Origin of the sequence: Duganella alba (genome assembly GCF_009674495.1) — a bacterium.
Lineage (GTDB): Bacteria > Pseudomonadota > Gammaproteobacteria > Burkholderiales > Burkholderiaceae_D > Rugamonas > Rugamonas alba.
In genome coordinates, this window is sequence record NZ_WKJN01000013.1 from 57,672 (window position 1) to 115,342 (window position 57,671).

At 63.7% G+C, this 57,671-nt stretch carries 47 protein-coding genes (2 of these 47 cut by a window edge); 26 read left to right on the top strand and 21 right to left on the bottom strand.

Translation table 11 applies throughout. The features are described 5' to 3' along the window. The 10 genes from GJ695_RS14810 to GJ695_RS14855 all read left to right on the top strand — a co-directional run. Nucleotides 1-259: the end of an ABC transporter substrate-binding protein gene (locus GJ695_RS14810; protein WP_154365970.1), read on the top strand. The gene continues 899 nt to the left of window position 1, outside the view; the window shows 259 of its 1,158 coding nt (coding positions 900-1,158); the start codon falls outside the window, past its left edge; it ends in the stop codon at nucleotides 257-259. Between the two features lie 79 nt (nucleotides 260-338). Then, on the top strand, nucleotides 339-1,229 hold the full coding sequence (locus GJ695_RS14815; protein ID WP_154365972.1) for a branched-chain amino acid ABC transporter permease: 891 nt from the start codon (nucleotides 339-341) through the stop codon (nucleotides 1,227-1,229). A gap of 3 nt (nucleotides 1,230-1,232) precedes the next feature. After that, nucleotides 1,233-3,176: a branched-chain amino acid ABC transporter ATP-binding protein/permease gene (locus GJ695_RS14820; protein WP_154365975.1), complete on the top strand. Its 1,944-nt coding sequence runs from the start codon at nucleotides 1,233-1,235 to the stop codon at nucleotides 3,174-3,176. A 12-nt stretch (nucleotides 3,177-3,188) separates the two neighbouring features. Beyond that, nucleotides 3,189-3,911 carry an ABC transporter ATP-binding protein gene (locus GJ695_RS14825; RefSeq protein ID WP_154365977.1) on the top strand — a complete coding sequence of 241 codons (723 nt, stop codon included), beginning with the start codon at nucleotides 3,189-3,191 and terminating at the stop codon, nucleotides 3,909-3,911. A 54-nt stretch (nucleotides 3,912-3,965) separates the two neighbouring features. After that, a complete protein-coding gene (locus GJ695_RS14830; RefSeq protein WP_154365979.1) occupies nucleotides 3,966-4,802 on the top strand; it encodes an aldo/keto reductase in 837 nt (278 codons plus the stop codon). Nucleotides 4,803-4,815: 13 nt separating this feature from the next. Next, nucleotides 4,816-5,889: a DUF4272 domain-containing protein gene (locus tag GJ695_RS14835; RefSeq protein WP_154365981.1), complete on the top strand. Its 1,074-nt coding sequence runs from the start codon at nucleotides 4,816-4,818 to the stop codon at nucleotides 5,887-5,889. A gap of 80 nt (nucleotides 5,890-5,969) precedes the next feature. Then, nucleotides 5,970-6,386 (top strand): RcnB family protein, encoded by a 417-nt coding sequence (locus tag GJ695_RS14840; RefSeq protein WP_154365982.1) that lies wholly within the window; start codon nucleotides 5,970-5,972, stop codon nucleotides 6,384-6,386. Between the two features lie 49 nt (nucleotides 6,387-6,435). Beyond that, nucleotides 6,436-6,903, top strand: a complete 468-nt coding sequence (locus GJ695_RS14845) for a YbaK/EbsC family protein (protein ID WP_154365984.1) — start codon at nucleotides 6,436-6,438, stop codon at nucleotides 6,901-6,903. After that, nucleotides 6,900-8,933: an alpha/beta hydrolase domain-containing protein gene (locus GJ695_RS14850; protein ID WP_154365986.1), complete on the top strand. Its 2,034-nt coding sequence runs from the start codon at nucleotides 6,900-6,902 to the stop codon at nucleotides 8,931-8,933. Before GJ695_RS14845 ends, GJ695_RS14850 begins: the two co-directional genes overlap by 4 nt. Then, on the top strand, nucleotides 8,930-10,279 hold the full coding sequence (locus GJ695_RS14855) for an 8-oxoguanine deaminase (protein WP_154365987.1): 1,350 nt from the start codon (nucleotides 8,930-8,932) through the stop codon (nucleotides 10,277-10,279). The genes GJ695_RS14850 and GJ695_RS14855 overlap by 4 nt, the downstream gene beginning before the upstream one ends. Here the strand turns inward: GJ695_RS14855 and GJ695_RS14860 are convergent. The 6 genes from GJ695_RS14860 to GJ695_RS14885 form a co-directional block, all read right to left on the bottom strand. Further along, on the bottom strand, nucleotides 10,271-10,588 hold the full coding sequence (locus GJ695_RS14860; RefSeq protein ID WP_154365989.1) for a DUF2288 domain-containing protein: 318 nt from the start codon (nucleotides 10,586-10,588) through the stop codon (nucleotides 10,271-10,273). The genes GJ695_RS14855 and GJ695_RS14860 overlap by 9 nt on opposite strands. A 2-nt stretch (nucleotides 10,589-10,590) precedes the next feature. Then, a complete protein-coding gene (locus tag GJ695_RS14865; RefSeq protein ID WP_166455231.1) occupies nucleotides 10,591-11,280 on the bottom strand; it encodes an RES family NAD+ phosphorylase in 690 nt (229 codons plus the stop codon). Continuing rightward, nucleotides 11,281-11,715, bottom strand: coding sequence for an antitoxin Xre/MbcA/ParS toxin-binding domain-containing protein (locus tag GJ695_RS14870; RefSeq protein WP_154356836.1), 435 nt, complete (start codon nucleotides 11,713-11,715; stop codon nucleotides 11,281-11,283). Nucleotides 11,716-11,733: 18 nt separating this feature from the next. Continuing rightward, nucleotides 11,734-13,092 (bottom strand): hypothetical protein, encoded by a 1,359-nt coding sequence (locus tag GJ695_RS14875; RefSeq protein ID WP_154365991.1) that lies wholly within the window; start codon nucleotides 13,090-13,092, stop codon nucleotides 11,734-11,736. Nucleotides 13,093-13,174: 82 nt separating this feature from the next. Beyond that, entirely contained in the window at nucleotides 13,175-14,869 is a 1,695-nt protein-coding gene (recJ, locus tag GJ695_RS14880) for a single-stranded-DNA-specific exonuclease RecJ (RefSeq protein WP_154365993.1), read from the bottom strand. Beyond that, nucleotides 14,866-15,891 (bottom strand): hypothetical protein, encoded by a 1,026-nt coding sequence (locus GJ695_RS14885; protein WP_154365995.1) that lies wholly within the window; start codon nucleotides 15,889-15,891, stop codon nucleotides 14,866-14,868. The genes recJ and GJ695_RS14885 overlap by 4 nt, the downstream gene beginning before the upstream one ends. 262 nt (nucleotides 15,892-16,153) lie before the next feature. On the opposite strand from GJ695_RS14885, the gene GJ695_RS14890 reads away from it, so the two are divergent. The 11 genes from GJ695_RS14890 (at nucleotide 16,154) to dcd (ending at nucleotide 36,726) form a co-directional block, all read left to right on the top strand. After that, nucleotides 16,154-24,112, top strand: a complete 7,959-nt coding sequence (locus GJ695_RS14890; RefSeq protein ID WP_154365997.1) for an SdrD B-like domain-containing protein — start codon at nucleotides 16,154-16,156, stop codon at nucleotides 24,110-24,112. Between the two features lie 35 nt (nucleotides 24,113-24,147). Continuing rightward, nucleotides 24,148-24,867 carry a PEP-CTERM sorting domain-containing protein gene (locus GJ695_RS29830; RefSeq protein WP_229260538.1) on the top strand — a complete coding sequence of 240 codons (720 nt, stop codon included), beginning with the start codon at nucleotides 24,148-24,150 and terminating at the stop codon, nucleotides 24,865-24,867. Between the two features lie 143 nt (nucleotides 24,868-25,010). Continuing rightward, nucleotides 25,011-26,276 carry a lipoprotein-releasing ABC transporter permease subunit gene (locus GJ695_RS14900; protein ID WP_154365999.1) on the top strand — a complete coding sequence of 422 codons (1,266 nt, stop codon included), beginning with the start codon at nucleotides 25,011-25,013 and terminating at the stop codon, nucleotides 26,274-26,276. Further along, nucleotides 26,269-26,973 (top strand): lipoprotein-releasing ABC transporter ATP-binding protein LolD, encoded by a 705-nt coding sequence (gene lolD / locus GJ695_RS14905; protein ID WP_154366001.1) that lies wholly within the window; start codon nucleotides 26,269-26,271, stop codon nucleotides 26,971-26,973. The genes GJ695_RS14900 and lolD overlap by 8 nt, the downstream gene beginning before the upstream one ends. A gap of 4 nt (nucleotides 26,974-26,977) precedes the next feature. Next, nucleotides 26,978-27,763, top strand: coding sequence for a TatD family hydrolase (locus tag GJ695_RS14910; protein ID WP_154366003.1), 786 nt, complete (start codon nucleotides 26,978-26,980; stop codon nucleotides 27,761-27,763). A gap of 74 nt (nucleotides 27,764-27,837) precedes the next feature. After that, nucleotides 27,838-28,644 (top strand): CsgG/HfaB family protein, encoded by an 807-nt coding sequence (locus tag GJ695_RS14915; RefSeq protein WP_154366005.1) that lies wholly within the window; start codon nucleotides 27,838-27,840, stop codon nucleotides 28,642-28,644. Between the two features lie 124 nt (nucleotides 28,645-28,768). Next, nucleotides 28,769-31,648 carry a TonB-dependent receptor gene (locus GJ695_RS14920; RefSeq protein ID WP_154366007.1) on the top strand — a complete coding sequence of 960 codons (2,880 nt, stop codon included), beginning with the start codon at nucleotides 28,769-28,771 and terminating at the stop codon, nucleotides 31,646-31,648. Between the two features lie 408 nt (nucleotides 31,649-32,056). Next, nucleotides 32,057-32,479, top strand: coding sequence for a hypothetical protein (locus GJ695_RS14925; protein ID WP_154366009.1), 423 nt, complete (start codon nucleotides 32,057-32,059; stop codon nucleotides 32,477-32,479). 171 nt (nucleotides 32,480-32,650) lie between these two features. After that, complete coding sequence (locus GJ695_RS14930) at nucleotides 32,651-35,074, top strand: DNA internalization-related competence protein ComEC/Rec2 (RefSeq protein ID WP_154366011.1); 2,424 nt, start codon at nucleotides 32,651-32,653, stop codon at nucleotides 35,072-35,074. Nucleotides 35,075-35,268: 194 nt separating this feature from the next. After that, nucleotides 35,269-36,105: an alpha/beta fold hydrolase gene (locus GJ695_RS14935; protein WP_166455232.1), complete on the top strand. Its 837-nt coding sequence runs from the start codon at nucleotides 35,269-35,271 to the stop codon at nucleotides 36,103-36,105. Nucleotides 36,106-36,159: 54 nt separating this feature from the next. Next, a complete protein-coding gene (dcd, locus tag GJ695_RS14940; RefSeq protein WP_154356781.1) occupies nucleotides 36,160-36,726 on the top strand; it encodes a dCTP deaminase in 567 nt (188 codons plus the stop codon). A 29-nt stretch (nucleotides 36,727-36,755) separates the two neighbouring features. Here the strand turns inward: dcd and GJ695_RS14945 are convergent, their stop codons facing one another. Further along, complete coding sequence (locus GJ695_RS14945; RefSeq protein WP_154366012.1) at nucleotides 36,756-38,399, bottom strand: sensor histidine kinase; 1,644 nt, start codon at nucleotides 38,397-38,399, stop codon at nucleotides 36,756-36,758. Nucleotides 38,400-38,402: 3 nt separating this feature from the next. Beyond that, nucleotides 38,403-39,095, bottom strand: coding sequence for a response regulator transcription factor (locus GJ695_RS14950; protein ID WP_154366013.1), 693 nt, complete (start codon nucleotides 39,093-39,095; stop codon nucleotides 38,403-38,405). Between the two features lie 206 nt (nucleotides 39,096-39,301). Here GJ695_RS14950 and GJ695_RS14955 point away from each other — a divergent pair, with 206 nt between their 5' ends. The 3 genes from GJ695_RS14955 (at nucleotide 39,302) to GJ695_RS14965 (ending at nucleotide 41,651) form a co-directional block, all read left to right on the top strand. Further along, nucleotides 39,302-39,889: a Spy/CpxP family protein refolding chaperone gene (locus tag GJ695_RS14955; RefSeq protein WP_154366014.1), complete on the top strand. Its 588-nt coding sequence runs from the start codon at nucleotides 39,302-39,304 to the stop codon at nucleotides 39,887-39,889. A 60-nt stretch (nucleotides 39,890-39,949) separates the two neighbouring features. Next, nucleotides 39,950-40,678, top strand: a complete 729-nt coding sequence (locus GJ695_RS14960; RefSeq protein ID WP_154366015.1) for a hypothetical protein — start codon at nucleotides 39,950-39,952, stop codon at nucleotides 40,676-40,678. 61 nt (nucleotides 40,679-40,739) lie between these two features. Further along, nucleotides 40,740-41,651 (top strand): intradiol ring-cleavage dioxygenase, encoded by a 912-nt coding sequence (locus GJ695_RS14965; RefSeq protein ID WP_154366016.1) that lies wholly within the window; start codon nucleotides 40,740-40,742, stop codon nucleotides 41,649-41,651. On the opposite strand, the gene GJ695_RS14970 is transcribed toward GJ695_RS14965, so the two are convergent. The 7 genes from GJ695_RS14970 to GJ695_RS15000 form a co-directional block, all read right to left on the bottom strand. Continuing rightward, on the bottom strand, nucleotides 41,648-43,084 hold the full coding sequence (locus GJ695_RS14970; protein WP_208023426.1) for a DUF1501 domain-containing protein: 1,437 nt from the start codon (nucleotides 43,082-43,084) through the stop codon (nucleotides 41,648-41,650). The genes GJ695_RS14965 and GJ695_RS14970 overlap by 4 nt on opposite strands. Before the next feature lie 10 nt (nucleotides 43,085-43,094). Beyond that, entirely contained in the window at nucleotides 43,095-44,864 is a 1,770-nt protein-coding gene (locus tag GJ695_RS14975) for a DUF1800 domain-containing protein (RefSeq protein ID WP_371866531.1), read from the bottom strand. Nucleotides 44,865-45,116: 252 nt separating this feature from the next. Then, nucleotides 45,117-47,369, bottom strand: a complete 2,253-nt coding sequence (locus GJ695_RS14980; protein WP_154366018.1) for an arginine/lysine/ornithine decarboxylase — start codon at nucleotides 47,367-47,369, stop codon at nucleotides 45,117-45,119. Nucleotides 47,370-47,573: 204 nt separating this feature from the next. Continuing rightward, entirely contained in the window at nucleotides 47,574-48,143 is a 570-nt protein-coding gene (locus GJ695_RS14985; RefSeq protein ID WP_154366019.1) for a DUF4337 domain-containing protein, read from the bottom strand. A gap of 28 nt (nucleotides 48,144-48,171) precedes the next feature. After that, nucleotides 48,172-48,657, bottom strand: coding sequence for a dihydrofolate reductase (locus GJ695_RS14990; RefSeq protein WP_154366021.1), 486 nt, complete (start codon nucleotides 48,655-48,657; stop codon nucleotides 48,172-48,174). Between the two features lie 67 nt (nucleotides 48,658-48,724). Beyond that, nucleotides 48,725-49,504 carry an anti-sigma factor family protein gene (locus tag GJ695_RS14995; RefSeq protein WP_154366022.1) on the bottom strand — a complete coding sequence of 260 codons (780 nt, stop codon included), beginning with the start codon at nucleotides 49,502-49,504 and terminating at the stop codon, nucleotides 48,725-48,727. Beyond that, nucleotides 49,494-50,036: a sigma-70 family RNA polymerase sigma factor gene (locus GJ695_RS15000; RefSeq protein WP_154366024.1), complete on the bottom strand. Its 543-nt coding sequence runs from the start codon at nucleotides 50,034-50,036 to the stop codon at nucleotides 49,494-49,496. The genes GJ695_RS14995 and GJ695_RS15000 overlap by 11 nt, the downstream gene beginning before the upstream one ends. A 185-nt stretch (nucleotides 50,037-50,221) precedes the next feature. On the opposite strand from GJ695_RS15000, the gene GJ695_RS15005 reads away from it, so the two are divergent. Continuing rightward, on the top strand, nucleotides 50,222-51,097 hold the full coding sequence (locus tag GJ695_RS15005; RefSeq protein ID WP_154366115.1) for a metallophosphoesterase family protein: 876 nt from the start codon (nucleotides 50,222-50,224) through the stop codon (nucleotides 51,095-51,097). 3 nt (nucleotides 51,098-51,100) lie between these two features. Next, entirely contained in the window at nucleotides 51,101-51,454 is a 354-nt protein-coding gene (locus tag GJ695_RS15010) for a cupredoxin domain-containing protein (protein WP_154366026.1), read from the top strand. Here the strand turns inward: GJ695_RS15010 and GJ695_RS15015 are convergent. The 6 genes from GJ695_RS15015 to GJ695_RS15040 all read right to left on the bottom strand — a co-directional run. Then, nucleotides 51,451-52,146 (bottom strand): alpha/beta fold hydrolase, encoded by a 696-nt coding sequence (locus tag GJ695_RS15015; protein ID WP_154366028.1) that lies wholly within the window; start codon nucleotides 52,144-52,146, stop codon nucleotides 51,451-51,453. The two genes, GJ695_RS15010 and GJ695_RS15015, sit on opposite strands and share 4 nt — an antisense overlap. Continuing rightward, nucleotides 52,143-53,114, bottom strand: coding sequence for a thymidylate synthase (locus GJ695_RS15020; protein WP_154366030.1), 972 nt, complete (start codon nucleotides 53,112-53,114; stop codon nucleotides 52,143-52,145). Before GJ695_RS15020 ends, GJ695_RS15015 begins: the two co-directional genes overlap by 4 nt. A gap of 65 nt (nucleotides 53,115-53,179) precedes the next feature. Continuing rightward, the gene (locus GJ695_RS15025; RefSeq protein ID WP_154366032.1) at nucleotides 53,180-54,700 is read right to left on the bottom strand and encodes a DEAD/DEAH box helicase; all 1,521 of its coding nucleotides are present in this window, start codon (nucleotides 54,698-54,700) and stop codon (nucleotides 53,180-53,182) included. A gap of 59 nt (nucleotides 54,701-54,759) precedes the next feature. Next, nucleotides 54,760-55,845: a threonine aldolase family protein gene (locus GJ695_RS15030; RefSeq protein ID WP_154366034.1), complete on the bottom strand. Its 1,086-nt coding sequence runs from the start codon at nucleotides 55,843-55,845 to the stop codon at nucleotides 54,760-54,762. Nucleotides 55,846-55,877: 32 nt separating this feature from the next. Then, nucleotides 55,878-56,648 carry a sterol desaturase family protein gene (locus GJ695_RS15035; RefSeq protein WP_154366036.1) on the bottom strand — a complete coding sequence of 257 codons (771 nt, stop codon included), beginning with the start codon at nucleotides 56,646-56,648 and terminating at the stop codon, nucleotides 55,878-55,880. 66 nt (nucleotides 56,649-56,714) lie between these two features. Continuing rightward, a protein-coding gene (locus GJ695_RS15040; protein ID WP_154366038.1) for an ABC transporter transmembrane domain-containing protein crosses the window boundary here: on the bottom strand, nucleotides 56,715-57,671 show its 3' portion. It continues 879 nt past the right edge of the window; the window shows 957 of its 1,836 coding nt (coding positions 880-1,836); the start codon falls outside the window, past its right edge — the gene reads right to left on this strand; the stop codon is at nucleotides 56,715-56,717.

Consider the following 57,671-nt stretch of genomic DNA (forward strand, 5'->3'; position numbering starts at 1 on the left):
GCCGCAGGGCCGCATGCCGTCGCCGGTGTCGGCCGCCCAGGGCTACGACTCGATCTACCTGCTGGCCGCCGCCATCAAGCAGGCCGGCAGCACCGACGGCCCGAAGGTCAAGGCCGCGCTGGAGAATCTGAGCGAGAAGGTGGACGGCGTCGTCACCAGCTACAACAAGCCGTATAGCAAGGACAACCACGAAGCCATCAACGCCGAGACCACCGTGTTCGGCGAAGTCAAAGACGGCAAAGTCGTCCTGGCCAAGTAAGGCCGCCAAGCGCCACAGTGGCCAGACTTGTTGATGCAAGCCTGGCCATTTTCTTGTTGTCTGTAGCAAAGGACCTATCATGGAAATCCTGTTGCAACTGGTGTTCAGCGGCATTGCGCTGGGCATGATCTATGCGGTGATCGCGTTCGGCTACCAGCTCACCTTCGCCACCTCCGGCACGCTCAATTTCGGCCAGGGCGAATCGCTGATGCTCGGCGCGCTCGTGGGCCTGAGCCTGGTCGGCACCATCCACGGCGGCCCGTACATGAGCTACCTGCTGATGATCCCGGTGGTGATCGTGTTCGGCGCGCTGCAAGGCATGTTCGTCGAATGGATCGGCGTGCGGCCGGCGATCAAGATCAAATCCGAATTCGGCTGGATCATGTCCACCATCGCGCTGGCCATCATCTTCAAGAACGTCGCCGAAAACATCTGGGGCAAGGACGACCTGACCTTCCCGTCGCCGCTGGACTCGGCGCCGATCGACATCCTCGGCGCCAACGTGCAGCCGATGCAGATCGCGGTGGTGGTCGGCGCGCTGGCCATCATGGCGGCGGTGGAACTCTTCAACCGCAAATCCATCTACGGCAAGGCGGTGGTCGCCACCGCCAACGACCGCGACGCGGCCGGGCTGATGGGCATCAACACCGGCATGGTGATCACCTTCTCGTATGCGCTGTCGTCCGCCGTGGCCGCCTTTGCCGGCGTGCTGGTGGCGCCGTTGACGCTGACCGGCGCCACCATGGGCGCCTCGCTGGGACTGAAGGCGTTCGCGGTGGCCATCATCGGCGGCCTGACCTCCGGCATGGGCGCCATCGTCGGCGGCCTGATACTGGGCATCGCCGAGACCACCACCGGCTACTACATCTCCACCGGCTACAAGGAAGTGCCGGGATTGCTGCTGCTCCTTCTGGTGCTGGCGATCAAGCCGTCCGGCCTGTTCGGCAAAGCCGCCATCAAAAAGGTCTGACCCATGAACAAGACGATCGTCGCGGCAAGCGTAGTGGGGCTGGCGGTGCTGGTGCTGTATCCGGTGCTGATACCGAATCCGTACTACATCCACCTGTTCGAAACCATCCTGATCTACGCGATCCTGTTGTTCGGCCTGGACATCGTGGTCGGCTACACCGGCCAGGTGTCGCTGGGCCACGCCGGCCTGTTCGGCATCGGCGCCTACGCCACCGGCGTGCTGGTGTTCAAGCTCGGTGCGCCGTTCTGGATCGCGATTCCCGGCAGCGTGCTCGGCGCGGCGGTGTTCGGCGCCATCCTGGCGCTGCCGGCGCTGCGCGTCACCGGCCCGTACCTGGCCATGGTCACGCTGGCCTTCGGCACCATCATCCAGATCCTCATCAACGAAATGACCTTCCTCACCGAAGGCCCGATGGGCATCAAGATCGCCAAGCCGATGCTGTTCGGCGCCAAGCTCAGCGAGGTGCAGTACTACTACATGGTGGCGGCGCTGATGGTGATCTCGCTGATCGTCGTGCACCGCGTGCTGAAGTCCAACCTCGGCCGCGCCTTCGAAGCGCTGCGCGACAGCCCGATCGCCTCCGACTGCATGGGCGTCTCGGTGTACCGCTACAAGGTCTACGCCTTCATCATCAGCGCCGGCTTCGCCGGGCTGGCCGGCAGCCTGTACGCGTATTCGGAGGAGTACATCAATCCCAGCACCTACACCTTCGAGCTGACCATATTGTTCCTGCTGGCGGTGATCATGGGCGGCCGCAAGACGCGTTCCGGCGCCTTGATCGGCGCGCTGATCGTGGTGATGCTGCCCAGCCTGCTGGCGGACATTGAACTGTTCCGCAAGATCGCCGTGGCCGCCGCCGTGCTGGGCGTGATCGGCTCGGCGCTGGCGATCGCCCGCAAACGCTCGACGCCGCGCGGCGTGGCCGTGCCGCTGATCGCCACCATCGGCATGGCGGCGTTCTCCTTCAAGCTGGAAAACATCGTCGACTGGCGCCTGACCATCTTCGGCCTGATGACATTGTTCGTGGTCTACTACCTGCAGGATGGCATCGTCGGCTTCCTGCAAGGGCTGGTGGGCAAGGCGCGTGCGCACGCGCAGCCGCTGGCGTCCGGCGCCGGCGCCGAGCCGTTCCCGCGCGCGCAGGGCGGCAAGGCCGGCGACACCCTGCTCAATGTCGAACAGATCCTGATGCAGTTCGGCGGCCTGAAGGCGCTCAACCAGGTCAACCTCAACGTGGCCCAGGGCTCGGTGCACGGCCTGATCGGCCCCAACGGCTCCGGCAAGAGCACCATGATGAACGTGCTGACCGGGATCTACCGGCCGACCGCCGGCAAGGTGGCCTTTGCCGGCGCCGTGATCTCCGGCCGCACGCCGTCCGAAATCGCGCTGGGCGGCGTGGCGCGCACCTTCCAGAACGTCCAGCTGTTCGGCGAAATGACCGCCACCGAGAACGTGCTGGTCGGCCTGCACAACACCTTTCACTCCAATGTGCTGGACGTGATGCTGCAAACGCCGCGCTACAAGCGCGAGGAACTGGCCGCGCGCGAGCGGGCCGCCAGCATCCTGGAGTTCGTCGGCCTGGCCGACCTGGCCGGCGAGGAGGCGCGCAATCTGCCGTATGGCAAGCAGCGCCTGCTGGAAATCGGCCGCGCGCTGGGCCTCAGTCCACGCCTGCTGCTGCTCGACGAACCGGCGGCCGGCCTGACCGCGCCCGACATCAAGGAGCTGATGGCCATCATCCGCAAGATCCGCGACCACGGCATCACCATCATCCTGATCGAGCACCACATGGACGTGGTGATGGCCTTGTCCGACACCGTCACGGTGCTGGACTTCGGCCAGAAGATCGCCGAAGGCAAACCGGCCGCCGTGCAAAGCGATCCGAAAGTGATCGAAGCCTATCTGGGCGGCAGCGATGACGCCAGCCACGCGCCGGCGGCGCACTGACAAGGACACGCCATGCTATCGATCTCCAACCTGCACGCCGCCTACGGCAAAGTCGAAGTCCTGCACGGCATCTCGCTGGACGTCCCGAAAGGGAAGCTGGTGACGCTGATCGGCTCCAACGGCGCCGGCAAGACCACCACCATGCGCGCCATCTCCGGCATGATCAAGCCCAAGGGCGGCAAGGTCACGCTGGACGGCAAGGACATCACCGGCCACGACTCGCACCGCATCGCCCGCGCCGGGCTGGCGCATTCGCCGGAAGGGCGGCGCGTGTTCGCCTCCATGAGCGTGACCGACAACCTGCTGCTGGGCGCCTTCCCGCGCTTCACCCGCGCGCGGCCGAAAGGCGACATCAAGCGCGACCTGGAAAAGGCGCTGGAACTGTTCCCGCGCCTGAAAGAGCGCCAGCACCAGCTGGCCGGCACCCTGTCCGGCGGCGAGCAGCAGATGCTGGCCATGGCGCGCGCGGTGATGCTCAATCCCGACGTGGTGCTGCTGGACGAACCGTCGATGGGCCTGGCGCCGATCCTGGTGGAAGAAGTGTTCCGCATCATCCAGCGCCTGAAGTCCGAAGGCGTGACCATGCTGCTGGTGGAACAATTCGCCGCCGCCGCGCTGAACGTGGCCGACTATGGCTACGTACTGGAAAACGGCCACATCTCCGTCCACGGCCCGGCCGACAGCCTGAAAACCGACCCCAAAGTCATCGCCGCCTACCTCGGCGGCGGCCACTAACCCCGGTTTTTCTGAAAAATTTTATACTGTCGGTTCGACCAAACGGGAGGCAGTATGAAAACGCTGAAGATGGCCGGGCACGCGGTGCCGGCGCTGGGGCAGGGCACATGGAATATGGGGGAGCAGGCTGCGCGCAAACAGGATGAGGTGCGTGCGCTGCAACTGGGTCTCGATCTCGGTCTGACGCTGATCGATACCGCCGAGATGTACGGCGAGGGCGGGGCGGAGGAAGTCGTGGGCGCTGCCATCGCCGGCCGCCGCGATGAAGCCTTCGTCGTCAGCAAAGTCTATCCGCACAACGCCAGCTTCGACGGCGTGCAGGCCGCCTGCGAACGCAGCCTGCGCCGCCTGAAAGTCGAGACGATCGACCTGTATCTGCTGCACTGGCAGGGCCACCACCCGCTGGCCGAGACCTTCGATGGCTTCGAGGCGCTGAAGAGCGCCGGCAAGATCAAGGCCTGGGGCGTCAGCAACTTCGACCTGGAAAACATGGAGGAAGCCCTCGGCTACGGCGCGCCCGCCACCAATCAGGTGCTGTACAACCTGATGAAGCGCGGGATCGAGTTCGACCTGCTGCCGTGGGCGCGCGAACGCCAGCTGCCCATCATGGCCTACTCGCCGCTGGAAACCCACGGCCGCGAACAGGCCGCGCTGCTGGGCAATCCCGGTCTCAAGATGGTCGCCGATGCGCATGGCGTCACGCCGGCGCAGATCGCGCTGGCCTGGGTGCTGCATCAGGATGACGTGATCGCTATCCCCAAGGCCGTCGATCCTGTACACTTGCGCGCCAACCGCGCCGCGGCCGACATCCGCCTTTCCGCCGATGATCTGGCCGCATTGGACCAGGCATTTCCGCCGCCGCGACGTCGCCGTGCGCTGGATATGCGTTAAACGATAAATAACTATGCTCAATCGACTGAAGCAGCTGTTCTCTCCCAAGGACATCAGCAACCACATTCTGCTCAACGCCTACGCCACCGTGGGCGACCTGCCCAAGCCGGTCTTCCCGCACGTGCTGAACGGCCGCCGCGACAGCAAGGACGCCGACCTGGCGCCGCACCTCAACGGTTTCATGCACTACCTGGCCGAGCAAAACGGCGGCAAGATGACGCGCACCCGCTACCACGTGATCCGCCATCTGCAACGCACCCAGCACCACCTGAGCTTTGCCGTGGACCCGGCCGACATGGCGCCATTCCACGCCTGGGCGGAAGCGGCCAATGCGCTGGTGTTCATGCAGGATGGCACGGTGCGCGATCCGCAGGGCCGCATCCTGCTGGCCGCGTCGGGCGAAGATGGCGACGCCCAGGCCGTGATGCCGTATCCGCCGCAAGCCTGGCAGCGCAAGGCGCGCAGCGACGAGCAACTGGCCGCGCACCAGATCAGCGTGCCGGCCGACCTGCCGCCGCTGGTGTCGGAACCGGAATTGCGTCTGCGCGCGCCGGAAGATGTGCTGCGCCGGATGCTGGCCCTGTTCGTGATCGCCATCCGCGCCGAATCGCTGAACAGCAAGACGCCGATCGCCGTGAACGATCTTCAGCAGCGCTTCCCGCCAGCCTTTGCCGGCCTGACCGACGCCGAACGCGCTTTCCTGGCGCAGGAAGCGCCGTCCGAGCAGGAGATCACGCAATTCCTGTGGCGTTATGAAGCCATCCTGGTGCTGCAATGGGCGCTGGGCTTGCAGGAGGCGTTACCGTTCCCGGATGCGATCTGCGACGTGGCGTCGATCTCCAGCGCCGTCATCGATCGCGGCACCGAGGGCCTGCGCAAGCAACCGGTCGCGCGCGCGGCCGGCGAGGTACTGGATGAGCTGGATCTCCACTATCGCCTGCACTGGGCCAGCCGCCAGGCCATCCTCAAGAAAACGCCGGTGCCGGCGGGGCTGAACGACGGCGTTCTGCAGGCGCGTCACTATGCGCTGAATTGGCTGGTGCGCTTCGAGGACCGCGAATGGGACGATGTCGATACGCCGACCTGAGTAATGTTCGATGGCGAACAGAACTATTTCGGATTTTGGTGTAGGCTGTTCACATCGAAGCACTTAACAAGGAGTTCGACATGAACCGTAAATTGATTACCGCTGCGGTGCTGGCAGCATTTGTCGGCGTCACCGGCGCAGCTTCGGCGCAGGACCCGCACGATGATCGCCGTGACGACCATCGCGATGACAACCGTCACAGCCAGCAGGATCGCCACGACGACAATCGATATGCGCAGGAACGACGCAACGACCGCCAGGATTACCATCATGACGATGACCGTGGCCGCGACCGCGGCGCCGGTCCGCGCCACGACATCCGCAAGGGCGGCCGCCTGCCGCCCGAATACCGCAACCGCCAGTACGTGGTGGATGACTGGCGCGGCCACCATCTGAGCGCGCCGCCGCGCGGCTACCATTGGGTGCAGACCGGCGGCGATTATGTGCTGGTTGCGATCACCACCGGCATCATCGCCAGTCTGCTGCTCTCGAACTAATCGGCTCTGCTAATATGCTGGACAGTCCTAACTGCCCAGCATATTTTTTATGAGCCTGCAATCGGTACGAGAGTTCTTCCTCTCCCGCGATATCCACCTCCCCATCATTGAAACCGAAGCCAGTACCGCCACGGTGGCCCTGGCGGCGGAAGCGCATGGCGTGGAGCCCGGCCGTATCGCCAAGACGCTGGCGTTTCGTATCGCGGACGGCAGGGTGATACTCGTGGTGGCAAGCGGCGTCGCGCGCGTCGATAACCGCAAGTTCAAGGACACTTTCGGCAAGGGCAAGATGCTCGGCGCCGACGAAGTGGTGGCGCTGACCAGCCATCCGGTGGGCGGCGTATGCCCGTTCGGCCTGCCGCAGCCGTTGCCGATTTATCTCGACCATACGCTCAACGACTTTGACGAAGTCCTGCCGGCAGCGGGGTCGGTCAACAGCGCCATCCGCATCACGCCGGCCTTGCTGGCCTCCGTCACCGCCGGTCAATGGGTGGATGTCTGCGGGAGCGCCGCATGAAGCGCACGTTGACCGCGCTGGCGGCAATGGCTGTGGTCTCGGCCGCGCAAGGGGCTGTGGAGCGCATCGAGGTGGTTGAGCGCGTGCCGTTCGCACCCGGCGTCACGTTTGGCGAATACGGCGCGTATGAAAAAATACGCGGCATTGCTTACTACGCGCTCGATCCCCGTGCTGCCGCCAATGCGTCCATCGTCGACTTGAAGCGCGCGCCGCGCGACAAGCAGGGCCGCGTGCTGTTCTCCAGCGAGTTTGTGCTGCTGCGGCCCATCGGCGCGCAGCCCACCACCTTGCTCTACGATGTGAACAATCGCGGCAACATCGCCATCCTGGGCCAGGTCAACGGCCGCAGTCCCGCATACAACGATCCCACCACCGCCGCCGATGCCGGCGACGGCTTCCTGATGCGCCACGGCTTTTCGCTGCTGTTCTCCGCCTGGACGTGGGACGTGGCGCCATCCGCGCCGTCCGCAGCCGGTACGCCGGCGCCGCGGCCGCTGGTGTTCGCGCCGCCGGTGGCCAAGGGCGTCAAGGGCAAGGTGCAGAACGAATTCACCGTCAATGCGCCGGCGGATATCGCCACTTACGCCGGCATGCGCGGCCTGACCTATGAACCGGCCACGCCCAACGATCCGCATGCGCAGCTGACCGCGCGTGCGCGTCCGGACGACAAGCGCCGGCCCATCGCCCGCAGCACCTGGCGCTTCGTCGAACCGGAGCTGAAGGGCGGCCCTGGCCGCGTGCAGCTGGAAGGCGGCTTCCAGCCCGACACGATCTATGAACTCACCTATGTGGCGAAAGACCCCTATGTCACCGGCGCCGGCCTGGCAGGCATCCGCGACCTGCTGTCCTGGTTCCGCGATCATCCTTTTGAAAACGCCCCTGCGCCGCGCAATGTGCTGATGTTCGGCATCAGCCAATCCGGCCGCGTCATCGGCCGCATGCTGCATGATGGGCTGAACGTCGATGAAGGCGGCAAGCTGGCATTCAGCGGCGCATACCTGCAGGTGCCCGGCGCAGGCGGCTCGGCAGGCTTCAACAGCCGCTTCGCGCAGCCGACGCGCCATCCGTCGATGATGGAGGAACACGACTATCCCGCCGACGCGTTCCCGTTCACCAGCGCGCCAGCACGCGACCCGGCCACTGGCGTCACCGCTTCCACGCTCGACAAGGCGCGCGACAAGCAAGGCAATCTGCCCAAGCTGATTGTCGCGAACACTTCCACCGAATTCTGGAACCGTGGCGCCTCGCTGATCGCCACCACGCCGGACGGCGAGCGGGATGTGGCGCCGGCCGACAACGTGCGCATCTACGGCTTCATGGGCGCGCAGCATTACGTCGGCCGCTCCAGCAAGCGCGCGCCGTTCACCGCCTGCGTTTCGACCAGCGACCATTACCTGCCGATGCGCGCACTGATCGTCGCGCTGGATGACTGGACTGTCAACGGCAAGCAGCCGCCCGCCAGCGCCTACCCGCAACTGGCTGACGGCACGCTGACCACCGTGGCCGACTACCGCGCCATCTTCCCCAAAGGTTTCGGCCTGACGCCGCCGGCGCAGAATCTGCGCGAACCGCGCCTGGATGTCGGCCGCAACTTCGCCGTGCCGCCAAAACACGGCGATGACTACGAAACCCGCGTACCAACGCCGGACGCCGACGGCAACGACAAGGGCGGCGTGCGCCTGGTCGAGCTGCAAGCGCCGCTCGGCACCCACACCGGCTGGAACCTGCGTGCGCCGGATACCGGCTTCGCCTGGGCGACGTCACGTTTCGACGGCAGCTTTGTGCCGTTCGCGCGTACCGAAGCGGAACGCGTGGCGGCCGGCGATCCGCGTCCAAGCCTGGAAGAACGCTACGCAAATCGCGACGCCTACGTGGCCGCGGTGCGCGCCGCGGCCGAACGTCAGGTCGTCGCCGGACTGCTGCTGGCCGAAGACGTCGAGCGCACGCTGAAGGAAAATGTCGGCCTGTACGACAGCATCCTGGCGCGCGACAGCGCCGATCAAAGCTGCAACTACCTGTACACTCAATGAGCAAAACACTACTGATTAAGAACGCCCGCGTGCTGGTCACGATGGATGACACGCGGCGCGAGATCGCCGACGGCGCCGTCTACATCCGCGACAACGTCATCGAACAGGTGGGCAGCAGCGCCGAATTGCCGCAGGACGCCGACGAAGTCATTGACGCCAGCGGCCACGTGGTCATGCCCGGCCTGGTCAACACCCACCACCATATGTACCAGAGTCTGACGCGCGCCATTCCCGCCGCGCAGAACGGCGAGCTATTCAACTGGCTGACCAATCTCTATCCGCTGTGGGCCGGCCTGACGGCGGAAATGATCCATGTCTCCACGCTGACGGCGATGGCGGAGCTGATTCTGTCCGGCTGCACCACCAGCAGCGACCACCTCTACATCTACCCGAACGACTGCAAGCTCGATGACAGTATCGAGGCCGCGCACAAGATCGGCATGCGCTTCCACGCCGCGCGCGGCGCCATGAGCGTCGGCCAGTCGAAAGGCGGCCTGCCGCCGGACCGCGTGGTGGAAGAGGAGGGCGCCATCCTCAAGGATACCCAGCGCCTGATCGAAACGTACCACGACGCCAGCCGCCACGCGATGCAGCGCGTGGTGGTCGCGCCATGTTCGCCGTTCTCGGTGTCGCAGGATCTGATGAAGGAATCGGCGCGGATGGCGCGCAGCTACGGCGTCTCCCTGCACACGCACCTGGCGGAAAACGTCAACGACATCGCCTACAGTCGCGAAAAATTCAATATGACGCCGGCCGAATACGCCGAGGACTGTGGCTGGGTGGGCCCGGACGTATGGCACGCCCACTGCGTGCAGCTGGACGACGACGGTATCCACCTGTTCGCGCGCACCGGCACCGGCGTGGCGCACTGCCCATGCTCCAATATGCGACTGGCTTCCGGCATCGCGCCGATCCGCAAGATGCTGGACCGCGGCGTGTCCGTGGGGCTTGGCGTGGACGGCAGCGCGTCGAACGACGCCGGCCACATGATGGGCGAAGTGCGCCAGGCGATGCTGTTGCAGCGTGTGGGATTCGGGCCGGACGCGATGACCGCGCGCCAGGCGCTGGAAGTGGCCACGCTGGGCGGCGCGAAAGTGCTGAACCGCGACGACATCGGCGCCATCAAGCCGGGCATGTCGGCGGACATCGTGATGTTCCGGCTGGATGGCATCGGCATGGCCGGCGCACTGCACGATCCGGTGGCGGCGCTGGTGTTCTGTACGCCGCCGAATGTGGCCTACAGCATCATCAACGGCAGAGTGGTGGTGCGCGAAGGGCGGCTCTGCACGATCGACCTGCCGGTGATCATCGAGCGCCACAACGCGCTGGCGATGCAGTTAGTTTAACGCCTTCTGTTCCTGCACCAGGATGAAGGGGCTGACCACGCTGGCCCATAGCTTTGCGTCGGACTCCAGCCATGCCGCCGCCTGCTGGTCGTTGACCTTGGCCAGCAGGCCGGCGTTCATCCACTGACTGATGTTGGCCTTGTCGTCGTGCGAGATGCGCACGGCCACATCGACCAGGTCGAGCGAGCTGGCGACCCACACCACATTCCCCTGGGCGAAGTGCTTGAGCAGTTCGGTCCACGGCAGGCGCGCCGTTTCGCGGTTAACTTTGTCTCGGAGTTCGAGATCTTTTTCTGGCTTGGTTTGCATGATTAAATAATTTCTATCTTCGGTTCCGGGCTACCCTGCCATGTTAACCGATAGACCGCGCCTTTGCGAACATTGCCCACCAGCGCAGGACGGAAGCAGGCCAGGTTGGTGCCGCCTTCGCGTCGCACGCTCGGGTAGATGACGCCGAGCGAGCCGCCGTCCAGCAGCCGTTCCGCCAGCGTTTGCGATTCGATATAACTGTCCGGCGCCAGGCAGCCCTCGTAACGCGCCTGGCCGCGCAGGTCGTGGAAGGTGGCGGTGAAGTCAGCCAGCATGCACTGATACTGCACGCTGTCGTCGAAGCGGTTGATCTCCGCGTATTCCACCGCCTTGTGGAAGCTTACTTCCGCCAGCGCCGTCTCGGCGTCGAAAGCGCAGTACCAGGCGCCGCGGCGGCCGTCGTTGAAGCGGCTGCCCTGTGGATGGGCGTAGGTGAAGGCGGCGTTGACGATGCGGAAGTTCGGCACGCCGAACACCAGTTCATCGACGCTGATGCCGGCTGCGCCGCCGTTCTGCGTGCGCAGGCGGGCGTTGGTGGCGTTATCCAGTTCGAACAGGTCGTGCAGGTGGGCGTCGCTGTCGGCCAGCGGCGCCAGCACGGAATCCTCCACATCGGCAAAGCGGGAGGGCAGCAGACGGCAGGTGTCGAACTGGCGCAGCGTGCTTAAGGGCGGAACGAGGCTGACCGGCACTTACAGGCCTCCGCGGCGGGCGTCCAGCAGCTGACGCACGGTTTGCATGGCGATCAGGCCGCCGCCCAGCATGTAGGCCAGCGGCGTGCGGCCTTCGAAAATCTGGTTGTTGTTGGGCAGGGCGATCCATTCGTCGGCCAGCTTGTCGCCGTAGATGATGTGCAGCGCCTTGTAGATGCCCAGCAGGTAGGAGATGCGGGTGATGCAGTCCACTTCCAGCGTGCGTTCGGGATTCTTTTTCCAGTCGTAGTAGGCGCTGTTGGACAGGCCGCCCAGCAACTGGCGCGCGTCTTCATCGCGTACCTTCCAGGTTGCAACCAGCTTGAAAAAGCCCTTCAGGGCGGATTTGGACAGGCGCTCGCGCTCGGCCTTGGCGTTCAGATCCACCAGTACGGTCGGTTCGAAGCGGCTGCGGGGGTAGGCATAGTTGAGCATAAATCCTCCGGTAATGGATTATTTATACTCCTTTTTCGTATTATTTGCAAATGGTGTGCGTGTTTCCTCGGTCAGCATGCCCATTACATACTTCAATACCAGCGTGGTGCCGGTGGTGCTTTGAGTCGTCGATGCGTGCGCCAGCATGCCGTTGTTGTAGCTGATTTCCGTGTCGCTGATGCTGTCTTCGCTGACGTGCTTGAAATAATAGTTTTGCGATTGCTTGCTGTTATCCAGCGCAAGCGACGCATCGGCCGACAGCGGCTCATGGAAGCTGGCTTCCAGGTGCGCGTGCTGCTTCTGCGAGATCGAACGGTTGCCATGGCCGTAATCGTTGATGCCGGTGTCCTGCGACACCTGGTAGGCAAACGTGTCGACCTCGTTCTGCCGCATCGGATTGGACGCCACTGGCGTGTCGGTCATGGACGCGCTGAAATCGGGCAGTCCCGTCAGGATGGCGTGATCGGTTTCCGACAGATTGACCGGCCGCGTGGAGAACGCCGTGGCCGTCGTGCCGGCGCCGATCATCTGCTTGAAGGCGGCTTTGAACGTGGCCAATGTGCCTGCATTGGCATGGCCATGAACACCGGCTTCATCAAACTGCTTGAGATAGGCATCCATGCCGGCCTTGCGCTGCTGGGCATTGCCGATGGCGGCCAGTTGGCGCAGATCGACAGCGATGTTGACCTTGCCGTCCGGTCCATCGCTGCTGAACGAGCGCGTCTTGTCATCGGCATGGAAACTCTGCGTTTGCACCGCAACGCTGCCGTTTTGCACTGTCGCCTGCAGGTCGATGGACGACAGCAGGCTATGGTCATATTGCAGCAGGCCGCTGAAATCCAGCTTTGACGCGTCCGTCATGCCGTCGATCGCGTTCTGGAAGCCATCGGCAAGTCTGGACAGGGCGTTGCGTTCCGCCACGCTGAGTTTGCCGCTGCTCTTGATCTCCAGCGCCAGGCTGTCGCCGGTGCTTTCCAGGCTCACTTTGACGGTGACGCTATCGGCCAGCGTGATGTTCAAGCTGATGCGATAGGCAGTCTGGGCGCCGGAGCCTGATCGCGATACCGATTGCGAGAAATTGCCCGGATCGGTGCCCAGACGTTGCAGCGCGGCCGCGCCCAGGCCATCGAAGCGGGAAAAAATGGAAGGCGATCCATAGTTGATCGTCATCAGCGAGGTGATCGGATCGCTGGATCTGGTTTTCCAGACCGGCGGGCTGATCACGGGTGGTTGCATGCTTGGCAGGCTGCCACCGGCCGCGACAGCCGCCGCCTGAATGGATGGATCGGTAGCGGCGGGAGCAGTCGATTGCTCCTGCACCTTCCGTACTGGTGACGCCAGGATCAGGCTACTGCTGACGGAAGAGATGGTGGCCATGGGAGCTTTATGACGATCGCAGGATTGCTACTGTTAGTAGCGTCATAATCTGTACAAATATTAAATCCATGGCCGCTTTTAGTTATAGCGGCTCGGCGTGCTCCACCAGCAGCTGCACCTTGGTGACGCCGTTGTACTCGTTGGCGTCGAGGCGGAACGCCACCTTGGCGCGGTCGCCCAGCGAGTCGACATGGCCGAACCAGATGGCGTCGTAGCGTGAACCATTTTTCTCCAGCAGCAGCTTGAGATGGCGCTCCTTCAGGATGCGCTGGCTCACCACGCGGAATTCGTCGCAGAACACCGGCGGCGCGAATCCCTGGCCCCATACCTGGCCGGCCATCAGTTCGATGAAGCCGGTGGTGTAGTAGGCATCTTCCAGCGGGCCGTCGGTTTCGATCACGCGTTCCAGTTGCTGCTTGCTGAGCCATGCGCGGCCGACCTCCTCGAAGGCCTCGGCGAAGGCGTCGAAGGCGTCGGCGCGCAGCGTCAGGCCGGCCGCCATGGCGTGGCCGCCGAATTTGTCGATCAGCGACGGCGCTTTTTTGTACACCAGGTCCAGCGCATCGCGCAGGTGGAAGCCGGGAATCGAGCGGCCGGAACCCTTGATCCAGCCATCGGCGCCGGGCGCGAAGGTGATGGTCGGGCGGTAGAACTTTTCTTTCAGGCGCGAGGCGACGATGCCGATCACGCCCTGGTGCCAGGTGTCGTCGAACACGCAGATGGTGCTGCGCTCGGCCGGCTCGAAGGCGTCCAGGTGCAACAGGGCGGCGTCCTGCATGTCGGCCTCGATCTCGCGGCGTTTCAGGTTGATGTCGTTGAGCTGCTGCGCCAGTTCCCATGCGCGGCCCTCGTCGTCGGTGATCAGGCATTCGATCCCCAGCGACATGTCTTCCAGCCGGCCGGCGGCGTTCAGGCGCGGTCCCAGCGCGAAGCCCAGGTCGAAGGGATTGGCGTTGCGCGCTTCGCGTCCCGCCACGCGGAACAGGGCCGCCACGCCGGCGTGCATGCGGCCGGCGCGCATGCGCTTCAGGCCTTGCGCCACCAGGATGCGGTTGTTGGCGTCCAGCCGCACCACGTCGGCCACGGTGCCGAGCGCCACCAGATCCAGCAGGTTGTCCAGCTTGGGCTGCGTCTGGGCGTCGAACACGCCGCGCTTGCGCAGCTCCGCGCGCAGCGCCAGCAGCACGTAGAACATCACGCCGACGCCGGCGATATGCTTGCTCGGGAAGCCGCATTCCGGCTGGTTGGGATTGACGATCACGCGCGCGGCCGGCAGGGTGTCGGCCGGCAGGTGGTGGTCGGTCACCACCACTTCGATGCCGCGCCGGTTGGCTTCCGCCACGCCGTCGATGCTGGCGATGCCGTTGTCGACGGTGATGATGATGTCCGGCTGCTTTTCGCGCGCGGTCAGCTCGACGATCTCCGGCGTCAGGCCGTAGCCGTACTCGAAGCGGTTCGGCACGATGAAGTCGATATTCGCCCCCATGGCGCGCAGGCCGCGCAGCGCCACGGCGCAGGCGGTGGCGCCATCGCAGTCGTAGTCGGCCACGATCACCATGCGCTTGTGGGCGGCGATGGAATCGGCCAGGAACACGGCGGCGGCGTCGATGTGCAGCAGGCCGGATGGCGGAATCATGGCCGCCAGCTCGCTGGACAGGTCTTTGACATCGGTCAGGCCGCGCGCCGCGTACAGGCGCGCCAGCACGGGGTGGATGCCGTTCTGGCGCAGCATTTCTGATTCGCGGAACGGGAAGGAGCGGGTGGCGATGCGGGTCATGGTTGCTTCAACAGGGAATTCAGGGAAGGCTGGCGCCAGAACTTGCGCTGCGCCAGTTTGCTGCTGGTGACGGTGGTGGTGCCGAAGCGGTGGCTGAGCACCAGCTTGACGCTGCCGATGCGGCCGTCCTTCAGCGCCGCCAGCAGCGGCGCAAACCATTCCTGCTCGATGCGCTGCATGCGCGCCAGCCAGTCGGCCCAGTCGCCCACCTGCGCCGGCGCGATCAGGTCGGCCAGCATGACGGCGCCCGGTTTGGCGATCAACTGCTGCGCGGTCGGCGCGCGCAGGTCCGGCGCCGCCAAAGCCGCCATCCATGCGGTGCCGCCACCGATGGCGACCTGGCCGCTCGGCGCGGCCGGACCTGCGCCGCCCCACAGCCAGCAGGAGTTGACCGCCTGCAGGCCGCGCGCCTGGCGCGCTTCGTTGATCGGATGTTCATGCCACAGCATCTGGATTTCGTTTTGCAGCTTGCGGAAGGCGCGTGCGTGGTCGCCTTCCGGCAGCCAGTCGCCCATGCTCTGGGTGGTGGCGGCGTCCGGCGAGGCGGTATCCAGCGCCGCCCAGTCGTCGGCGCGCATGAACCACAGGCCCGGCGCGCCGTGCAGCAGCGGTTGGCCGATGTCGTCGAAATACGGCCGGGCGATGTCGTACAGGCCGCGCGAGTCGGCCTCGCTCAATTGCAGGTTGCGCAGGTCGGTCAGCAGGAAATGGGTACGCGAGATCTGCACGTAAGCCGGCTGCAGCATGAACCAGTGGCCTTGCTCGGCTTCCCTGTGCAGGCCGCAGCCGCGCATGCAGGCGGTGGCCAGCGGCGCGCCGGCGCCATTGCCGAGGCCGAGCGCCCGGGTCAGCCAGGCTTCGTGCGGCAGCACGCGGGCGTTATTGTCGAACAAACTATATTCCAACGCGCTGTGACGGGACAACAACGTTGCCAGCGCCGGGGTCTTGAGCGCGCGCAGCAGGTCTTTGGCCAGCTCCGGCGGAGGCAGGGCAAAGGGTAAGGCAAGGGTAATTTCGGTCATCCCGAGATTGTAGGGCAAAGCGCGGTTTGTTGAATTAATTCTTTAAAGCAATAACAATTTCAAAAAAACCACAGGAGTAGGAAAAAATTTAATTATTGTAAGTAAATGTTCGCTATAATTGCGACAACTTAGATGCACACAAGGTATCACTTAAACCCCGTGATCACCAAATTCCTGCTTTACCTGCCACTGCCTACCCAATCAGCGTAGCCGCCGTGTCTGCCAGATTTATAACTCCAAAAACTATCTTTGAAGGCCTTGTATGAGCTCGCTTAGTCTCGCAACCACTATTCACATCTGTGAAGATACTAATGGTACTTTCGATATCCGCGACCTGCTGGCCAGCGCCGGCTACACTGCTAGCACCACGCTGAAAATCAACGGCATGTCGGTGACCATGCCCGATCACACGGTCGTCAATACCGACACGCCGCTGATCGGCAAGGTGGACGCCGACACCATCTACGTGCGTCCGGGCCAGTGGGCAGAAAACTACAACGGCACGTTTTCCACCTTCGAATTTGTACTGGACCAGGGCAAGGGCGTCTCGAACAACATAACCCTCACCGTGACGGTGGTGGTGGACCCGGTCAACGACGCGCCGACCGGCGCCGACAAGACCTTCAACCTGAATGACGGCCATGCGGTGGTGCTGGCGCAGAGCGACTTCGGCTTTGTCGACAAGGTCGAGCACGACGCCTTCCAGTCGGTGATCATCACCACGCTGCCGACCGCCGGCAAACTGACGCTGAACGGCGCGGCCGTGGCCGTGGGCGCGGAAATCTCCGCCGCCGACATCGCCGCCGGCAAGCTGGCCTTCGAGCCGAGCCAGAGCACTTCGGGCAGCTTCGACGTCGGCTTCAAGGTGCGCGACGCGGGCGGCCTGGTCGGCTGCGGCGCGGCCGACACCAGCGCCACGCCGAACTACCTGACCTTCAAGGTGCCGCAGGCGCACCTGGGCGATTTCGTCTGGGAAGACAGCAACGGCAACGGCGTGCAGGACAGCGGCGAAGCCGGCCTGGCCGGCGTGACCGTGCAGCTGAAGGACGCCGGCGGCCAGGTGGTCGCCACCACCAAGACCGACGCCTCGGGCGCCTACCACTTCGACGTTGACGCCGGCACCTATTCGGTGACCGTGCAGCCGCCGTCCGGTTTTGTCGCCACCCAGCAGGGCCAGGGCGGCAACAACGCCGTCGACAGCGACATCAACGCCGCCGGCAGCACCGCGCAGATCGCGCTGGCGCCGGGCGAAACCAACAACAAGGCCGACGCCGGCCTGTACCGTCCGGTATCGCTGGGCGACACCGTCTGGTACGACAGCAACCGCAACGGCGTGCAGGACGCTGGCGAAGCCGGCGTGGCCGGCGTCAAGGTCACCCTGCTGGACGCCAGCGGCAATCCGGTCGCCGGCGCCACCGCCACCACCGACGCCAGCGGCCACTACCAGTTCAGCAACCTGAAACCGGGCGCCTACAGCGTGCAGTTCGACCAGACCACGCTGCCGGCCAACTACCTGTTCACCGCGCAGGGCCAGGGCGGCGACGCCACCAAGGATTCGGACGCCGACGTCGGCACCGGCAAGACCGCGCAAGTGACGCTGAACTCGGGCGACAGCAACCAGCACCTGGACGCCGGCATCGTCATCAAGCAGGCCACCATTGGCGACCGCGTGTGGGAAGACAGCAACGGCAACGGCGTGCAGGATGCTGGCGAACAGGGCATTGACGGCGTGCAGGTCGCGCTGAAGGACGGCAGCGGCAACGTGGTCAGCACCGTTACCACCCACGACGGCGGCCAGTACAGCTTTACCGTCGATCCGGGCACCTATTCGGTGTCGGTGACGGCGCCAAACGGCTACCTCGCCACCGCCGCCGGCAAGGGCGGCGACAGCGCCGTCGACAGCGATATCGATGCCAGCGGCAACACCAGCGCCATCACGCTGACGCCGGGCCAGGTCAAGACCGACGTCGACGCCGGCTTCTACCGTCCGGCCTCGCTGGGCGACAAGGTCTGGCTGGACGCCAACCGCAACGGCGTGCAGGACGCAGGCGAAGCCGGCGTGGCCGGCGTCAAGGTCATCCTGCTCGATGCCGCCGGCAATCCGACCGGCATCACCGCCACCACCGATGCCAGCGGTAATTACAGCTTCAACGGCCTCAAGCCAGGCACCTACAGCGTGCAGTTCGACAAGGGCAGCCTGCCGGCCAACTACGTCTTCACCAACCCGGGCCAGGGCGCTGCCGATACCGGCTCGGACGCCGATGTCAGCACCGGCAAGACCGGCCAGGTGACGCTCAACTCGGGCGACAACAACCATGACCTGGACGCCGGCATCGTCGTCGTCCAGGCCACCGTGGGCAACCGCGTGTGGGAGGACAGCAACGGCAACGGTGTGCAGGATGCGGGCGAGCAGGGCGTCGATGGCGCCACCGTGTCGCTGAAGGACGCCGGCGGCAACGTGGTCAGCACCGTGGTCACCCATGACGGCGGCCAGTACAGCTTTACCGTCGATCCGGGCACCTATACCGTGTCGGTCGCGCCACCATCGGGCTATGTGTTCACCGGCGCAGGCCAGGGTGGCAATGGCGCGCTGGACAGCGACGTCAACGCCAGCGGCGACGCCAAAGTCACCGTGGCCTCGGGCGATGTCAACAACGATATTGATGCAGGCATCTACCGCCCGGCCTCGTTGAGCCAGGTCGTCTGGTTCGACGCCGACCGTGACGGCCGCCTGGACAACGGCGAAGCCGGCGCCGCCGGCGTCAAGGTCATCCTGCTGGACGCCAACGGCGTTGCCGTGCCCGGCGCCACCGCAGTCACCGATGCGGACGGCCACTACCAGTTCACCAACCTCAAGCCAGGCACGTATAGCGTGCAGTTCGACAAGAGCAGCCTGCCGGCCGGCTACGACTTCACCTCGGCCGCCCAGGGCGGTCCTGGCGGCGCGGGTTCGGACGCCGACACCGGCACCGGCAAGACCGCGCAGGTGACGCTGGCTTCGGGCCAGGACCTGACGCTGCGCGCCGGCCTGGTGGTGCAGCAAGCAACGCTGGGCGACCGCGTGTGGGAAGACACCAATGGCAACGGCGTGCAGGACAGCGGCGAAGCGGGCATCGTCGGCGTCAAGGTCGACCTGAAGGACGAAAGCGGCAACATCGTCAAGACCACCACCACCGGCGCCGACGGCAAGTACAGCTTCACCGTCGATCCCGGCAAGTACACGGTCTCGGTCACGGCACCGGCCGGCATGACCGCCACCGACCAGCACAAGGGTGCGGACGGCATCGACAGCGACATCAACGCCAGCGGCCAGAGCGATGTCATCACGCTGACCGCCGGCCAGACCAACAACAACGTCGACGCCGGCTTCTACAAGGGCGCGACGCTGGGCGACAAGGTCTGGCTGGACGCCAACCAGAACGGCGTGCAGGATGCCGGCGAAACCGGCGTGGCCAACGTCAATGTGATCCTGCTGGACGCCGCCGGCAATCCGACCGGCGCCACGGCCACCACCGACGCCAACGGCAACTACAGCTTCACCAACCTGAAGCCGGGCACCTACAGCGTGCAGTTCGACAAAGGCAGCCTGCCGGCCAACTACGTGTTCACCGGCGCCGACCTGGGCGGCAACGATGCCAAGGATTCGGACGCCAACGTCAGCACCGGCAAGACCGCGCAAGTCACGCTGACCTCGGGTCAGGTCTATAGCGACCTGGACGCCGGCATCGCTGCCGCGCCGGCCTCGCTGGGCGACAAGGTCTGGCTGGACGCCAACCGCAATGGCGTACAGGACGCTGGCGAAACCGGCGTGGCCGGCGTCAAGGTCATCCTGCTGGACGCATCGGGCAACCCGACCGGCGCCACCGCCACCACGGACGCCAACGGCAACTACAACTTCACCAACCTGAAGCCTGGCACTTACAGCGTGCAGTTCGACAAGGGCAGCCTGCCGGCCAACTACACCTTCACCACGGCCGGCCAGGGCGCTGCCGATACCGGCTCGGACGCCGATGTCAGCACCGGCAAGACCGGCCAGGTGACGCTGGGCGCAGGCGAAAACAACCATGACCTGGACGCCGGCATCGTCGTCGTGCAGGCCACCGTGGGCAACCGTGTGTGGGAAGACAGCAACGGCAACGGCGTGCAGGATGCGGGCGAGAAGGGCGTCGATGGCGCCACCGTCTCGCTGAAGGACGCCGGCGGCAATGTGGTCGGCACCGTGGTCACCCATGACGGCGGCCAGTACAGCTTTACCGTCGATCCGGGCACCTACACCGTGTCGGTGGCGCCGCCATCGGGCTACGTGTTCACCGGCGCAGGCCAGGGCGGCAATGGCGCGCTGGACAGCGATGTCAACGCCACCGGCGATGCCAAGGTCACGCTGGCTGCGGGCAGCGTCAACAACGACATCGATGCCGGCATCTACCGCCCGGCCTCGTTGAGCCAGGTCGTCTGGTTCGACGCCGACCGTGATGGCCGCCTGGACAACGGCGAAACCGGCGCCGCCGGCGTCAAGGTTATCCTGCTGGACGCCAACGGCGTTGCCGTGCCGGGCGCCACCGCCACTACCGATGCGGCCGGTCACTACCAGTTCACCAACCTCAAGCCAGGCACGTATAGCGTGCAGTTCGACAAGAGCAGCCTGCCGGCCGGCTACGACTTCACCTCGGTGGCCCAAGGCGGTCCTGGCGGTGCGGGTTCGGACGCCGACACCGGCACCGGCAAGACCGCGCAGGTGACGCTGGCTTCGGGCCAGGACCTGACGCTGCGCGCCGGCCTGGTGATCCAGCAGGCCACGCTGGGCGACCGCGTGTGGGAAGACAGCAATGGCAACGGCGTGCAGGACAGCGGCGAAGCGGGCATCGTCGGCGTCAAGGTCGACCTGAAGGACGCAAGCGGCAATATCGTCAAGACCACCACCACCGGCGCCGACGGCAAATACAGCTTCACCGTCGATCCCGGCAAGTACACGGTCTCGGTCACGGCACCAACCGGCATGACCGCCACCGACCAGCACAAGGGTGCGGATGGCATCGACAGCGACATCAACGCCAGCGGCCAGAGCGATGTCATCACGCTGACCGCCGGCCAGACCAACAACAACGTCGATGCCGGTTTCTACAAGGGCGCGACGCTGGGCGATAAAGTCTGGATGGACACCAACAAGAACGGCGTGCAGGATGCCGGCGAAACCGGCGTGGCCGGCGTCAAGGTGATCCTGCTGGACGCCGCCGGCAATCCGACCGGCGCCACCGCCACCACCGACGCCACCGGCAACTACAGCTTCACCAACCTGAAGCCGGGTACCTACAGCGTGCAGTTCGACAAGGGCAGCCTGCCGGCCAACTACGTGTTCACCGGCGCCGACCTGGGCGGCAACGACGCCAAGGATTCGGACGCCAACGTCAGCACCGGCAAGACCGCGCAGGTCAAGCTGACCTCCGGCCAGGTGTATAACGACCTGGACGCCGGCATCGTCGCCGTCCCGGCCAAGCTGGGCGACCTGGTGTTCGAGGACAAGAACGGCAACGGCGTGCAGGATGCGGGCGAAGCCGGTATCGGTGGTGTCAGCGTGCAGCTCAAGGACGCCACCGGCAAGGTGGTGCAGACCACCACCACCGGCGCCGACGGCAAGTACAGCTTCACCGCCGATCCGGGCACCTACACCGTGTCCGTCACCGCGCCGAAGGACTACTACTTCACCGGCAAGGATGTGGGCGCCGACGACGCCATCGACAGCGACTTCAGCACCACCGGCCAGAGCGGCAGCATCGTGCTCAAGGCTGGCGACGTCAACACCACCGTGGATGCCGGCCTGTACAAGCTGGGCAGCATCGGCGACCGCGTCTGGCTGGACAGCAACAAGAACGGCCTGCAGGACAAGGACGAATGCGGCGTCTGCGGCGTCAAGGTCACGCTGCTGGATGCGGATGGCAAGCAGGTCGGCGCCAGCGTCACCACCGACGCCGACGGCAACTACAGCTTCGGCAACCTGAAGCCGGGCAACTACACCGTGGTGTTCGACAAGGCATCGCTGCCGGAAGGCATGAGCTTCACCACCGCCAACGTCGGCAGCAACGACACCATCGATTCCGACGTCAGCGCCGCCGGCGTGTCGCACGTGGTCAAGCTGACCTCGGGCCAGGCCGACAAGACGGTCGACGCCGGCGTGCTGGCCGCCGCCACCATCGGCGACCGCGTGTGGATCGACAAGAACGCCAACGGCATCCAGGATGACGGCGAGAGCGGCAAGTCCGGCGTCACGGTCGAACTGCGCGACACCAGCGGCAAGGTCATCAAGACAACCACCACCGATAGCAACGGCAACTATAAGTTTTCGGTGGAAGCGGGCACCTATTCGGTCGGCATCAAGGCGCCGAGCGGCTACCTGATCACCGCCCAGGACCAGGGCAGCAACGGCAACGTCGACAGCGACGCCGACGCCAGCGGCAACCTCGGCTCGGTCACCGTGAGCGCCGGCCAGAACGTCACCAATCTCGACGCCGGCCTGTATCAGAAAGGCGAGATCGGCGACAAGGTCTGGTACGACACCAACGGCGACGGCATCCAGCAAAACGGCGAGAGCGGCGCCAAGGGCGTCAAGGTCACGCTGCTGAATGACAAAGGCGTGGCCATCGGCACCGCCACCACCGACAGCAACGGCCTGTATTCGTTCACCGATCTGGCGCCGGGCAAGTATTCGGTCAAGTTCACCGCGCCGGACGGCTATGTGTTTACCAAGCAGGGCCAGGGCAGCAACGACGCCGTCGATTCCGACGCCGACGGCACCGGCCTGATCTCCCAGTTCACGCTGAGCTCGGGCCAGGTCGACAAGACCCATGACGCCGGCCTGGTCAAGTCGGCCAGCATCGGCGACCGCGTGTGGGAAGACGCCAACTACAACGGCGTGCAGGACAGCGGCGAGAAGGGCGTCGATGGCGTCACCGTCAAGCTGTACGACGCCGCCGGCACGCTGAAAGCCACCACCGTCACCCACGACGGCGGCCAGTACCTGTTCGACGATCTGCAGGCCGGCAACTACAAGGTGGAAGTGGTCAACGGCAGCGGCTGGTACTTCACCAAGTCCGGCGTCGGCAGCGACGCCAAGGATTCCGACATCACCACGGTATCGGGCAGCAGCGGCAAGACCGACAGCATCACGCTGGCGGCCGGCCAGAACGTCACCACCGAGGACGCCGGCATCTACCGCAAGGCCAGCATCGGCGACAAGGTGTGGCGCGACGCCAACCACAACGGCATCCAGGATACGGGTGAGGAGGGCATCGGCGGCATCAGCGTGTCGCTGTTCGACGCCGTCACCGGCAAGCAGGTCGGCAGCACCATCAAGACCGATGCCAACGGCAACTACAAGTTCAGCGACCTGAATCCCGGCGACTACTACCTGGCGTTCGACAAGACCAACGTCAAGGTGTATTTCGCCTCCGATAAAGGCACCTACAACATGAGCGACTGGAAGTGGGGCGTGAAGAACGTCGGCAGCAACGACGGTCTCGATTCGGACGTGGCGGGTGACGGCAAGAACCTGATCAACACCACCAAGACCGACACCATCACGCTGACCTCCGGCAAGAACGACATGAGCTGGGATGCCAGCATCACGCCGATCGCGATCGACCTGAACGGCGACGGCATCCACACGATTTCGCGTGAAGCCAACACCGGCAGCTTCGACCTGCTGGGCACCGGCAAGGCGATCACCACCGGCTGGCTGTCGAAGGACGATGGCTTCCTGGCGATCGACAAGAACGGCAACGGCCAGATCGACGACATCAGCGAACTGTTCGGCGGCGCCAGCAAGGGTTCGGGCTTCGCCAAGCTGGCCACCTACGACAGCAACGGCGACGGCGTGGTCGACGCCAAGGACGCGCAGTTCGCCAGCCTGATGATCTGGCAGGACGCCAACAGCAACGGCAAGACCGACGCGGGCGAGCTGATCAGCCTGGCGCAGGCCGGCGTGACCAGCCTGAAGGTCGCCTACACCGAACTGCCGTTCCTGGACGCCAACAACAACCTGCACCTGGAGCGCAGCAGCGTCACGCTGAGCAACGGCAAGACCGCCGACATGACCGACGTCTACTTCAACGTCGCGGCAGCCGATGCGGCAGCGGCCGGCGTGAAGGCGCCGACCATCGCCGACCTGCTGCAAAGCGCTGCGCCGGCAGCGGAGCTGGTGGGCCAGACCCCGGTTGTTCACGCATAACTTTTAAACCAATTATTGACAGAGAGAAGAAGACCATGAAAATCAAGCATGCACTGAACACCGCGGCACTGGCGATCACCCTGGCGTTCGCCGGCGCCGCTCACGCCGGTAACGGAACCGCCGACACGTACACCAGCGACTCCAACTTCGCCGGCTTTTTGACGGACGCGGGCGGCAAGTCGATCAACGACAAGCCATCGGCATCCGCCAACATTCAGGTGAATGTCTACGAAATGGTCAATGAGCAGGACGCCAACCAGAGCTACCTGGCGTTCTGCTTCGAACCAAATGTGGCCAAGGACGCCTACATCTACACGCCGCACTACAGCGCGACCACGGCGTGGGTCAGCGACAAGGTGCGCGCGCTGTACGAAAGTTCGTACAAAGACACGATCGGCAACGCCAACCAGCAGTTCTCCTTCCAGCTGGCGCTGTGGGAATTGCAGGCCGACGACGGCGATCTGGCGCAAACCGCTACCGGCAAACAATACTTCAGCCAGACCTCGAACGGCCTGTTTATCGACAGCCGTGTCAACGATGCCGCCCACATGTTGAGCGAAGCGGCCAAAATCACCACGCCGAGCGGCATGTACCAGTACACCGTGTTCACCGCCGAGAACTCGCAGACGCTGATCGCCGCCACCGTCGCCGCAGTGCCGGAAGCCGACACCTGGGCAATGCTGGGCGCCGGCCTGGGCCTGGTCGGCTTCATGGCCCGCCGCAAATCGAAAAAGAGCGAACAGTTCGCCGCTTAAGACGATCTTAAGATCTTCCACCGCGCCCGCAGCCGTGCTGCCCGGCGCGGTTTTTTATGCCCGGAAAGTTCGGTGTTTCACCCATGAAAGTGCGTTTGTATGGCAAACTTCGGGCTTATTCAGTTCGATCCCTTCCGGAGCCCATGAGTATTATGAAGAATCTGCCGTTCGAGTGGCTGGTCGGCCTGCGCTACACGCGGGCGGGCAAGCGCAGCGGACGCAATAGTTTTATCTCGTTTATCTCGCTCATCTCCATGGCCGGCATCGGCCTCGGCGTCGCCGCGCTGATCGTGGTGCTGTCGGTGATGAACGGTTTCCAGAAAGAGGTGACGGACCGCATGCTGTCGGTGCTGGCGCACGTGGAAATCTTCGACGGCCGGGGCTCGATGCCGAACTGGCAGGAAGAAGCGGCCGCCGCGCGCAAGAATCCGGAAGTGATCGGCACCGCGCCGTTCGCCGAAACCCAGGGCATGCTGGTGCGCGACGACGTGCTGCGTCCGGCCATCATCCGTGGCGTGCTGCCGGAAGAAGAGCCGAAAGTCTCCGACGTCGCTAAACAGACCAAACGTGGCAGCTTCAATGCGCTGCAACCGGGCGCCTACAATATCGTGCTCGGCATCGAGCTGGCGCGCGCGCTGCGCGTCAACCTCGGCGAGAAGGTGACGCTGGCGCTGGCCCAGGGCCAGCCGACACCGGCCGGCGTGCTGCCGCGTCTGCGCTCGTTCACCGTGGTCGGCATCTTCGAGGCGGGCCACAACGAATTCGACTCGGCGCTGGCCTTCGTCCACCTGACCGACGCTGAAAAACTGTTGCGCATCGATGCGCCGGCCGGCCTGCGCCTGCGCCTGCAGGACATGCACCGCGCGCCGCAGGTGGCGCAGGACCTGAAGGCGTCGATGCCGGGCGACCTGTTCGTGCGCGACTGGTCCAAGCTGAACGCCAACTGGTTCGCCGCCGTGCAGACCGAGAAGCGCATGATGTTCATCATCCTGACTCTGATCATCGCGGTGGCCGCGTTCAACCTGGTGTCGACGCTGGTGATGACCGTGACCGACAAGCAGGCCGACATCGCCATCCTGCGCACGCTGGGGGCCTCGCCGCCGTCGATCATGAAGATTTTCATGATCCAGGGCGCGCTGGTCGGCATTCTCGGCACCGCCATCGGCGTCGGCCTGGGCGTGCTGGTGGCGCTCAACATCGACGTGATCGTACCGTTTATCGAACATTTATTGGGAGTGCAGTTCTTGTCCAAGGATATTTACTACATCAGCACCGTGCCGTCGGACCTGCGCTGGCCGGATGTATTCAAGATTGGCGGCGTCGCCGTGGTGCTGGCGTTTGTCGCGACGCTGTACCCGAGCTGGTGGGCCGCCCGCGTCAAACCAGCGGAGGCACTGCGCTATGAGTAACACGAGTAACCAGGAACCTGTTGTCCTGTCCTGCCGCAACCTGGGCAAGACCTTCACCCAGGGCGCGTATTCGGTACAGGTGCTGGCCGGGATCGACATCGACATCCGTCGTGGCGAGCGCGTGGCCATCGTCGGCGCCTCCGGTTCCGGCAAGTCGACCCTGCTGCATCTGCTGGGCGGCCTCGATACGCCGACCAAGGGCAGCGTGACCTTGCAGGGCAACGACTTCGCCAGCCTGAGCGAAACCGCGCGCGGCGACTTGCGTAACAAGTCGCTGGGCTTTGTCTACCAGTTCCACCACCTGCTGCCGGAATTCAGCGCGCTGGACAACGTCGCCATGCCGCTGATGATACGCCGCGTGAAACGCGACCAAGCCACGTCGGCCGCGCAGCAGATCCTGCAGCGCGTCAACCTTGGCAAGCGCGTGTCGCACGTGCCGGGCGAGCTGTCGGGCGGCGAGCGTCAACGCGTGGCGCTGGCGCGCGCGCTGGTCACGCAGCCGGCCTGCGTGCTGGCCGACGAACCGACCGGCAACCTCGATCACGCCACCGCGCAGCAGATCTTCGACCTGATGCTGGAACTGTCGCGCACCCTGGGCACGGCCTTTGTCATCGTCACCCACGACATCGAACTGGCGCGCCGCTGCGACCGCGTACTGCGCATGACCGACCAGGGATTGCAGGCCGACGAGGGCTGACACCATGTGGATCGACACCCACTGCCACCTGGACGCCCACGAATTCGGCAACGAATCCGTGGCGCAGGCCGCGCTGGCCAAGGCGCAGGGTGTCGGCATGATCGTCATTCCGGCGGTGGAGACGGCCAATTTTTCCATCGTCAGCCAGCTGGCCGCCAGCATCGACAACGGCTGCTACGCGCTGGGCATCCATCCGATCTACGTGCCGAACGCCAAGGAAGACGACCTGCGCGTGCTGCGCGAACAGGTCGCCGCCGCCATGGCCGACCCGCGCTTCGTGGCGCTGGGCGAGATCGGCCTCGACTTCTTCATTCCCATGCTGACCGAACCGGCCATGCGCGAGAAGCAGGTGTTCTTCTTCCGCGAACAGCTGAAGATCGCCCGCGAATTCAGCCTGCCGGTGCTGATGCACGTGCGCCGTTCGCAGGACGTGATTCTCAAGCACGTGCGGCAGATACCGCCGGCCGGCGGCATCGCCCACGCCTTCAACGGCAGCGACCAGCAGGCCAAAACTTACATCGACCTCGGTTTCAAACTGGGTTTTGGCGGCGCCATGACCTTCACGCGCGCGCTGCAAATACGCCGCATGGCGGCCGAACTGCCGCTCGAATCCATCGTGCTGGAAACCGACGCGCCGGACATTTCGCCGGCCTGGGTCCATCCCGGCCGTAACAGTCCGGATCAGATTCCCCGCATCGGCGCCGTGCTGGCCGAACTGCGCGGCATCACGCTGGAGCAGGTGGCCGCCGCCACCACGGCCAACGCCAAGGCAGCCTTACCTCGACTGTAGTCCCATTCCGATAGATATTGTTTGCACAACAGTGCATAATAATTAATCTTATTAGATTAATAATGGAGGCTGCAATGAGAACAAACGTCCTCAGCATTAGTTTCGCCATCTTCCTGCTGGCGCCCGCGCTGTGCATGGCGGACGCCAGCCAGGTGTCCGAGCGCGCCATCGATGTGCCCCGGTGCAGCAGTCCGGCCGCCAAGGTGGTGTTCACCGAATTCAAATGCAAATCCGCGGACTGCTCGGGTGGCGGCACGCAGCAGGACCCCCGCGAGTACCGCTGGTGGGAGCGTTCCGGCAACGTCAGCCAGCCGCGCTACACGGGCGTCGGCACCGGCATGACCGAAATGCTGGCCACCGCGCTGACCCAGACCGGCTGCTTCGATGTGCAGGAGCGCGCCGAACTGGACGAAATCAATCGCGAACTCGCGCTGGTCGGCAAGAAAGTCGAGGCGGATGCGGCCGACTACATGATCACCGGTTCCATCACGTCGCTGGGCTTTGAGCAAAGCTCCACCGGCCTGGGCGGCGCCAATTTCCTGCGCGGCCCGCTGGGCTTCCTGGCCGGCGCGGTCGACTTCAAGAAATCCAAGGTGCACATGAACATGGATATCCGGGTGGTGGACATCCGCCGCGCCCGCATCATCGCCTCCAGGACCTTCCAGGCCAACAATGAGAAAAACGGTTTCGGCATCTCGGCCTTGGGTTGGGGCGGCGGCACAGTGTTGGGCGGTAGCCACGCCAGCATTTCCGGTTCGCCGCTGGAAGAGGTGGCGCGCGATCTGCTGGTGCGCTCGACCTCGTTCCTGACCGAGACCATCGCCGCCCGTAACATCAGCGAGCACGTGATGGTGAATGCCACCGACGTCAGCGCCAAATAAACCGGCGATACGTAAACCAATATCGGAGGGCGAAAAAAAACGATTGGATCGTATGTTGCGATCTCCATAAGATGAATTGAGCGGTGTTAAAACTGCATCAGAAAAATATACTTAGGGAGACAACATGCACCACCAACCCATCCGCATCGCGGCGGTCGCCGCACATCCATGCCACCTGAAACTGTCCGTCGTCGCGCTGCTGGGCGCCGGCCTGCTCAGCAGCGCCTCGGTGTGGGCGCAAGCGGTCGTCGACAGTACCGAGCCGGCTGATACGACCGTGGTCGTCACCGGCGTCAAGGCATCGTTGATCAAGAGCCTGGCGATCAAGCGCACCAGCGACCAGGTCGTGGAATCGGTCGTCGCCGAAGACATCGGCAAGCTGCCCGACAACAATGTGGTCGAAGCGTTGCAGCGCGTGACGGGGGTGCAGGTCACCAACCGCGCCGGCGGCGAAGTCGGCACCTTGTCGATTCGTGGTCTGCCCGATGTCCAGACCACCTGGAACGGCCGCAATATTTTTACAGCGTCCGGCACGCAGGTCGCGCTGCAGGACATTCCATCGACACTGGTGCGCCAGATTGACGTCTACAAGACGCGCGACGCCAGCCAGCTGGACACCGGCATTGCCGGCCAGGTAGACGTCAAGTCGCTGCGGCCGTTTGATTTCAAGGGGCCGAAAGTGTCGCTGTCGGCGCGCGAAACCTATCTCGATCCCGCGAAAAAGACCAACCCGCAGTTCAGCGCCATGGCAAGCAACCGCTGGGAAACCGGCATCGGCGAAGTCGGCGCCCTGATCAATCTGTCGGCCAGCCAGACGAAGTACCGCAATGAAAGCGTGACGCCGGGTGCGATGGTGCCGTTTGTCAGCCCGAATGCCGCCGAAGTTCCGCCAGGTTACACGCCCTTGCAGCGCATCACCGACACCAGCATCTGGACGCCGGGCACGCATACCGGCCTGCCGACGGCGGCGGGTTCGACGCTGGACTTCAACGGCAAAGCCTATCCTTATTACCTGTCGCGCGACGCCGTGTTCCAGAGCGACGTCCAGGGCAAGCGGGAGCGTCCTGCCGCCAACATCGCCTTGCAGTGGAAGCCGAACAGCGATGCGGTCTACACTTTCGAATCGATGTACAACGGTTACCGCGACAAGTCGTTCAACCAGTTGCTGTTCAGCTTTGTCGACTGGTGGGGGGATCTCGGCAGCAACCCTGCGAACTCGATTACGACCTACCCGGGAACGAACATCATCAAGAGCCGTACCGTCGGCAGCGTCTATGGCTTCAACAGCGGCGACTACACCACCTCGGCCACCGATTCCTACGTGTATGCCCTGAACGGCAAGTGGAATCTTGGCGACCGCCTACGGCTGGACGGTGATATCTCGTACCAGACCAGCACCTATCATTCGGAATTTACCGCTACCCGGATTGATCGCGTTGCGCCGTCCATCAACGTCGACTTCAATGCCGGCGGCGGCAACACGGCCTTCCATTTCAACAACGACGCCGACCTGACCGACCCGACCAAGTGGAATGTGGCGCAGTTCTACGATAACGCCAACCGCAACAAGGGCAGCGCCGCGACGGCCAATCTGTCGGGCGTCTACGACGCCAACTGGGGCGCGCTGGAAACGATCCACTTCGGCGTGCGCTTCGACGACCGCAAGGCGTCGGAAGCCAACCGGACGCAATCGGGTACCTTGAACCGCAGCCTTGCCTCGCTGGGACCGGCGTATGCCTCCACCAATTCGAACTTCGGCACGGATATCTCGGACGTTCCGCGCTCGTGGCTGGAGCCGAATGCCTATTACATCCGCGACCATATCGACGACTGGCGCAAGCTGTTTAGCTCGACCGATCCGAACTTCCTGAACACGGATCAACTGAGCCTGCAGAAGACGTTCGAGGTTGAAGAAAAGACCAGCAACCTGTTCCTGATGGGGAATACCCAAAACGAGCTGTTCGGCCATCGCCTGCGCGGCAATTTCGGCCTGCGCTACGTCAAGGTCAATACCGACATGACCTTCTATAAGGTGGACGCCACCACCAAGGCGGTCACGCCGTCCAGTGCCAGCAAGTCGACCAGCAAGGTCCTGCCCAGCATGACGCTGATTTATGACCCGTCCAGGGACGTCGTGCTGCGCTTTAACTATGGTGAAACCCTGCGCCGCCCGAACTTCGGTGATCTGAATCCTGTGTTGCAGCTCGGTGACGATGTGTCGAAGGTGGGTTACGGCTCGGGCAGCGGCGGCAATCCTGACCTGAAACCGACGCGCTCCAAGAACCTGGATCTGACGGCCGAGTGGTATTTCCAGAAGGACAGCGCACTGTACGGTACTGCGTTCAAGCGCAAGATCGACGGCCTGGTCGTGGGCCTGCGTCGCAAGGTGCACGTCGATCCGGCGAACGACCCGTTCCGCAATTCGACCTCGGGCGGCGACCATACCAACGGCTATGACTACGTCATCAACTCGCCGGTCAATGCCTCCGACGGCGAGATCAGTGGCGCGGAACTCGGCCTGATCTACTTCCCGAAAGGGCTGCCGAGCCTGCTGGACGGGCTGGGATTCCAGGGCAGCTATACCCATCTGACCTCGTCGCAGAACGTACCTGACGCCAATGATGCCGGCGAAATCGTCGCCCAGCTCAAGACACCGTTCTTCGGCGTGTCCAACAGCTCCTACAACGCCACCCTGGCTTACGAAAAAGGCCCGGTCAGCGCGCGCCTGTCGTATGTCTGGCGCTCCGGCTTCCTGGCCAGTAATGAAGCGGCCTTGTTTGCCAATCCGATTGGTATCTGGCGTCATCCTGAAAAGAGTGTGGACATGCAAATCTCCTACAAAATCAACGACAACATGTCGGTCGATATCAGCGGCGTCAACCTGACCAACGAAATGCAGCAGCAGTACTACCATTTCGGCGATGCGGGTAACGCGCAGGTGAGCAATTTCGGTACGCTGCAGATCGGACGTTCGGTCTCGGTCGGCTTGCGCTGGAAGATGTAAGCCTCGACAGTCAATAAGGCCTCGCTAGCCAGGAAGGGCGTTGCTCGGTTCACAGCCGCAACGCCCTTCTTCATTTCAACCGTGCCGCGATATTCAAGCTGATGCGTTCTTTGCACTGTTGCTTTTGTGCTGCGAGCGGGTAGCGCGATGAACGAGGTTTGATTCATATCAAACTGCGGCAAGGGGGGCGCCATTCACCGTTTTTGTTTGTGTACTATCGCTACGACTAGGCGATTCTACGTGTAAGCCGACGGCCGTGAGCCTTCGTATTCGAAATTTCTACCGGAGAATTAATATGACTGATCTACGCGATTGTCAGAATGCATAAAGCCTGATCGTACTAGCTATGTAATGGCGAGGCGGACTTCTAGTATTTGCCAAAATAAAAATCAGATGCGAGGTGATGTCATGCGTAAGCTGTTAGTGATGTTACTTTTTAATATTTGCGGCGTGTGTGCAGCTCAAGAAACGTGTTCTTTAACTTCACTTCAAGAAAATTTAGACATTGCTGCCGCCGTTTCTCCAGACAAATCAACGGCATATTTAGTGCAATCTGTCGATCCTAAAAAAATAATTTCGATTGAACTTCGAGTGCCTTGTTCTGAAGCTGATCTTTTAAAACTTGGCTTTCAAATTCGACAAAATATAAGGTATAGCGCCAGCCAATCCACCGCAGGTGGATTCGAAGAGGTAGCACTCTATCAAAGAGAACAATTCGCTCTAAGATGTTATTTTGAATACGCCTTAGACAAGCCGGGCAGAAATGCAAAGGTGCTCTGGTCGAGAAGCGCATGCCAACAAATCGTCCCGATCAGACTCGTTGCTAAATAGGAAATCCTGAACCTGTACGTGACAGAAATAATAGCTGACGTCTTTCGCTGAATATGAACCTTGGAAGGTTCTGTTTCAATTCAGTATGCCCTTGATGTGTATCAAACGGCGGTAAGGCGTAAGCCTGCCGCCGTTTTTATTTGCGTAATATCGCCACGAGGAGGCGGTGCTATGCGGATGGGATTCCTCGGTTTTGCGATTGGGGCGGCTTGCTTGCAGATGAAGGCAGAGTTGCCGTCGTTTTTGGCGGCAACCTCGGCATGTGGCTTATGGGTGGCACTACTTCTGGCTTGGCGTTGTATTGGGCCGCCTGTGGTGCGCGGAGTGAGCGCCTTGCTGCTCGGCTGCCTGCTGGGATTTCTGTGGGCTGCGTGGTTGGCACATGGGGCCTTGGCGCCCCAACTCGCGTTGGAAGACGAGGGGCGTGATTTTCACATCGTTGGTACGGTTGATAACTTGCCGTATAAGTTTTCGCAGGGCGTGCGGTTTAATTTCGCAGTGGAGCGCGCGGATGGTGCGGTGCCGCCGAAGATTGCGTTGGCGTGGTACTCGGGATACCGCGATCAGGTGACCGAGGTGCCGGACATTCAGCCGGGCGAGCGCTGGCAGTTGACGGTTCGCCTGCAACGGCCGCACGGCAACGCCAATCCCTACGGTTTCGATTACGAGGCGTGGCTACTGGAGCAGGGCCTGCGGGCCACCGGCTACGTGCGCGTGGCGCGCGACAATCAACGGCTGGATAGTTTTGTTGTCAGCGCCGGCAATCTGATCGAGCATAGCCGCGCCGTGCTGCGCGCGCGCATTCTGGCCGCGCTGCCCGGCAAGCCATATGCTGGCGTGATCGTCGCGCTGGTGGTGGGCGATCAGCGTGGCATCGATCAATCGGACTGGCAGGTGTTCAACCGCACGGGCATTGGCCACCTCATTTCCATCTCCGGGCTGCATATCACGATGGTGGCCGGGCTGTTTGCACTGGCGGCATTCACCTTGTGGCGCAAGTCGTTCTTCACCCGCGCGCAGTTACCGCTGCTGCTGCCGGCGCAGAAGGTGGCGGCGCTGGTTGGCGCGGCGGTGGCGTTGCTGTATGTGCTGCTGGCCGGTTTCGGCGTGCCGGCGCAGCGCACGCTGTACATGCTGATGGTGGTCGCGGCGGCGCTGTGGTGCAATCGCCTGACCAGCATCTCGCACGTGCTGTGCACCGCGCTTGGCGTGGTGCTGGTGATCGATCCGTGGGCGGTATTGTGGCCTGGTTTCTGGTTGTCGTTCAGCGCCGTCGCCGTGATTTTGTACGCGACGCTGGGACGAACGGCGCCTTTGCCGCTGTGGGAAACCGATCCTGCCGCGCCGCGTGTGCCGGCGCCGCCGTCTTACCGCGAGCGGCTTTGGCTGACACTGCGCGTCGGCGCGCATACGCAATACGCGGTCACGCTGGGACTGGTGCCGATCACGATGCTGCTGTTTGGCCAGGTGTCCGTCGTCAGTCCGCTGGCGAATGCGGTGGCCATTCCGCTGATTAGCCTTGTCGTCACGCCGCTCGCGCTGATTGGCAGCATGATGCCTGCCGTGTTGTCCGCGCCGGTGCTCACGCTCGCGCACTGGCTGGTGGAGTTGCTGGCGTTATGTCTGCAATGGTTCAGCGCCATGCGCTACGCCGTGTGGAGCGCGCCGCAGCCGCCGTTCTGGCTGTTCTGCTGGGCGATGCTTGGCACCCTCTGGCTGCTCGCGCCGCGCGGCTGGCCGGTGCGCTGGCTTGGCCTGGCGACGTGGATACCGTTGCTGGCGGCCGAAGCGTCACACCCTCCGCCCGGCCGCCTGACCGTCACTGCATTCGATGTCGGGCAGGGCATGTCGCTGCTGATTGAAACCAGCGGACACCGGCTGCTGTATGACACCGGGCCTGCCTACAGTCCGGAGTCCAACGCCGGCAATCGCGTGCTGCTGCCGTATCTGCGCGCGCGTGGCATCAGCGCCCTGGACGGTGTGATCGTCTCGCACAGCGATGCCGACCATTCCGGCGGCGCGCTGGCGGTGCTGGAGGGCGTGCGCGCCGGATGGGTCCTATCGTCGCTGCCGATGCAGCATTTGATCGTGCAGGCTGCGCGCCGGCACGTGCCATGCGCGGCAAGCCAGCGCTGGACGTGGGACGGCGTGCAGTTCGAGATCTTGCACCCGCTGGCGGCCAGCTATGCGGACAGCACGCTCAAGCCCAACGCGCGCGGCTGCTCGCTGAAAATCACGGCCGGCGGCAAGTCCATGCTGCTGGCGGGCGATATCGAGGCGGCGCAGGAGGCGCAGTTGCTGGAGAGGGATGCCGGCAGACTGCGCGCCGATGTGCTGGTCGCGCCGCATCACGGCAGCGGCACCTCGTCCACGTTGCCGTTCCTGCAGGCCGTGAAGCCGCAGCTGGCGCTGTTCCTGGTCGGGTATCGCAATCGATATCGCCATCCGAAAGCGGAGGTGTATGCGCGCTATCGCCAGCTCGGGATTCAATGTCTGCGAACCGACGAGGAGGGCGCTGTCACGCTGCAATTTGCGGATACGCTACAGTTCTCGGCCTACCGGCGCGATGCGGCACGCTACTGGTACGGACGCTAATATCTGGTCGAGGCAGGCGTCGCGCCGGCGATGGCGGACACGGCCAGCAGCGCGACTAGTTTCCGAGTGAATTCTATCGTCGTGCCAAATATTATCTGATTATCTACTCTTAAAACCAATTTAGAGCGTTTCCACCAGTCCCGCGAGGCTGCGCCCATTACAATGGGGAAAAAACAACCATACGGAGACCGCTTGTGAGCAAGCCCAAGCTGCATTTCGCCCACGCCAACAGCTATCCGGCGGGCGTGTACCGCCAATTCTTCGCGCTGCTGGGCGAGCATTTCGATATCCAGTCGGTCGACATGCACGCCCACAATCCGGACTACCCGGTCACCGACGGCTGGCCGCACCTGGTTGACGAATACATCCGCGAGCTGACCACCCGCTACAACGAGCCAGTGATCCTGGTCGGCCACTCGCTGGGTGGCATGCTGAGCCTGATGGTGGCGCACAAGCGCCCGGACCTGGTGCGCTGCGTGGTGATGCTCGATGCGCCAGTGGTCGGCGGCTGGCGCGCCTTCGCCTGGCGCATGATCAAGCTGCTGGGCCGCGCTTACGTGGTGCCGCCGGCCAAGTTCTCCATCCGCCGCCGCAACGTCTGGCCCAGCGTCGATGCCGCCTACCAGCATTTCGCCGCCAAGGACTTGTTTGCCGCCTGGGCGCCTGGCGTGCTGGGGGATTACATGGACAGCGGCCTCAAGCCGCATCCGGAAGGCGTGCAACTGCGCTTCACGCGGGAAAACGAAACCGCCGTCTACGCCACCTTGCCGCACCATCTGCCGCAACTGCTGCGCGGCGGCTATCCGGTGCCGATCGGTTTCATCGGCGGCGACAATTCCTGGGAGACCAGCCAGTCCGGCCACCAGCACACCAAGGCGCTGGTCGGCAGCCATTTCCGCATCGTGCCCGGCGGCCACCTGTTTCCGATGGAATCCCCGGCCGTGGCGGCCGAGGCCACGAAGCAAATGATCGACGAACTGCTGGCCGTGCAATCTGGTAAAAAAGTTCTTAAAAATGAGGCTTTAGCGTAAAATCTCGTGCATTTGGCGCAGCCGCGCCTCCCTCGTGTTTAGGAATGCATTGCGATGACGATTAAAAGCGATAAATGGATACGCCGCATGGCGGAAGAGCATGGGATGATCGAGCCGTTCTTCCCGGATCAGGTACGCCAGGAGGAGGGCCGCAAGGTCATTTCCTACGGTACTTCCTCGTATGGCTACGACATCCGCTGTGCCGATGAGTTCAAGGTGTTCACCAACATCAACAGCACCATCGTCGATCCGAAGAACTTCGATTCGAACTCGTTCGTGGACGTGAAAAGCGACGTCTGCATCATCCCGCCGAACTCGTTCGCGCTGGCCCGCACCATGGAATACTTCCGCATTCCGCGCAGCGTGCTGACCGTGTGCCTGGGCAAATCGACCTACGCGCGCTGCGGCATCATCGTCAACGTGACGCCGTTCGAGCCGGAGTGGGAAGGCTATGTGACGCTGGAGTTTTCCAACACCACGCCGCTGCCGGCCAAGATCTACGCCGGCGAAGGCTGCGCGCAGGTGCTGTTCTTCGAGAGCGACGAGTTGTGCGACGTCTCGTACAAGGACCGCAACGGCAAGTATCAGGGCCAGCATGGCGTGACCCTGCCAAAGGCATAAGACAAAAACGCGGGCCACGGCCCGCGTTTTTATTTCTTCACCGGCAAAATCATCTCGACGCACAGGCCGCCGCCGGCCCGGTTGGTGGCCTTGATGCTGCCGCCATGCGCTTCGATTACATGCTGGGCGATCGCCAGGCCAAGGCCGTGTCCTTCGGCGCCGGCATTACTTGAGCGGAAGAAGGGCTGGAAGATGGTGTCCAGATCCGCCGGCGACACGCCCGGACCGCGATCCAGCACCCGTATCACCAGCTGGCTGGCTTCCGGCAGCGCACGCGCTTGCAACTGCACTTCGCCGGTGTCCGGGCTGTGCTTGATGGCGTTGCGCACCACGTTTTCGATGGCGCGGCCCAGCAGGTCCGGCTGGCCGAGCACCGTCACATCCGCTTCGCCTTCCTGCACCACGGTGCGCTGCTGACTGGCCGCTTCGTAGCGGGCGTCATCGGCGATCTGGTCGAGCAGGTCGGCCATGCTGATCTCTTCCTGGCTGGCCTTGATGGCGCCGGCTTCCAGGCGCGCCAACGTCAGCAGCTCGCCGACCAGCTTATCCATGCGCACGCTTTCGCGTTCGATGCGTTCCATCGACGCGCTCCATTTTTCCGGCTGCTGGTGCGCCAGGCCGATGGCGGCCTGCAGGCGCGCCAGCGGCGAGCGCAGTTCGTGCGAGACGTCGTGCAGCAGACGGGTCTGGCCATCGATCAGATTGCGCAGGCGCGCGGTCATGCGGTCGAAGTCGCGTCCCAGGTCGTTGAGTTCGGTGCCGCTCTTGCCGCTGGCGGTGGCGAAGCGCGGCGCCAGGTCGCCATTGGCGGCGGCGTCGAACGCTTGCCGCAGCGCGCGGATCGGCCGCGAGAAGTACCAGGCCAGCAGCACCGAGAACAGCAGGCTGGCCAGCGTGGCGGCGGCGATGGGCACCCACGGGCCGAGCGGCTGGAAGCGCGGTCCCCACTGGCGGTCGCCGCCCATGTCGCCCTGCATGCCGGGGCCGGGGCCGCCGGGGCCGCCAAAGCCGTTCGGGCCGTTGCCCGGCATCGGACGCGGACCCTGGCTGCGGCCATCTCCTGCTTGAGCGCCATCGAGCGGCGGCATGGCGCCGTTGGCGGCCGACGGGTCAAAGCCTGGCGGCGGGCGGTTGCCGCGCTGGTCGTTGCGGTTGCGGTCGTCGCGGCGGTCATTGCCTTCCAACACCGAGGCGGCTTTCATCGCCATCTGCGCGCCGCCGCCGAGGCCGGCCAGCAGCGGACGGTTGTCGCCATCCAGGCCGCGCTGGTATTCGCCCGATGGCAGGAACAGCAGATAGCGCTTGCCGTCGTCGCCGGTCACCTGGCGCACCACGCGACGCTTGCCGTCTTCCTTCAGGCGCACGCGCGATTCCTGCAAGGTCTTCGGATTGACGATGCGCCCCAGCAGCTCATGTTCCTGCTCGTCCACCGCGTAGACGCGATGGCGTTCCATATTCTCCAGCATCCGCTGCAGCGCCTTGACGCCGCCGAACTCCAGCGTAGCGGCGGCCGAGTTGATGGCCATCTCGGCCGGCGGGCTGGTGTCCAGGTTGACCAGCGGGCTGGTCTGCTGATTACGGTTCTTCAGCCAGATGGCGCCGCCGATGCCGACAGTGGCGGCAAACTGCGCCAGCAAGATGCACAGGAAAAACTTCCAGAACAAACGGCCCAAGGCTTACTCCTTGATCAGCTGGTAGCCGAGGCGGTAGACAGTTTGCAGGCAGGAGCGGCCGTCGGCAATGGTGCCGAGCTTGTGGCGCAGCGAACTCAAGTGGACGTCGATGTTGCGGTCGAAACGCGCCAGTGGGCGGCCCAGGCCTTGTTCGGACAGGGTGTTCTTGCTGACCGGACGGCCGGCGTTGCGCGCCAGCACTTCCAGCAGGTTGAATTCGGTGCTGGTCAGTTCCAGCTTGTTACCGGCCCAAGTCGCGCGGCGCTGTTCCGGCCACATCACCAGTTGGCCGACGGTGATGGCGGTCTGCTGGCTGTTGTCGGCCGGGGCGCTTTGCGCGCGGCGCAGGATGGCGCGGATGCGGGCGGTCAGCTCGCGCGGCGTGCAGGGCTTGGCTACGTAGTCGTCGGCGCCCAGTTCCAGGCCGACGATGCGGTCGGTGTCGTCGCCGCGACCGGTCAGCATCAGGATCGGCAATTGACTGTTGGTGCGGATGCGGCGCAGGGTTTCCAGACCGTTCATGCGCGGCATCATCACATCGAGGATGGCGATGGAATACAGGCCGGTAAAGGCTTCCGCGGTGCCGGCTTCGCCGTCATGCACGGTTTTGACATCGAAACCTTCCTGCTCCAGGTATTCCTGGAACATGCCCACCAGTTCGATATCGTCGTCTATCAACAGTACTTTGCTCTTCATTTGCCGCGTTTTCTTTATATACAGATCGCCCATCATAACAGCGCCCATAGGGCCGCCGACGTTGTTTTACTCCGATTTACAACGCGTTTCCAAATAGTAACTAAATATCAGATCGGCATCTTTACGTAGATTTACGTTGCCCTAACGCCACTTAACGGTCGCCGCCAAGAGAATGGTGTCTCACTACCAATCAAGGATTATGGGCAATGAAAACATCAAAACAACATGGTCGCAACTTCCTGCTGGCCGCCGTCCTGGCGATGCCGCTGTTTGCGATGGGAGGCGCTGCCCGCGCCGACGAGACGAATGCAGACCAGCCGCCACCGATGGCGCAGGGCGAACAGGGCCCGCGCGGTCCGCAAGGCGATGACCGTGGCCCTGGCGGTCCGGACGAGCACGGCGGTCCCCGTGGCGGACCGGAGCACGGCGGTCCGGGCTTTGGCCCAGGCTTCGGTCCCGGCCCAGGGTTTGGCGGCCATCCGCCATTCTTCCGCAGCATCGATCTGAACGAAGCGCAGCAGGACAAGGTCTTCGCCATCCTGCACGCCGAGGCGCCATACCTGCGCGAGCAAGGCAAGGCCGCCGCCAAGGCCCGCGAAGCGCTGCACGCGCTGGCCACTGCCGACAAGTACGACGACGCCAAGGCCGCCGCGCTGGCCAAGGAAGCCGCCACCGCCGAGGCCAACATCGTCCTGCAGCACGTGCGCACGCAACAGAAATTGCTGGCCGTTCTGACGCCGGAACAGCGCAAGAAGCAAGCGGACGAGAAGCCGCGCCATCCGCCACGCGACTGACGTTTTTAGCAGTGCAGTCCCCCCCGTAACTTCCTTCGAACTAATTAAGCGGAGAACCGTATGTCCATCAGCGCCTTGAGCTCCTCCAGCGCTGCCAGCGCGCTCAGTTTCCTGAGCCGTCTGAGCAGCACCAACAGTGCCAGCAGCAGTAACACCACCGGCAGCACCCAGAGCGTGCGTCCGCCACCGCCGCCACCGGATGACAGCGGCTTTGCCGACGCCATCGCCGAGGCGCTGAAATCGATCGGCATCACCGACACCACCTCAAGCACCAGCAGCACCGATTCCTCGACTTCATCGACCTCGTCGACGGCGTCGAGCAGCACCGATACCACCACCACCGATGCTACCGACGTGGCGGCCGCACTGGGCAGCTTCCTGCAAAGTTTGATGGGTGCGCTGCATGCGCAAAACAGCGGCAACGACGCGCCGCCGCCATACAACGATGCACAAAGCGGCGGCCAGGGCGGTCCCGGCAAGCTGGAATCGGATCTGCAAAGCCTGATCTCCAAGCTGAGCTCGGACACCACCGACAGCACCTCCAGCACGGACAGCACCGACAGCAGCGATCCGGTCGATCAGCTGGAAAGCGCCTTCGCCAACCTGCTGGACAAGCTCGGCGTCAGCAGCGCGGACAGCACGGCAAGCACCACCACCGACAGCACGGACAGCAGCACGTCCAGCACCTCCAGCGACGCCGCCACCAAGCTGGCGGCCTTCCTGGAAGCGCTGTCGAGCAAGGTCGGCCATAACGGCACGAGCGGCAACCTGGTCAACACCACGGTTTAAGTTGTATCCGCCGCGACGCCACGGGCATCGCGGCGGCATTCTCACCCAAGCAGGAGCAGGTATGGAAATTCATGACGATATGCACGAACACAGTCTGGCGGACGATCTGTCCGCCATGCTCAACCTGAACAGCGACCGGCGCCAGACGCTGCGCTGGCTGCTGGCAGGCGCCTCGGCGTTGCCGGTGATGGGTTGTGGCGGCGGTTCCGGCAGCGCCAGCGATACCGCAAGCACCACTTCGGCGGCGACCACCACCACGCCGACCACGACAACGACCGGCACCACCACAACCACGACGACCACCACGACCACGCCAACCGCTGGCTCGTGCTCGGTGATTCCGGAAGAAACCGGCGGCCCGTACCCGGCCGATGGCACCAACAGCACCAGCGCCGGCGTGGTCAACGTGCTGACGCAATCGGGCGTGGTGCGCAGCGACATCCGCAGCAGCTTCGGCAGCGCCAGCGCCACGGCGGCCGGCGTGCCGCTGACCATCAAGCTGCAGTTCGTCAACGCCAACAACAACTGCGCGGCGCTGTCCGGCGCCGCCGTGTACCTGTGGCATTGCGACCGCGACGGCAATTACTCGCTGTATTCGAGCGGCGTGACCAACCAGAACTATCTGCGCGGCGTGCAGGAAACCGACAGCAGCGGCAATATCACCTTCACCACGATCTATCCCGGCTGCTACTCGGGCCGCGTGCCGCATGTGCACTTCGAGGTGTATCCGTCGCTGGCCAAGGCCACCACGGCGTCGAGCCGCATCAAGACTTCGCAGTTCACCTTCCCGGTGGCGACCAGCAACGCGGTGTATGCGACCACCGGCTACAGCGCCAGCGTGAAGAACCTGGCGGCGATCAGCTTTGCCACCGACAACGTCTTCAGCGACGGCTACGCGCTGCAAATGGCCACCATCACCGGCAACGCCACCGACGGTTATGTGGCGACGCTGGTGGTGGCGGTTTCCGCTTAAGCAGCGTTCATGAAGCCCAGGTTGCGGTTGCTGAAGTTGGCGATGTTCGGGAACACATCCGCGATCTGGGTGGCCGACAGGCCGAACCAGCTGGCCAGCGTGGCGCCGTACTGATCGACCGAGGTGGTCGGCAGCAGCGAGCCGGAGCCGACGTCCAGCGAGTGGCCCAGGCCGGTGACCGGCATGCTGCCATAAATATCCTTGCCCTTGACCGCGCCGCCCATGATGAAGTGGTGCGAGCCCCAGCCGTGGTCGGTGCCGTCGCCATTGCTGGTGAAGGTGCGGCCGAAGTCGGACGCGGTAAACAGCGTCACCTGGTTGCGCATATTGGCGCCTTGCAGGTTGCCCATCACGCCATCGAAGTAAGCCATGGCGTGCGCCAGCTTGGCGAGCATGTCGGCCTGAGTGGTGAGCTGGTAATCGTGGGTATCAAAGGTGCCCAGGTTGACATAAAACACCTGGCGGCGCGCGCCAAGTGCGCTGCGGCCGCCGATGATGCGCGCCACGGTCTGCAGCTGCACCGCCAGGGGATTGACGGTTGCCACGCCGGTATTCGGGTTGATATACGGGGTTGGGTCGGGTACGCCCGAGCCAGCCGCCAGCATTCCGCTGCTGAGCGCGGCCTGCGAGTTGATGGCGCGCGCAACGACCGCTGCATGCTCCTTCTGGAACAGATTCGTCGGCTCTGCGGTGATGATCTGGCGTAGCGGATTGCTGCCGGCCGGCATGCCGAACAGGCTCTCGTTCAGTTTGGTGATCGGCGCCGCACTGGTGCCGCTGATCTGGTACTGGCGCACCGTGCGGCCGGCCAGGAACAGGGCGTTGCCGGCGCTGGAGATGCAGGTGAACGTGGCGTTGCTGTTGCCGGACGCGACCAGGTCGGCGATGCGGCCGCCCCAGCCCGACGTAGCGGTGGTTTCCGCCTGGGTCGACTGCCAGGTGGCTTGCTGGTCGTTGTGCGAGAACAGACGTGGCGGCAGTTGCACGCTCTGGGCCTTGAACTGCACCAGCGTGGTTGGCTGGATCAGCGTGCCGACGTTGGCGACGATGCCGACGCGGCCGGCATCGAACAGCTGTTTCAGCGGTCCCAGCGATGGATGCAGGGCGAAACTTCGGCCGGCCTGCGGACTGTTCGGTGTGATCGGCAGCACGCCGCCGGTGGCGCCCACGCCCGGCAGGGCGATGGAGCCGGTGCCGCCGGTATTGCGAATGCGCTGGTATTCATTCCACGAGCCGCTGTCGGTCGGCAGCACGGTGTTGAAGTGATCGTTACCGCCGGTCATGAACAGGCAGACCAGGGCCTTGTAGTCGCTGGCGTTCTGCGCGGCGGCATTGCCCATGGCCGCCAGGTTCAAGGTGAAAGGCATGGCGCCAGTACCGGCCAGGGCCAGCATTTTGCCGAGGAATTGACGGCGTGATGGATGAGGGTGCATGGTGGTCCTTTTAGCGTTGAGCCAGGTATTCGGGCGAAGCCATCGTCAGGTAGATGGCGAGGTAGACGCGGTTCTTGCGGGCGGTTTCCAGGTTGGTCGCATTGGTCACGACGGTCGGCGAAATATTGACGGCGTTCAGCGCGGTGATGATCTGGTTGCGCAGCGTGCTGCTCATTTGGCCGGCCAGCAGCAGTTGGTTGATGCGGTCCACCAGCAGCGCCGGCTGCGAGATCAGCGCCATTTCCGCGCTGTAGTCGGGCTGGATATCGCGGCTGCTGCCGATGCCGTTTGGTATCACGATCTGCATGAAGTTCAGATAGCCGGTGACGGTCGGTTCACCGGTGATCTGCATTTCCGGCGCCACCATGCCGGCGGCGGCCAGCGTGGTGTTCGGCGGCGTATAGCCAGGGCGATAGAAGTTGAAGACCGACGGCGAACGCAGCGGCGTCTGACCCAGGCCCAGCAGCGCGTCATCGGTATTGATCATCATGAAGCGGCCGCTGGTCGATTTGACGTTGAAGGCGCGCATCCAGTTGGCCAGGCGCAGCACCGGCTCGCGCAGCTTCTTGCCGTCGCCGGTAAAGCCCGCTTCCGGGTCCAGCAGCACAGCGCGAATCACGGCGCGCATGTCGCCGCGCACGCCGGCGCCATTGTTGTTGAATGCGGCCGCCACCCGGCTGATATAGCCAGGGCTTGGATTGCTGGCCACCAGGTGCTGAATCAGCTGGCGTCCGATGAACGGACCAACGTTGGGGTGGTTGAACAGCGTGTCCAGCGCCACTTTCAGATCGGCCTCGCCGCTGCCATTGGTGGTGACGCCGAGGAAGCTCTTCGACGAGCTGGAGTGGAAGAGCGGATAGTTCTGCATCGGCGTCCAGTCGCGTGCCGGATCGGGGCTGCCGCCGTGGAAGCGTACCAGGCTCTGATCGGGGCCGGCCCAGCTCCAGCCCGTGAACACCTTGGCCAGTCCCATGACATCGTCATGGGTATAGGTTTCGAGCTGCTTGCCGCCGCTGGTCTTGATGCTGCCGTCCAGGTTGAGCTGATACAGGCCGATACTCATCAGTTGCATCACTTCGCGGGCGAAGTTTTCATCCGGAACGCGGGCGCCGCTTTCCTTCTGGTTGCGCATATGACTCAGGTAAATACCCATCATCGGGTGCAGCGCCACGCCTTGCAACAGATCGCGGAAATTACCGAAGGCATTCTGGTTCAGCATGTCGTAGTAGCTGCTCACGCCGTAGGCGCGGTTGCCGATATTGGCGTCCACCATGGAAATGACGAAAATCTGCGACAGCGCGTAGGTCACGCGTTGACGCAGCTGGTCATTGCCGTTGATGGCTTGATTCCAGAACGATTCCAGCACCTGGTTCTGGCCCACGGCAACGCCGGTGGCGGCAACCTGGATGATGTGGTTGCGGTGCAGGGTAGGCGCAAGCTGGAACTGGTTGTTGATCCAGTCTGCCTTGCTGCTTGCAACCAGCGCGTCAATGCTGGCCATGGTCGGACCAAAGCTGGCCTGGCCCAGGAACTGCGCTGCTTCGGCACGGGTAAGCGGGGTGGCCACAGCCGCCGTGGCTTGCGTTGCGCCCTGTCGCACCAGCGTGGACTGCCTGGACAATGCGGATACCGATGGCGAAGTCGCGCTGGCTGGCTCGCTGGCGACGCTGATGCCAGCCGTGCTGATGGTGCCAGGCGTGGCGCTGCCGTTACTGCTGCCGCCACCGCAGGCCGCCAGGCTCAGCATCAGGGTGACTAGGAGAGAGGATCGAAGTTTCACGTTATTGCCCATAGGAATTGATGGGCTCAATTGTGACATGCGGAAACTAATTGTGTTTCATAGCGTACAGACAAAATTAATTTTTTTAAATTTAATTATCCGGAGATGAATGGAGATGAACGATAATTGCGCGAAGTTATCCGGCTGAAAACTAAGATGATTTTCTGCAAATGTCAGATTTGTGCAACGCAATATTAACAAGTAACAAAAAAAGGCAGCCGAAGCTGCCTTTTTGATGCCGCATTGCGCGTGTTATTGCTTCACGCAATCCACGAAGTAGCCGCGCTTGCCGTCGACCTCGCGCTTGACCAGGCCGTGGACGTCGGTTTCAAAGCCCGGGAAGCGTTCGTTGAAGTCGCGCGCGAAGCGCAGGTAGTCAACGATGGTCTTGTTGAAGCGCTCGCCAGGGATCAGCAGCGGGATGCCTGGTGGGTAAGGCGTCAGCAGGATCGAGGTGATGCGGCCTTCCAGTTCGTCGATCGCCACGCGCTCGATTTCGCGGTGCGCCATCTTGGCGAAGGCTTCCGACGGCTTCATCGCCGGCACCATGTCCGAGAGGTACATCTCGGTGGTCAGGCGCGCCACGTCGTAAGCCTTGTAGAAATCGTGGATCTGCTGGCACAGGTCGCGCAGGCCCATTTTTTCGTAGGTCGGATTGGCGGCCGCGAATTCCGGCAGGATGCGCCACATCGGTTGGTTCTTGTCGTAGTCGTCCTTGAACTGTTGCAGCGCGGTCAGCAGCGTGTTCCAGCGGCCCTTGGTGATGCCGATGGTGAACATGATGAAGAAGGAGTACAGGCCGCACTTCTCGATGATGACGCCGTGCTCGGCCAGGTACTTGGTGACGATGGACGCCGGAATGCCGGTCTCATCGAACTTGCCGTCCAGCGACAGGCCTGGATTGACGATGGTGGCCTTGATCGGGTCCAGCATGTTGAAGCCCGGCGCCAGCTTGCCGAAGCCGTGCCAGTCGTCTTCCGCCTTGATGATCCAGTCTTCGCGCGAGCCGATGCCTTCTTCGGCGAACTCGTTCGGGCCCCACACCTTGAACCACCAGTCCTTGCCCCATTCGGCGTCGATCTTCTTCATGGCGCGGCGGAAGTCCAGCGCTTCCAGGATGGATTCTTCCACCAGCGCGGTGCCGCCTGGCGCTTCCATCATGGCCGCGGCCACGTCGCACGAGGCGATGATCGAGTATTGCGGCGAGGTCGAGGTGTGCATCAGGTAGGCCTCGTTGAAGGCGTCCTGGTCCAGCTTGACGGTTTCCGATTCGCGCACCAGCACCTGCGAGGCCTGCGACAGGCCGGCCAGCAGCTTGTGGGTCGATTGGGTCGAGAAGATCATCGACTCTTTCGCGCGCGGACGGTCCTTGCCGATCGCGTGCATGTTCTTATAGAAGTCGTGGAAGGTGGCGTGCGGCAGCCAGGCTTCGTCGAAGTGCAGGGTGTCGATCTGGCCGTCCAGCAGCTCGCGCAGGGTCTCGACGTTGTACACCACGCCGTCGTAGGTCGACTGGGTGATGGTCAGGATACGCGGCTTCTTGTTCACGGCTTCGCGCGCGAACGGGTTGGCTTCGATCTTGCGCTTGATGCTCTCCATCGAGAACTCTTCCAGCGGGATCGGGCCGATGATGCCCAGGTTGTTACGGGTCGGCATCAGGAACACCGGAATCGCGCCGCACATGATGATCGAGTGCAGGATCGATTTGTGGCAGTTGCGGTCGACCACGACGATGTCGCCAGGCGCCACGGTCGAGTGCCAGACCATCTTGTTCGAGGTCGAGGTGCCGTTGGTGACGAAGTAGCAATGGTCGGCGTTGAAGATGCGCGCGGCATTGCGCTCGGACTTGGCGACCGGGCCGGTGTGGTCCAGCAGCTGGCCCAGCTCTTCGACGGCGTTGCAGACGTCGGCGCGCAGCATGTTTTCACCGAAGAACTGGTGGAACATCTGGCCGATCGGCGATTTCAGGAACGCCACGCCGCCCGAGTGGCCAGGGCAGTGCCACGAGTAGGAGCCGTCGTTGGCGTATTCGACCAGCGCGCGGAAGAACGGCGGCGCCAGGCCGTCCAGGTAGGACTTGGCTTCGCGGATGATGTGGCGCGCGACGAATTCCGGCGTGTCCTCGAACATGTGGATGAAGCCGTGCAGTTCGCGCAGGATGTCGTTCGGGATGTGGCGCGAGGTGCGGGTTTCGCCGTACAGGTAGATCGGGATGTCGGCGTTCTTGTAGCGGATTTCCTCGACGAAGGCGCGCAGCGACTTCAGCGCGGTGTCGGTGTCTTCCACCGAGCCGGTGCCGAACTCTTCATCGTCGATCGACAGCACGAAGGCCGACGCGCGCGATTGCTGCTGGGCGAACTGGGCCAGGTCGCCGTAGGAGGTCACGCCCACCACTTCCATGCCTTCTTTTTCCATGGCGTCCGCCAGGGCGCGAATGCCCAGGCCGGACGTGTTCTCGGAACGGAAATCCTCGTCAATGATGACGATGGGGAAACGAAATTTCATGCATGTCTCCAAAAAAGCAAGCCGCCCCTGACAGGATGTGAAGGGGCGGACAGGGCGCGACCAATCGGATGAACTGGCCGCAAAAAAATAAGAACGGGATTCTCGCAGAAATACTGCCTCTACGGGAAAAAAATTATCGTAACAGAATGCATGAGCAGCATGACGCCGCCATGACAGACAGCAATATTACTCAGGCAATATTGTTCAATGCACCAGCCAGGCCAGGCCGCCCAGCACCAGGCCGACGCCGGCCACGCCGTAAGCCAGGCCCATCATCCACTTCTTGCGGGTCAGCAGGGTGATAGCGGCCAGCGAGATGGCAATCTGCTCGGCGGTGGTGGCCAGTGCCCATTGATGGTGCTTGTGCATGGCTTCGTCCGACTTCTCGTTCCATTCCTTGGACGATTCCTCGAACTTCTCGGCTTCCTTCTTGATCTCTTCCTTGTCGTGCTTGTAACGGGCGGCGTCGGCCTCGTAGCGCTTGGGATCGACGCCGGGCAGGGTCATGGCCAGTTCGGCCAGGTTCTGGCGGGCGGACTTGGCCTGGTAGTAGTTCCAGCGGTTGGCCGCTTCGGTCTTGTCGATGGCGGCGTTGTTCTTGAACAGGGCCGCGTCGTTCTGCGTGGCGCCGCCGAGGTAGCCGAAGGCGGCGCCGACGGTGGCCAGGATGGCCGTCATCACGGCGATGTTGTTGGAAAAGCCGTCGCTGCCGTGCGCAGCATGTTCAACTGCGTGATCGTGCGGGCCGTGGACGTGGAAGCCTTCGCTAGACATGGGTATCCTCTTTCAAACTTGGTAAAACTCAGGCCTTGCGGCGCAGGGTGACAAAAGCGTAGCGCAAACCGGAAGCCTCCGACGCGTGTTCCTCGCGGGCGGTTTCCTGCCACGCGTTGGCGTCGATCTCGGGGAAGAAGGCATCGCAATCGAAGGTATGGGCGATTTGCGTAATAATCAACTGGTCGGCCAGTTGCAGCGACTGCTTGTAGATCTCGGCGCCGCCGATGACGAAGCCTTCGGCGCCGTTCAGCAGCGCGATGGCCGCTTCGATGGAGCCGACCACTTCCACGCCGTCATGGCGCCAGTCCGCATTGCGGGTGATGACGATGTTGCGGCGGCTCGGCAGCGGACGGCCGATCGAATCGAAGGTCTTGCGGCCCATGATGATCGGGTGGCCGGTGGTCAGGCGCTTGAAGTGCGCCAGGTCTTCCGGCAGCTTCCACGGCAGGGTGTTGTTGATGCCGATGCCGCGCTGGGCATCGGTGGCGACGATAATGGTCAATAAGCTCATGGTTCTGCAATTCGGTAATGAGCCGGTATTATCGTTCAAAACCGCCGCCGAGGGCAGGGCGAACTTGCTACGGCGCCGATTGCGCCTGCGCCGCCTGGATCCGGCGCGAAAAGTCCTGCAGATCCGGCGCCGCGATGTCGGATACCGCGGCGTACTGCATGCCGTCCTGCGTCCAGCGCAGCAGGTGGAAGCCCTGGCGGCTGCCCGCGTGGGGCGCGGAGTCGCGCTGCGCGCCGTCCGGCCATACGTACAGGTTGATGATGTGCAGCCGGTGCCGGTAGGCCAGCGCCGCCACCGGCCGTTGCTGGAGGTAGTCGAGCCGGCCGCCGATCAGCGGATAGCCCTGCGTGGCCAGGTCGTGCACCGGCGGCGAGTAATCCAGTTTGCCGGCAAACCAGGGCTTGACGGTGTGCTGGTCGGTGGAGGCGACGTCCGCCAGATGGTCGGGCATCAGTGCGCGGAAGTGGCTGGCCACCAGCTCGCGCTCGGCCAGGTCGTCCCGCGACGGCTGCGCCAGATACAGCGACAGCGTGACGGCAAAGGCGGTGGTGGTGGCGGCCGCGAGGCCCAGGTTGATCCATGCCCATGACCAGCGGCGGCGGGCGGCGACAGGCTGCGGCGGCGCGTTTTCATGCAGCACGGCGCGGATGCGGTGACGCAGATAGGCCGGCGCCGCATATTGGGTGGCGTCGACCTGGACCTGGTCCTGCAATGCTTCCAGCTCCGCCAGCGCGGCGCGGCAGGCGGCGCATTGGTCCAGATGGTCTTGCGCCTGCAGCAGTTCGGCGCCGTTGAGTTCCGCGTCCAGATAGGCCGACAATTCCTCGCGGCTGAGTTTACAGTCCATCCTGACCTCCCTGTTTCAAATAGGCGAGCAACAGCTTGCGCGCCCGCGCCAGGCGCGACATCACCGTGCCGATCGGAATGTCCACCACCTGCGCGATTTCCTTGTACGACAAATCATCCATCTCCTTCAGTACCAGCACTTCGCGGAACGCGTAGGGCAGGCGGCTCAGAGCCGCGTCTACGCTGCGGCCGGCGTCGCGCGCGGCGGCGATGGCGGCCGGATCGCTGACGCCTTCCTGCGCCGGTTCCTCCGGCATCTCGTCCAGATCCAGGTCGGCGCGCTGGTGCCGGCTGTCGCGCTGCGTGGTGTAGTAGGTGTGGCGGACGATGGTCAACAGCCAGGTGCGGGCGTCGCCGCCGCGAAAGCCGTCGGCGAAACGGAACGCGCGCAGATAGGCGTTCTGCACCAGATCGTCGGCATCGTGTGCATTGCGGGTCAGCCAGCGCGCCAGGTTGTAGGCCGCGTCCAGGTGCGGCATGGCCAGGGCTTCGAACTGCGCGGTTTTATCGGGATCGCCCAAAAGCTTGTCCATCGTAGTGGTCCAGACTATGAAGACTCGATGCCGGGCATTTTTATTCCCGCTTTAAAAATAAAAAAATCAGCGGGAATAAGCACGTGGCGATGCGGGTTTGAGGGAGTGCGGCTTGTGTATCCGATGTCGATTATGCCACGGATGCGCAGCCTTCTTTTTCAATCGGCGACGGGAGACACATCATGATGGATCGCAGGGAGTTTTTAAGGCTGGGCGCGGTGGGCGGCGGCGCCGTATTTATCTCCGGGCTGTACGGGCCGGCGCTGGCGGCGGCCGGCGGCGAGGATTTCTATTTCGTCCAGCTGTCCGATTCGCACTGGGGCTACAAGGGACCGGCCAATCCGGACGCGCAGAACACCTTGAAGCAGGCGGTGGAGCGCGTCAACGCGCTGCCTGCGCCGCCGGAGTTCATCGTGTTCACCGGCGACCTGACCCACACCACGGACGACCCGGCGGAGCGCCGCCGCCGCATGGCGGAGTTCAAGGAAATCGTCGCGGGGCTGAAGGTGAAGGAGATCCACTTCCTGCCGGGCGAGCACGATGCGTCGCTGGACAAGGGCGCGGCCTATCAGGAGTTCTTCGGTCCCACGCACTACAGCTTCGATCACAAGGGCGTGCATTTCATCGCCATCGACAACGTCTCGGACCCCGGCGCGCGTATCGGCGAGGCGCAACTGGCATGGCTGAAGGCCGATCTGGCGACGCAGGCCCAGGACGCGCGCATCGTGGTGATCACGCACCGGCCCTTGTTCGATCTGGCGCCGCAATGGGACTGGGCCACCCGCGACGGCGCTCAAGCCATTGCGCTGCTGATGCCCTATGCGAACGTCACCGTGTTTTACGGCCATATCCACCAGGAGAACCACCACATGAGCGGGCATATCGCGCACCATGCGGCCAAGTCGCTGATCTTTCCGCTGCCGGCGCCGGCATCACAGGAAAAGCGCACGCCGCTGCCGTGGGATGACGCCGCACCGGCCAGGGGATTGGGTTTCCGCGAAGTCGAGGCGCAGGCCAGGACCGGCTTCCAGATCACCGAACTGCCGGTCGTGAAAGGATAAGCCATGCAGGCGAAACGTAGATTGTTGTTGGCGGCGCCGTTGTCGCTGGTGGCGTTCGGCGCGCTGCGCGCGGCCACCAGGGAGCGCGTGATTCAGATCGAAGCGCGCAAATTCCGCTTCGCGCCGAATGTCGTCGAGATGAAAATGGGCGAGACCGTGGTGCTGGAATTGACTGCGCAGGATTTTCCGCATGGCTTCAGCGTGCCGGATTTTAAAATTCGCGAGGATCTCATCATGGGCAAGCCGGTGCGGGTCACGCTCAAGGCGGACAAGGTAGGGAAGTTCGGCTTCTTGTGCGATAACTTCTGCGGCAGCGGCCATGAGGAGATGGCCGGGACCATCATCGTCAAGGCCTAGCGGTAGAACGCCTTCAGGTGGTCGGCCAGCGATTGCGGTGCTTCCAGCGGCATCATGTGGCCGGTGCCATCGGCCAGCATGTGCAGCTGGGCGCCTGGCCAGCTGGCAGCCAGTGCGCGCACGTCTTCGGCAGGCGCCAGGTTGTCATGCTCGGCGCCGATGATCATGGCCGGGCAGCGCAGGGTATGCACGCGGTCCATCAGCTCCGGGCGTTCGATGGTGCTGCGGAACTGCGCCAGCAGCACGTCCTTGCCGAGGTCCACGGCCATTTGCTGGATCACACCAACGATGGCGGGATCGTCGAGGTGCTCCGGCGCGACGATCTCGCGCAGGCGCATCTGGGTCATGCCGGTGTAGTGGTTCTTTTCCAGTTGCGGAATGATGCGCAGGCGCGTGGCCTTTTCCTTGTCCAGCAGTTTTTTGCCGGCGCTGCCGATGATGGTCAGCGAGGCCACGCGCTCTGGATGGGCCAATGCATATTCCATCGCCAGGTAAGCGCCCAGCGAAAAGCCGACCAGGTGGGCCTGCGGCGCACTGTGCGCGCCGATCAGTTCCAGCATCTGCTCGCGCGTGGCGGCCTTGTACAGCGGGACGTGGTTGAATTCAAAGCCGTCGCCCAGCAGCGGCAGCAGGCGGCCCCACATCCGTTCATCGCACAGTGTGCCGGGAACGAAATCCAGCCGTGTCGTCATACCGCCATCGGCGCGGTGATTGGCGCGTGGTGCTGATAGCCTTCCAGCGCGAAGTCGGAAGGTTCGATTTTTTCCAGCCATTCCGGCTCGTACTTGCCGGTCTGTGCGAACGCCGGCACGCGGTCTGCGATGATCAGCTGCGGCAGCGGGAACGGTTTGCGCGTCAGCTGTTCCTGCACCATGTCCATGTGGTTCTCGTAGATGTGGGCATCGCCGATGAAGTAGGTGAACCAGCGCGGCGTGTAGCCGGTCAGGCGGCCGACCAGGTGCATCAGCGCCGCGCCTTCCGCCAGGTTGAACGGCGTGCCCAGACCCAGGTCGTTCGAGCGCACGTAGAGGCACATCGACAGTTCCCTGGTGGTCGGATTCGGAATGAACTGGTACAGCAGGTGGCAGGCCGGCAGGGCGACCGCGTCCAGCACGGCCGGATTCCAGCCGTGGAACAGGATGCGGCGGCTGCCCGGATTGCTCATGATCGTGTCCAGGCACTCGCGCAGCTGGTCGATGGCCTTGTACAGCAATATTTTCTGGACGCCGTTTTCTTCAATCGGCGCAACCACGGTGAAGCCGTTCTTCTGCGCGTCCGCCAGCTGGGCTGCCTGATCGGCGTCAATCACCTTGTAGCCGGGCCACTGGCGCCACTGCACGCCGTAGACCGGGCCCAGATCGTCGGTGCCCTGGCGATACGGATTGTCCAGCCATTGCTGGTTTTCGTTGGCGTTCTGGTCCCAGACTTTGCAGCCCAGCGCGCGGAAATCGGCGGCGCTGCGCGAGGCGCGCAAGAAGGCGCACAGTTCGCCCACCACGGATTTGAATGCCAGCTTCTTGGTCGTCACCGCAGGAAAACCTTTTGTCAGGTCGAAGCGCATCATCGCGCCCGGCACGCTCAGCGTGCGAATGCCGGTGCGGTTGTCCTGCCAGCTGCCGCTGTCGATGACGGTCTGGATCAATTCCTGGTATTGCTGCATTCAGTTCTCCAACGGGGGATGTCGCTCAAAAGACGGTTATTTTAGCAGGGCGCCCGGACCTCGGTTCAGCGCGGCCCCGGTTTGGAGCGGCGGCCGGCCGGCTTGGCGGCCGCGCGTCCTTCGGTGCGGGCTTGCGACTTGGCGCCGCGTCCTGCGGTGACGACCACGGCGCCTTTCGGTGCCGCATTCGCGGGATTCCGGCCCTGGTTGCCGCGCGGGGAGGCCGGGCCTTTGTTCTGTACGCGCTCGCGGGCTGGCGGCTTGCCGCCTTTTTCCGGTGGCGTCCAGACGCCGAGCGATTCGCTGCCGCCGGCCGGACGTGCTTCCGTCCTGGATGGCGGGGGCGCCTTGGCCAGCGGCGGCGCGCCGGCAGGGCGCTTGGCCGCATTCGGCGCGGGGCCTTTGCGGACAGGCACCGGGGCGGCGCCTTTCGGCGCGGTCTCCGGCACGCGGTGGTCCGCCTCAAAGCCCGGCTCTTCGTAACGAGGGATGACCTGGCGCGTCAGCATTTCGATCTCCTTCAGCATGTCGACTTCGTCGGCGCACACCAGCGACACCGCTTCGCCGGCCATGCCCGCGCGGCCGGTACGGCCGATACGGTGGATATAATCTTCCGCCACCGATGGCAGATCAAAGTTGACCACCTGTGGCAGGGCTTCGATATCCAGGCCGCGCGCCGCCACGTCGGTGGCGATCAACAGGCGGACTTCCTTGCGTTTGAAGCGGTCCAGCGCGCGCAGGCGGGCAGGCTGCGTCTTGTCGCCGTGGATGGCGTCGGCGGTCACGCCATGTTCGTGCAAGGTCTTGACCAGCGCTTCCGCGCCTTTGCGCGTCTTGACGAACACCAGCGCCTGCACCCAACCGAGCTTGTTCAGCAGATGCAGGAACAGGTCCGGCTTGCGGCGCTTGTCGGTCGGGATCAGCCACTGCTTGACCGATTTGGTCGCCGTATTGGCCGCCGCCACCTGGATCGATACCGGATCTTTCAGCATGCCCTTGGCCAGCTTGCGCACCTCATCCGAGAACGTGGCCGAAAACATCAGCGTCTGGCGCTGCTTGGGCAAGGCCTCCAGCAGGATATCCAGATCGCGTTCGAAGCCCAGGTCCAGCATGCGGTCCGCCTCGTCCAGTACCAGCGTTTGCAGCAGCTCGAAGCTGATCACACCCTGGTCGTGCAGGTCGATCAAACGGCCCGGTGTCGCCACCAGCACGTCCAGCCCTTTGCGCAGCGTGGCGATTTGCGGCTCGATCGCCACGCCGCCATAGGCCACGGCGCTGCGCAGCGGCAGATTGCTGCCGTAGCTGCGGAAGCTTTCGTAGACCTGCTCGGCCAGCTCACGGGTCGGCACCAGCACCAGCGCGCGTATGCATTGCGGCGCGGTGGCCCCTTCCATCGTCAGGCGATGCAGGATCGGCAGCGCGAAGCCGGCGGTCTTGCCGGTGCCGGTCTGCGCGGCGGCCATCACGTCGCGGCCCGCCAGCACGGCGGGAATGGCTTGCTTCTGGACCGGCGTGGGCTGCTTGTAGCCCAGCGCGTCCAGCGTGCGCAGAAGAGGATCGATCAAGCCGAGTGATTGGAAGGTCATGGTGTGTTCAGTCAGACAAAAGGGGCGCAGTGTAGCCGGTTTGCCCGGCGCATGCGGAATTAGTTGGCCAGCGCGTCCGACCACAAGGTCAGGATGTCGCGCACGCGCTGGTCCGGCAGGTTGAGCAGGTTGTCGCCGATGTACAGTTCCACGGAACTGCGATCCGGCAGCGCCGCATGACTGGCGCCGTTGAACAGCCACACGCCGTGTTCCTCGGCGATGCGGCTGCGGATCTCCAGCGCGCGTTCGCGGCCCACCGGCAGGTGGATGTGCAGCATATTGGCGTGCGGCGCGGCGGGATTGGGCGTCAGTAGCGGATAGTCGCGCAGCACTTCATACAGCCACTGCGTGCGCTTGAAGTAGGCCGGCATTGCCGCCAGCCGCGTGTCGAACTGCATGGCCGCGGCCACCACATACGGCGTGCGCTGATAGACGTTGCCGCCCTGGCGGCGATACCACTCCTGCGCCTTGGCGACGAACGCCGCGCTACCGGCCAGCATCGCACCGGCCATCCCGCCGATGCCTTTGTACAGCGAGACGTAGACGCTGTCGAAGCCTGCCGCGATGTCGTTCACCGGCCGCGCGTAGGCCGCCGCCGTTTCCCACAGGCGCGCGCCGTCCATGTGCAGGTGGATGCCTTGTTCGCGGCAGTGCGCCTTGATGGCCGCCAGTTCGTCCCAGCTAGGGCACTGGCCGCCGATCTCGCGCGCCGGCAGTTCCAGCGTGGCCGCGCCCAGTTGGTCCGGAATGGCTTTCAGCTCGTCCAGCGTCCATGGGCGATGCGGATCGCCGATCTGCAGCGCCTGGAAATGGTCGAACAGCTGATGGTTGCCGCGTTCATGTTTCAGGATGTGCGACGTCGGATGCAGCGCCACCAGCTTGCTGCCGCGCTCCGCGCAGGCGATGCGCAGCGCGGTCGCCTGCGTCATGGTGCCGGTGATGCAGAATACCGCCGCCTCAAAACCCAGCAGGCGCGCGACTTTCTGCTCGAAATCCTGTATCAGCGCGCCATTGCCGTAGACATCGTGCGTCACGCTGTGCGCTTCGCACCAGTCGCCCATGGCCGTAAACAGTTCAGCGGGCGTGGCGGTGCGATGGCCCGGCAGGTGCGTACGGCAGCTAAGTTTTAATTCTGCGTCGGTCAAAACCTTCTCCTGAAAGGCAGAATGTTACCACTTCACTCCTTGCGAGCGCGGAAACCGGCCTTGCGGTAGTGCGCTTCGTAGTCGGGCGACAGGGTGCCCATCATGCGATCCCAGAACAGGAAATACCAGCTGAAGTTATAGCGCGCCCTGGCGTGGTGGATGTTATGCGCTGTGGAGGTATTGATCCAGCGGCCCAGCCAGTGGCCCGACAGCGCGCGTGGATACAGCTCATAGCCCAGGTGGGTGTAGACAGCGTACACCGTGTTGATGACCGAGAAGGCAAGGATCGCCCAGCTGGTGATGGGCAGGATCAGCAGAATCAGCACGCCGGCGCCGCTATCAACAATGGCCTCCAGCGGATTGACCGAATACGTGGACCAGGGATTGGTGTTGGTCGAGCGGTGGTGTGTACGGTGAAACCAGCGAAACAGCCGACGATGGTGCATCAGCCGGTGCGTCCAGTAGAAATAGGTATCCTGGATCACCATCGCCAGCAGGATGCTGATGAAAAAGTACGGCCATCCGTGGTCTTCAATATGCGGGTAGAACTGCGTGTATTCGCCAAAGCCGAGGAAAAACAGGATCGGCAGATAACTTGAGAAGACGATGACGCTGCCGATGGAGGTGAACAGCTCGCGCCGCATCTGCGCTGCCGGCGCATGCTTCGCCTGTAGTGGCAGGCGCTTGCCGGGACGGGCGCGCCACCATAGCCACAACGCGAAGAACAGGCCCGCAATCACCACGTAATACATTACGGTGCGCTGGAGATTGAACAGGATTCTTGGCAGCAGGTGGTGCAGCATGGCGTCTCCCTTGGGTCGGAGACGCCATCATAGAGTCGGCGGGTACTGCCTGTGCTTATAAAATGATTAATGCGTCACGTGGACGTTGTGGAACTGCAGCGCCGCCAGGTTGGCGTAGATGCCGCCCAGCGCCACCAGCGACGCGTGCGTGCCGGTTTCGACGATCTTGCCGTCTTCCATGACGATGATGCGGTCGGCGCGCTGCACGGTCGCCAGGCGGTGAGCGATGATGACGGTGGTGCGGCCGACCATCGCCGCTTCCAGTGCTTTTTGCACCAGACGCTCCGATTCCGCGTCCAGCGCGCTGGTGGCTTCGTCCAGCAGCAGCAGCGGCGGATTTTTCAGCAGCGCGCGGGCGATGGCGATACGCTGACGCTGACCGCCCGACAGGCGCACGCCGCGCTCGCCCAGGAAGGACTGGTAGCCTTGCGGCAGGCGCTCGATGAATTCGTGGGCGGCGGCCAGCTTGGCGGCGGCGATCACTTCCTCGTCGCTGGCGCCGGCGCGGCCGTAGCGGATGTTTTCCATGGCGTTGGCCGAGAAGATCACCGTATCCTGCGGCACGATGCCAATGGCGTCGCGCAGTGTGTGCAGATCGAGCTGGGTGATGTCGACGCCATCGAGCTTGATGCTGCCGCGCTGCGGGTCGTAGAAGCGCAGGAACAGCTGGAACAGCGTGGTCTTGCCGGCGCCCGAAGGGCCGACCACGGCGACGGTTTCACCAGGCTTGATGTCCAGCGACACGTGATCCAGCGAGTTGGTTTCCGGACGCGATGGATAGGAGAAGATCACATCGTTCAGCGACAGGGCGGCGCCATTGGCGGCGCGCGGCGGCAGCGCCAGCGGCGTGGCTGGCGACTGAATCTTCGATTTCACCGACATCAGCTCCAGCAGGCGCTCGGTGGCGCCGGCGGCGCGCTGCGCCTCGCCCATCACTTCGGACAATGCGCCAATGGCGCCGGCCACGATGGAGGCATACAGGATGAACTGGCCGAGATCGCCGCCGGTCATGTCGCCCGACAG

Excerpts from the sequence above, each read along its gene's own strand:
- GJ695_RS14815 (WP_154365972.1), top strand. The coding sequence starts at position 339 with ATGGAAATCCTGTTGCAACTGGTGTTCAGCGGCATTGCGCTGGGCATG.
- GJ695_RS14820 (WP_154365975.1), top strand. The coding sequence starts at position 1,233 with ATGAACAAGACGATCGTCGCGGCAAGCGTAGTGGGGCTGGCGGTGCTG.
- GJ695_RS14825 (WP_154365977.1), top strand. The coding sequence starts at position 3,189 with ATGCTATCGATCTCCAACCTGCACGCCGCCTACGGCAAAGTCGAAGTC.
- GJ695_RS14830 (WP_154365979.1), top strand. The coding sequence starts at position 3,966 with ATGAAAACGCTGAAGATGGCCGGGCACGCGGTGCCGGCGCTGGGGCAG.
- GJ695_RS14835 (WP_154365981.1), top strand. The coding sequence starts at position 4,816 with ATGCTCAATCGACTGAAGCAGCTGTTCTCTCCCAAGGACATCAGCAAC.
- GJ695_RS14840 (WP_154365982.1), top strand. The coding sequence starts at position 5,970 with ATGAACCGTAAATTGATTACCGCTGCGGTGCTGGCAGCATTTGTCGGC.
- GJ695_RS14845 (WP_154365984.1), top strand. The coding sequence starts at position 6,436 with ATGAGCCTGCAATCGGTACGAGAGTTCTTCCTCTCCCGCGATATCCAC.
- GJ695_RS14850 (WP_154365986.1), top strand. The coding sequence starts at position 6,900 with ATGAAGCGCACGTTGACCGCGCTGGCGGCAATGGCTGTGGTCTCGGCC.
- GJ695_RS14855 (WP_154365987.1), top strand. The coding sequence starts at position 8,930 with ATGAGCAAAACACTACTGATTAAGAACGCCCGCGTGCTGGTCACGATG.
- GJ695_RS14860 (WP_154365989.1), bottom strand. The coding sequence starts at position 10,588 with ATGCAAACCAAGCCAGAAAAAGATCTCGAACTCCGAGACAAAGTTAAC.
- GJ695_RS14870 (WP_154356836.1), bottom strand. The coding sequence starts at position 11,715 with ATGCTCAACTATGCCTACCCCCGCAGCCGCTTCGAACCGACCGTACTG.
- GJ695_RS14875 (WP_154365991.1), bottom strand. The coding sequence starts at position 13,092 with ATGGCCACCATCTCTTCCGTCAGCAGTAGCCTGATCCTGGCGTCACCA.
- recJ (WP_154365993.1), bottom strand. The coding sequence starts at position 14,869 with ATGACCCGCATCGCCACCCGCTCCTTCCCGTTCCGCGAATCAGAAATG.
- GJ695_RS14885 (WP_154365995.1), bottom strand. The coding sequence starts at position 15,891 with ATGACCGAAATTACCCTTGCCTTACCCTTTGCCCTGCCTCCGCCGGAG.
- GJ695_RS14890 (WP_154365997.1), top strand. The coding sequence starts at position 16,154 with ATGAGCTCGCTTAGTCTCGCAACCACTATTCACATCTGTGAAGATACT.
- GJ695_RS29830 (WP_229260538.1), top strand. The coding sequence starts at position 24,148 with ATGAAAATCAAGCATGCACTGAACACCGCGGCACTGGCGATCACCCTG.
- GJ695_RS14900 (WP_154365999.1), top strand. The coding sequence starts at position 25,011 with ATGAGTATTATGAAGAATCTGCCGTTCGAGTGGCTGGTCGGCCTGCGC.
- lolD (WP_154366001.1), top strand. The coding sequence starts at position 26,269 with ATGAGTAACACGAGTAACCAGGAACCTGTTGTCCTGTCCTGCCGCAAC.
- GJ695_RS14910 (WP_154366003.1), top strand. The coding sequence starts at position 26,978 with ATGTGGATCGACACCCACTGCCACCTGGACGCCCACGAATTCGGCAAC.
- GJ695_RS14915 (WP_154366005.1), top strand. The coding sequence starts at position 27,838 with ATGAGAACAAACGTCCTCAGCATTAGTTTCGCCATCTTCCTGCTGGCG.
- GJ695_RS14920 (WP_154366007.1), top strand. The coding sequence starts at position 28,769 with ATGCACCACCAACCCATCCGCATCGCGGCGGTCGCCGCACATCCATGC.
- GJ695_RS14925 (WP_154366009.1), top strand. The coding sequence starts at position 32,057 with ATGCGTAAGCTGTTAGTGATGTTACTTTTTAATATTTGCGGCGTGTGT.
- GJ695_RS14930 (WP_154366011.1), top strand. The coding sequence starts at position 32,651 with ATGCGGATGGGATTCCTCGGTTTTGCGATTGGGGCGGCTTGCTTGCAG.
- dcd (WP_154356781.1), top strand. The coding sequence starts at position 36,160 with ATGACGATTAAAAGCGATAAATGGATACGCCGCATGGCGGAAGAGCAT.
- GJ695_RS14950 (WP_154366013.1), bottom strand. The coding sequence starts at position 39,095 with ATGAAGAGCAAAGTACTGTTGATAGACGACGATATCGAACTGGTGGGC.
- GJ695_RS14955 (WP_154366014.1), top strand. The coding sequence starts at position 39,302 with ATGAAAACATCAAAACAACATGGTCGCAACTTCCTGCTGGCCGCCGTC.
- GJ695_RS14960 (WP_154366015.1), top strand. The coding sequence starts at position 39,950 with ATGTCCATCAGCGCCTTGAGCTCCTCCAGCGCTGCCAGCGCGCTCAGT.
- GJ695_RS14965 (WP_154366016.1), top strand. The coding sequence starts at position 40,740 with ATGGAAATTCATGACGATATGCACGAACACAGTCTGGCGGACGATCTG.
- GJ695_RS14970 (WP_208023426.1), bottom strand. The coding sequence starts at position 43,084 with ATGCACCCTCATCCATCACGCCGTCAATTCCTCGGCAAAATGCTGGCC.
- GJ695_RS14980 (WP_154366018.1), bottom strand. The coding sequence starts at position 47,369 with ATGAAATTTCGTTTCCCCATCGTCATCATTGACGAGGATTTCCGTTCC.
- GJ695_RS14985 (WP_154366019.1), bottom strand. The coding sequence starts at position 48,143 with ATGTCTAGCGAAGGCTTCCACGTCCACGGCCCGCACGATCACGCAGTT.
- GJ695_RS14990 (WP_154366021.1), bottom strand. The coding sequence starts at position 48,657 with ATGAGCTTATTGACCATTATCGTCGCCACCGATGCCCAGCGCGGCATC.
- GJ695_RS14995 (WP_154366022.1), bottom strand. The coding sequence starts at position 49,504 with ATGGACTGTAAACTCAGCCGCGAGGAATTGTCGGCCTATCTGGACGCG.
- GJ695_RS15000 (WP_154366024.1), bottom strand. The coding sequence starts at position 50,036 with ATGGACAAGCTTTTGGGCGATCCCGATAAAACCGCGCAGTTCGAAGCC.
- GJ695_RS15005 (WP_154366115.1), top strand. The coding sequence starts at position 50,222 with ATGGATCGCAGGGAGTTTTTAAGGCTGGGCGCGGTGGGCGGCGGCGCC.
- GJ695_RS15010 (WP_154366026.1), top strand. The coding sequence starts at position 51,101 with ATGCAGGCGAAACGTAGATTGTTGTTGGCGGCGCCGTTGTCGCTGGTG.
- GJ695_RS15015 (WP_154366028.1), bottom strand. The coding sequence starts at position 52,146 with ATGACGACACGGCTGGATTTCGTTCCCGGCACACTGTGCGATGAACGG.
- GJ695_RS15020 (WP_154366030.1), bottom strand. The coding sequence starts at position 53,114 with ATGCAGCAATACCAGGAATTGATCCAGACCGTCATCGACAGCGGCAGC.
- GJ695_RS15025 (WP_154366032.1), bottom strand. The coding sequence starts at position 54,700 with ATGACCTTCCAATCACTCGGCTTGATCGATCCTCTTCTGCGCACGCTG.
- GJ695_RS15035 (WP_154366036.1), bottom strand. The coding sequence starts at position 56,648 with ATGCTGCACCACCTGCTGCCAAGAATCCTGTTCAATCTCCAGCGCACC.